This window comes from Vibrio sp. IB15 (assembly GCF_016406055.1).
Taxonomy (GTDB): Bacteria; Pseudomonadota; Gammaproteobacteria; order Enterobacterales; family Vibrionaceae; genus Vibrio; species Vibrio chagasii.
The window spans coordinates 1-57671 of the sequence record NZ_JAEFCE010000012.1 but is presented as its reverse complement, the minus strand read 5'-3'; the positions used below and the strand labels follow the sequence as shown (position 1 = coordinate 57671).

Here is a 57671-nt window from a genome sequence, read left to right as displayed (position 1 = left end):
TTGTCCGTTGAGATGCCAGTGCGGCTCAATACGGTGTAGGCAGCAGCACCCATACCTTTAACTGCACGCTTGAAGATCTCTTTACCTACGAAATCGAAGTCCCAGTAACCGTTATCAGCCGCAAAACGGTCCATAGAAGTACCGAACTTAGGTACTGCTAGAATATCTCGGCCTTCAGCATCACAGCCGATTTGCGCTTCTTGGAGGCCAACTTGCTCTTCAGTGCGAGAAAGTACGACTGCACCCGCACCATCACCGAATAGAACCGCAGTATCACGCTTGGTCCAGTCAATGAAGAATGAAAGACGCTCTGCACCGACAACGATAGCGTTGCGGTAATTGCCCGCCTGAATCAATCGAGTTGCAGTTTCAACACCGTAGATGAAGCCCGTACACGCTGCATTAAGGTCAAAAGCTGCTGCGCTCTTGATACCTAAGTTCTGTTGAACTTTCGATGCAGTGTTAGGAATAAGAGAATCTGGGCTACACGTCGCAACGATAACTAGATCGATGTCTTCAGCCGTTAGGCCAGCACACGCCATTGCGTGTTGAGCAGCAACGGTCGCTAGCTCAGAGGTATTTACATGACTGATACGACGGTTTTCGATACCAGTTCGAGTACGAATCCACTCGTCAGACGTATCAATGAATGTGCTTAAATCATCATTGGACAGCACGGCTGGTGGCAGACACTTTCCCCAGCCCGTAATTTCGGCGTAAAATTTTGTCATCATTTACCTGTTTATTGTTTGTTTTTATTTAAGTATCGTATTCATGTTTTAAACAGTATAAGCGTTCCGTACGTGATTCGTAAATCGCGTTAGCCACGGAGATGCAATAAAAAAGAGAAAGTTATGTCTACATTCAACACTCGTTGCCCTTCTTGCGGTGGCGTAAACCGAGTTCCTTCAGAAAGAATTTCAGAAAGCCCTACTTGTGGTAAGTGCAAAAATGCACTTCTAGACGGTGCACCAATCGAAGGTACATCACTGAACTTCCAATCGATTTTGAACAGTTCACAACCTGTCGTTGTCGATTTTTGGGCGACATGGTGCAACCCATGTGTAGGTTTCGCACCTGTATTTAGCGATGTCGCTAAAGAGCGCGATGGCGATGTTCGATTTGTTAAAATCGATACCGAAGCTCAACAGCAACTGGCGGCTATGTATCAAATCAGAAGCATCCCAACGGTGATGGTATTCAAGAACGGTCAGCGTGTTGATACGATCAACGGTGCCTTACCAAAAGGTCAATTTGATCAATGGCTTAATCAAGCTTTGGCTAAATAAGTTTGCCTAAGATCATTCATTAACCGGCAAACAAAAATAGGTTATGAGCCCTTAACAAATAAGGCTTCATAACCTATATTAAGACAACAATTTATCGTAATTGTATTCTAAACACTCAATTCGTGTTCTGCTTTCTCGCCTGCTTCATGCTTGTTCAAATCACTCTTCTGATTCAAGTCGCTTTGTTCACTCAAACCATATTGCTCTTTGATCTGGTCAGCAATCTTCTCTGCGATCATGATAGTTGGCGCGTTGGTATTCGCTCCCACGAGTGTCGGCATAATCGAAGCATCAATGACTCGTAAACTCTCCATCCCATGAACTTTCAAATCTTTGTCCACTACTGCCAGTACATCATCGGCAGTGCCCATTTTACAGGTTCCTACAGGGTGGTACTGGGTATCTGAACGATTGCGGATATCTTGTTCAATCGCCTTGTCATCATTGGCATCAACCGGATAGAAAGCGTCACCACGAATATCATCGAACGCTTCGCTTTCTAGCATCTGATATTGCTTCTTCCACCCTTTAATCATGATTTCCATGTCATCAGGATGACTGAAGAACGCAGGGTCGATCTTTGGTGGATCGTAAGGATCAGAGCTATTGAGTGTCACGGTGCCATGGCTTTTTGGCCTCAGCAAGGTGACATGTGAGGTAAAGCCATGACTAGTATGGATTTTTCTCGCGTGGTCATCCACTACAGCAACGACAAATACAAACTCCAAATCCGGCACTGCGATATGATCATCAGAACAAAGAAAGCCAATGCCTTCCGCAAAGTTGCTGCTCATTTTCCCACGGCGCTCTTTGTGCCACAGAGGTAATGCTTTGGTCATTTCAGCGGCCATTTGCAACGAAATACCGAAGGTTTCTCGCTTTTCGCTGCACTTATAAGAGTGCACCAAATCAATATGATCTTGCAGGTTCTTTCCAACTCCTGGCAGCTCATGGAGTTGCTCGATACTATGTTCCGCCAACTCGTCTTTAGCACCCACACCTGACAGCAACAACAGTTGAGGAGATCCGAAAGCCCCTGCAGATAAAATGACTTCCTTGTTACATCGAATCTGATAGCGATTACCGTTAGAAACGTATTCAACTCCAACCGCTTTCTTACCTTCAAACAAGACTTTATGAGTCGTCGCTTTAGTTACGACAGTTAGGTTGGGACGCGATAGGTTTGGCGTCAAATAGGCTTTGGCTGCACTGCATCGTTCACCATTTAACTGAGTTACCTGAGTCGGCATGGCACCAAACTGAGCGGCTCCGTTGATGTCTTCATTTCGCGGTACACCGATCGATTCGCACGCGAACAAGTAGCGCTCCAACATTGGGCTCGGTGATCTAAGGTTTGCCACATTCAAGGGACCTCCTTGACCATGGTACTCATCTTTGTGCACTTCGTTGTTTTCAGCTTTCTTAAAGTAAGGCAGGCACGACTCATAGCCCCATCCAGCATTACCTAAACCTTCCCAAGTGTCATAGTCATAGCGATGTCCACGCGCGTACATCATGGCGTTAATAGAACTCGACCCGCCTAGCGTCTTACCTCTTGGCTGATAACCTTTACGCCCACTTAAGCCCGGTTGCTCAACCGTCTCAAAAGCCCAGTTATTGAGCTTGGTCGGCATCATCGCCACAACGCCAACTGGAGTATGAATAAAGGGGCTCGTGTCTTTGCCACCAGCCTCGAGCAAGCAAACGGTAGTATTTGGGTCTTCTGACAATCGAGAAGCCATCACACACCCAGCTGAGCCGCCGCCTACAATAATAAAGTCATAGTTATCCATTGATTGTCTCCGCAACTTCTAAAGGATGTAGCTCTCGCTTTAAGATTTTTCCTGTTGCCGTCATGGGTAACGCGCTACGAATGAATACTTTACGAGGGTATTTGTAATCGGCCAGTTGTTCTCGACACCATGCCATTAACGCTTTGCTGTCACACTGTGTATGCTCGTGTAGCACAACATGGGCATGAATCTCTTCCCCCAACTGCTCATGATGTTCACCAACCACAGCCACCATTTCGACATCCGGGTGACACATCAACACTTCTTCGATCTCTCTCGGGTAAACGTTGTAACCACCACGGATAATCATGTCCTTCACACGATCAACAATAAACAAATTGCCGTGCTCATCCACACGCCCGATATCACCCGTTAAAAACCAGCCATCTCTGATTGCCTCTGAGGTTGCTTCTGGTCGTTGATAATAGCCTTTCATGACACTTGGGCTCTTAATGCACACTTCACCCCAACTCTCCCATTGCGACCGAGTTGCCTTGCACATCAGTAATTTTGATAAGATGACCACATAGCGGTTGGCCGACACTACCAGATAGTCGATCACCATCAATGTGATTAAAGGTCGCGACTGGCGCTGTTTCAGAGAGCCCGTACCCTTCCAATACTGGCAGTTCAAAGCGCGACTCAAACTGGCGAATCACCTCAAGTGGCATAGACGCCCCTCCAGACACGCCTAACCTCAAGCTATGCTTAACCTGCTCAGAACGCTTGCTTGTTTTTTCAGAAGCATCAGGAGATTCTTCTCCCGCTCTGAGCAGTGCGATATACATGGTAGGAACGCCAGCAAACACGCTTACTTTGTGGCTAATGATCTGTTCAATCACTAATGATGGTTCGAAGAGTGGAATCAAGACCATAGTTGAACCCGTCAACACACTCGCGTTCATCATTACGGTTTGACCAAAACTATGGAACAGAGGAAGTGTTGCCATTGTGGTATCACTGTATTCCAACCGCATTAGATACTGTTACGACATGGCATTGGTTTGCATGTTGGTGTGTGAAAGCTCAGCGCCCTTTGGCTGGCCTGTTGTACCGGAGGTATATAGAATTACCGCGGTATCATCACCATGACACGCTACAGACTCAAATGAATCCAAAGGTTGTGCCAACCAATCTGCAATCGTTTCTTGATGATCATGGTTTTCTAACAGCATGAAAGTTGCGCCGTTTGGTATTGGCATAGACACGAAGTGTTCGCAGTTATCGGCCTGTGCAAAACCTTGTAATCCATAGCGCCCAATGGGTAGCTCTTCACTGCCCTCAAAACAAATGTAGGCCTTCGCGTCGGAGTCATTCAAGTGATAAGCAATTTCTCTCGTCTTAAACAACACATTTAAAGGGACGACAACGCAGCCTGCTTTTAGAATGCCGTAATAGGCAATGGGGAAATAAGTCACATTAGGACAAGACAGTGCAACCTTATCCCCTTTATTTAATCCAAGTCGCTTTAGATTTGCCGCGACCTTACCAGCAAGTTGTTCCAACTGAGCGAAGCTGACTTCATCCGTGCCCATACGCAGAGCGGCTTTAGTTGGAAACAGCGAAGCGCTACGTTCCAAGTTAACAGCAAGATTGTGCATCCATGATCTCCTTATTTGGCTAGACCTAGCGGTCACATTCGCCTTAGACGTTTTAATCGTTGTAATAAGTGTTGTCTTTATTGCTATCAGAGCCTGCACATTGGCGTGTCATGTAGGTAAAAGTATTTATTGAGCAAAATGTTTGAGACGCTCCAAAGTGCAACTCATCAAATTACAACATTTTGATAACATCTCGAACAGGTTTCAAAAAGACAAAAACCGGTGATATTCGGACATGGCTCAATCAGACCTTGTAAAACCTTGCACACATAAAGCAAAAGTTTGAACAAGCTTGGGAAAGTGAGAACAAGCAACAGGCGCAAATGTTAAAAGTTCGGTTAAGATGACGATATTCAACAAGAGGCACCCTATGGAATACACCGCAGTCTACGAACCCGATATGCAAGCATTCGGTATTCTTGACCTTCAACTACTACATCGTTACATGTCACCGGCTCTCAGTATCGAAGCGTTGTTGGAAGGCAGTAATATTGATGATCTTCAGCTCAATACGCCAGATACTCACATTACTTTGGCGCAAAAGTTGGCGGTGTTCAGTAACGCATTAGCGAATACGGATGAAGGCGGATTAGGTTTACGGGTTGGTCAGCAGGCCCGATTTAGCGACTTTGGAGTGTTGGGCTATGCGGTGTTCAGTAGCGAAACGCTATTAGATGCTTTGCTGATCGGATTTAAATATTTGCAACTTGCCGGCCCCGTGCTGAGAAAGACCATGTCTGTAGAGGATAACGTTGGGTACTTTCGCGCAGAACAACTGATTGACTTAGACTCTGTGCTGCCATTTTGTTGCGAGTATTGGTTTGCGGCGATCCAAAGCCTGTGTGAAGAAGTGCTGCAACAGCCCTTTCCATCACAAGTGATCCGCTTCCCTTATCCCAAGCCAGAGTACGGTGACCTTTATACCGAGGTTTTCCGTTGCCCTGTTGAATTTAATAGTGACCGCCTTGAATGGCAATTTGATGCGACCAGCTTGTACTCTCCTCTGCCCACAGCTAATACCATCACATTACAAATGTGTCTCAAGTCGTGTGATGACATGTTGGCAAAAGTAAGCGCCTCCACCAGCCTAAAAGAGAAAGTCTCTCAAATGCTGCTTGAGAGTCCAGGAAGTTACCCATCGATAGAATCTATCTCTTCAGAACTGGGGATGTCTTCCCGCACACTGCGTCGCCATCTTAAAGCGGCCGATACGAGTTACCAGAAGATTCTCGATCACGTTCGTTTCCATCTTTCGAGACACTATCTTTCGTCGACAAAAATGAGCATTGAAGAGATTTCTGAGCGTGTTGGTTTTTCCGAGAGCGCCAACTTCCGTCACGCATTTCGTAAATGGAGTGGAACCTCACCACGTCAATACCGAAAAGACGCGCTCTTATCGTAAACTGCACTTCAAATTAAATTTCAACGATACAATTAAATTTGTTTTGACTCTCTCAATTAAATAGCCAATGAACAAGGGTTTAACGGCTTTATGACCACATAAAACCTCGTCAAACCACCAAATATCACAATCGTATTTTAGTTTAGTTGGTCGATAAATTTCTTTTATCTTAACGACCATTTTTATTCGTTTTACCCAATTCAGTTTCTCCCCCATAGTCGCGGAAAATTCACCGTTTCTTTCACTATCGGAGGCTCCTGCATTGGACAACATCCAACCAACAACTCGCATAACCGTTCCAGTTATTGCACTGTCTTTCTACGCGATCGCTTCAGGCTACTTAATGAGCTCTTTGCCATTAATGCTGTCTGAATATGGCCTAGACAGTAATCTATCGAGTTGGTTGGCGAGTGCCTTTTATGCAGGTCTTCTAGCGGGTACGTTATTGATTGAGCGTGCGATTGCTCGTATTGGCCATAAAGACGCATTTGTAGTGGCACTGAGTGTCTTCATCGCAACGATCCTTGTGTTGCCATTGATTCCACATCAAGCGGTATGGCTATTGGCTCGTTTTGTGGCTGGTGTTGCGGTAGCGGGCATTTTCGTAATCGTTGAATCATGGCTTATGAGCGGTGACGAATCACAACGAGCTAAACGCCTAGCGATTTACATGTGTTCTTTGTACGGCGGTTCTGCAGTTGGTCAGCTAGGCATTGGTTACCTAGGTATTACTGGCGGCGTACCTTTTATCGCGATGTTCACTCTACTATTTGGTGCGATCATTGTGCTGATGTACGGACAAGCGACACCACCACAGATTCATGATGCTCAATCTTTGTCTCTAAAACAGGTCAGCAAGTTAAGCCACAGCGCTTTAATTGGCTGCATCGTTTCAGGACTTACACTGGGTGCAATTTACGGTTTGATGCCAGTAGAGCTTGCTCAGCGTAACATTGCGCACGAAGACATTGGTGGTTTGATGGCTCTAGTGATTATGGGTGGCATGGCTGTGCAGCCGATGGTGACTTGGTTATCTCACCATGTAGGTCAAGTGTTGTTAATGGCTTTGTTCTGCCTACTCGGTGTGGCAAGCATTGGCGTACTAACGATCAATCATGACTTCTACGTACTAGGCATGAGCCTGTTCGTGCTAGGCATGGCGACGTTTGCGCTTTACCCAATCGCGATCAACTTGGGCTGCCGTAACTTAGATCCAAGCTACTTGGTGTCAGTGACTCAAATCATGCTGCTTTGCTACAGCATCGGTTCAGTTGCGGGTCCAATCGTGGCAGACAGCTTCATGGATTCACAAGCAGGCTTATTCACTTACCTGTTTGCGTCTCTATTAGCGACAACGATCTACATGTTGATTGCTAGCCTAAAGCGCTCTCACCTACAGATTGCAGGCGAGTAATTGGCTTTAATCTTGTAAGATTGAACGATACACTGAGGGCTCTTCACCAAAGACGGTATGTCTGAAGGAAGCGCCCTTTTTTGTACGCGATACTGAGAAGACACACTAAGGTTGGAAAACATAACCTTCGCCGGTGATCGTTAGGATCAGTCCGTCACCAAGAATAGAGCGTATCTCTGAGATAGCGACAATCACCGAAGAGTTAGTGACAGTCTCACCTTCCCAACCGATATTTTTTAGCTGGGGGACACTGAATAGTTGTCCACGATGACGATTCATAAAAAGAATCATTTTTCTGTAAGCTAATGGCATCGTTCCAACGATATAACCATTCTCAATATTGCGTATGAGTTTTGTGTTCAGCTCAATAACCTTACCGTTTACTTCCAAAACTTCATTATGTTCTTCACATTTACCTTCAATTACAGGGGAAGAGTCCGTATTCATATAATATTCCCTAACAGAGCAACCAACGACACAACTTTATTAAGAGATGTGTTTAATAACGTCGCTTATAAATGGACGCTTAAAATCGAAGATAATGAAAGCAGCGTATACGGTAAAAAGATTAAATTTTTATTATTAGAATATGAACAGAATATCAACAACAAGGTCTCGGCTCTAACAAATAGCCTTCATTTAGTATAGTGTATAGACATTTACAGTCTATCATTCGGCGGATTTCATAGATTGCAACCAGAACTGACGCGGATGTTACCGATTTCCCAGGCCACCCAACACGCTTAAGAATATTCTTGCTAACAACTACGCCTTTGTTCTGATAAAGATAAAAAAGTACCTTACGGTGTGGCTCAGACAAGGTGCCTACAATTGAACCATTGTCTTCCTTTCTAACCAGTTTGGTTTTAGTATTCACTTCCCTACTGTTCACAACGATTTTTTGTTCAGTAGTGAAATCCGGCATATCCGTTACATCATGTGGCATTACTTACCTCTTATTTTGTGTATCAACCATATCGATTTAACTAGGTATGGTCATAAAAGTAAGGGAAAGCTACATAACACCAATCTTGAAAAATACAGTAGATCTACTGCATTTATTGGTTATAAGACATCACAAATGAACACTGTTTTATATCATATTTTAAGGCGGGTTAAGACCTAAATGGGCCCTCATACTACCCTACATTTTACTTTATATTTCAGATCAAATAGTTAGCTTGTGAGCCGATAATTCTTACGATATTGACTAGGTGATAAGCCAAAATGTTTCTTAAAACGGTGAGAAAAATTATAAGGGTCTTTATAACCGAGACGATTAGCAATCATAGATACTGACCAATCTTGTTGCTTTAGCAAACTGGTTGCTTTATCCATTCTCAACTGGATCAATTTGCTTCGCGGAGACACATTGAATAGCGACTTCGTCACTCGGTTTAATTGCTCTTCACTAATAAACACTCGCTCTGCCATCCCTGCAACCGTCCAAGATAGATGCAGACTACTTTCGATTTCATTGTATAGAGCCTGAACACGCGCCGTCGTACCGGTCGATTTAGGTTCAAACCCTGTTAACGTGCGAATGATTTCACTCATCAGTAGTTTTCGATAACTCGCTCTGCCGCCAATTTCAAAGTGAACCAAATTCATCAGTGACCAGATTTGCTCACACTCTCCGAAAGGGACAATACTCTGCCCTAAACTCGCGATATGCTGCCACTGTGGCGTATCAGGCGTCAGCATCCACGCCATTTTCCAATAGTTGTATTGAGGATCGAGTTCAAATCGAAATGGCGTTTCAGCAGGAAGAACCACAAGTGTATAAGGCGTAATTGCTTGTACTGATGTCGCCGTTGTTAATATTCCTCCCCCTTCTTGAGTAAAAATCAACGTATGAACATTCACCGATTCGCGTTCCACCCAATACGCGTCATGCAGCTTTGCCATTCCCCCCATGTAAACACTGCAGCTTCTCATCTCTGGGATATCTTCAACGGTCAAAAAACGTTCTTTACATTGTTCTGCAAGAAACACGTCATCTTGCCACGTTAATTTTGGCTTCATATTATCAATGACGGATTTGCACAGGTTTTGTTGTTTTTTAAACATGTTGTTACTTCACTCAAATCACTATAGTTCTGCCATAAATCGGAGAGCTTATGACAACTAACATCAACCCTAACTCATCTATAAATAACAAGCCAGAGAGCATATTACCTCGCATTATCAAACTTGGTTTGCCTGTTGCTTTGCAAAGTGCTTTGGTTGCTATTTTAGCCCTTGCTGACGTGTTAATGGTCAGCGATTTTGGTATGGAAGCAGCAGCGGCTGTGGGAATTGCATCAAAATGGCACTTCGTCGCTATTATGATTATGGCAGGGTTGGCCTCAGCAAACGGAACATTGGTAGCGCAATATTGGGGAAAAAACGACCGTAAAAGTGCACGAACCGTGTCTTCTATCGCAATGGTATTTGGTTTAAAAGTTCTGCTACCTGTAACGGCAATCATCACTCTTGGTTCACAGTTTTTGATGATGTTGCAAACCAGCGATCAAACCGTCATTGAGCTTGGTGCGACTTACCTTTGGTATGGCTTCCCTGTTCTGCTTCTGACCCATATTGTGGTTGTAGTTGAAGCAAGCATGCGCTCATCAGGTGACACCGTCACACCACTTCTGCTTGGTGCGGTGACGATTGCACTCAATATCGCACTTAACTTCATCCTTATACAGGGTGCTTTCGGAATTCCAGCGATAGGTGTTGCAGGAGCAGCATTAGCAACGACTCTAGCGCGATTAATTCAAGTGAGTTTGATGTACGGCTACATGCGTATGCGCAACCACTGGCTATTAACGACACCGAGCTCGCCACATCGCCCGTCATTGTGGTTATCTTACCGTCGTATTGCCCTGCCACTGACCATGAATGCTGTTTTATGGGCAATGGGTACCATGGCTTACCAGATGATCTTTGGTCACATGGGTACGACAGAGCTAGCTGTTTTCTCAATGCTCGCTCCGTTTGAGTCATTATGTTACTAGGTGTTCTTTGGCATCTCTGTTGCGTGTTCAGTGTTGCTTGGCCATTCATTAGGTCGAGATGAGTTAGATGATGCAATGAGTATGGGCCTCACCTTCATCAAAGCCGTTGTAGGTTTTGGGGCAATTGTAGGCTTGATGCTGTTCATGGGGAAAGAGCATGTTCTATCATGGCTAAACCTAACCACAGACGCTTTATACCCACTCGCTTCACCAGCGATGATGATCATGTGCTTTGCGGTTGTAATTCGTATGCTAAACATGGTTATCATTAACGGTATCATTCGTGCTGGTGATAATGCATTTTGCCTGCGTATGGACTTCATCGCGATGTGGATGGTCGGCATTCCAGTTTGTGTTTACGGCGCATTTGTCGCGGAATGGGACTTCAAGTACATCTATGGCCTGATGTTAGTTGAAGAAGTTGTGAAGCTGTCTATCTGCTCGCACCGTTACTTGAGTCGCCGTTGGATCAACAACCTGACGGTTACTTATGAAGAACCACAAGCTGCTTAAGCTTTTGAAGTAATCAACTATTTGAACAAGATGTCGCTCAAAACAGAAAAGGTCTGAGAAATCAGACTTTTTTGTTTCTGGAAGAATAGCCTTTAGTGTACCCGCTACTTCTTATTCATTCGGATATAGCGATTAGATACGTTCGGTAACGGCTTTTCTGGCACTTTCCGTTTCTCATGAATCAAATGTCGAATCGCTAAAATAGGATGCTTAAGCAACATTCGTGGCCCTGTATAGCGCATCACCAAACGCATCTGCTCTTTCGGGTCAGGTTTATAGCAATGAATCGGACACTTATTGCAGGTTGGTTGTGCTTCACCATAAGGGCATCTATCAAGCCTCGTTTCCGCATAACGTAACAGCTGCTCACACTCTTCACATAACGCGTTATTCTGACGAACTTCACCGTGGTGATCTTTGCAGTATATGTGCACCATCGCGATAACGGTTTTGTACTCCGTCGCAAGTTCGCCTTGTAGAATATTGTTATGTTGGAACATGATTAATTACCCAGAGAGAGGCTATACAGGTTGAAATTTACGCTTTCACTTATCACGTCTTCAACCCGCTCGAACGCAAAGCCAAGTTTAGTCAGTAGTGCGATGCTTCGAATGTTATCAGAGGTAGTGATAGCAACTAAATGATCGATATCAGCATTCTGCTTAGCTTGTTCAATTATTGCTTCTCCCGCTTCTTTCGCAAAACCTTGACCGTAAAACTCCGGAGCAAAGCCGTAACCAAGATCATGCGACTCTAAACTGTCCCTCTTAATTAATCCGCAAACTCCAATTGGCGTTGAGGTTGCTTTCAGTTCTACCATCAACAAAGAGACACCCTTCTCTTGATGCATCTTAAGGATGTTGTTCTCGATATACTCTTCAGCTTTCGCCGTGTTGGTTATCTCTTTGTCTCCGATATAACGCAAGAAGTCTTCTGAGCTATATAACCTTTGGATAAATTCAGCATCCTCAGTTGTAATCATTCTTAATCTTAAACGAGCGGTTTCGACTGCCTGCATGACGATATTTCCTTGCTGAATACCATGTAAATATTGAGTTCTAGAGCTAAAATGATTATCCTCCACCGCCTAAACTAAATACAAGGCTATGCAGCAATGAACCGTAAGAAAAAAATTAATCAAATTCTAAAAAAGAAGCAGAAAAAAGCGAATTCTAAACTGCATACAAGTAATAAGCCTCGCTACATTTCTAAAGCTGAACGCGCAAAGATGAAAGCAGAAGAGCAGGCTCAAGCAGCGCAAGCGGAAGGTGCTGTCGAAGCAACTGTTGAAGCTGAAGAAACTAAAGCTGCAGAGTAAGGTTAAGCGCTCACTGTGCATTCTTACCAGGCTCCTTTGCTAAAAGGTAAGTACAAAAAAAGCAGCCTCTATTTTGGCTGCTTTTTTGATCCTGATGTATTGAATCTCGTTGATTAGCCTTTGAATAGCTTTACTTCCCAACGAGAGAATGGTGCTTGAGCACTGATTCCTGCTCTACCCCAACGATCGACTGAGTCCACCACTAGAATACGCTCATTAGGTACTAGAGACTTAATCAAGTTGCTCGGCTTTTTCGCTGTAACAAGCCATAGTGCATCATCTTCCGAAAACATCGCTTTAAGTTTCGCTTTGTCCTGCTCTGTCCATTCAAGCTCTGCTTTAAACATGCGGTCTTCAACATACAGTTGGCTACCAGATGCAAAATCTTCCAAGCTTTCCGAAAGCAAGAGTACTGAGTCCACTTCGTTATCAAGCAATACAGCTTGTTGCTTGTTAATCAGTTCACGAACATCCAACATCACGCGCTGCAGATTACTATCAATAGCTTCAGCCTGCTCTGGCCACAATAACTTAAAGTCATCAGCCACAATCGCAGCCATGCGCGTTAAGTTGGTTGGATTTAACCAAGCATACTTAGACACTTCGCCATTCGATAACGTAAGTGCTGCAACACCTTGTGCTCGAGGCGTAATCGCTTGAGCCGCATCGACCTCAACCAAGCGGATATTACCTTGCCTTGCGTATACGAATGTAGGATCGGCTTGCCAGATCGATGACAGTGTTAGAGCAACGGTCGCCTTTTCGCCAGACTTAAGCACTTTGCTTGCCCCCTTGGTACCAAACCAATTCGGCAGACGATCAATACCATAGCGCTTTGGTGGCAGATACTCGGTCGTGATGTCAGTGCCTTTAGTTAGCTCTGTCGCTAATGCATAAGTCACAGGTGTACTGGTCAGGATATCCTCTGCATTCACGTTCAGTGACATCACTGAACCAGCCGTTAACACACTACCCAGCACACTCACTTGAGCCGCTGCTTTTACTGAGCTAGCGATACGATTCATTAAAGAAGTCATGATTACGCCTTTCTTACAATTCGGTATAGCGTTGCTGCAAGGAAAAACGTTGCAGAAACAATGATGATTGAAGCACCTGACGGAACTGGCAACTTAAGTTCCATTGGTAACACCGTACCAACCAGACAAGCAATGGTCGCGAGCAGAGCTGATAACAACACAAAGCTACCCATGCGTTTAGTTAGTAGTCGAGCTGTCGCACCTGGAATCAGCAATAACGCACCCACTAGAACTGCACCTACGATCTTCACGGCAGCAATCGTGACTAAGGTGATCATCATGACAAACAGGTAGTCGTAGAAACTAGTGTTGTAACCGCGAACCTTCGCAATATCAGGGCTGATACAGGTAAGCAGGATACGGTTGAATGTCGGTATCAAAAGCAAAATGATGATCGCGCAACTGCCTGCGAGAATCGCTAAGTCCTGATCCGTTACCGTAAGAATCGAACCAAATAATACGTTCTCAAGCATGTGAATATTGATCTTACGAGCTACGTACATCAGTAACGCTGCACCCACTGCCAACGCCAGCGCAAGGAACACACCAACCAAGGTATCGTATGGAACGTTGGTTCTGTTTCTTACAAAGTGCAGAAGCAACGCGAAGATCATACAAAAGCTAAACAGTCCAATAATTGGGTTTTCTGGTGGTTCACCAAGTAGAACACCGATTGCGATACCGGTTAACGCGGCGTGTCCGACAGCTTCAGAAAAGAAAGCTAGACGCTTTGCAATCACCAAAGTACCAAGACCACCTAGCAGAGGGCCAAGCAATAAGGCTGCCACCAAAGCGTTGACCATGAAGGCATACATGAAGCTTTCAGATAACAAGCCCGCTTCCACCCCACTAATGGCAAGTTGTCGTAACCAATCCATTACGCAACCTCCTTCGATTCAGTCACTACTGAGCCACTACTGTAGTGTTGGAATAGGCTTTCGATCTTCGTTGGATGGAGTACTTGCTCATGTGGGCCACTATCTACTAAGAATCGGTTAACGACATGCACGTTCGCTTCAAGTCGACGTACCGCAGTAACATCGTGGTGAACCGCTAGAATCGTTCGGCCTTCATCAACACATTCACGAATCAGCGATTCCAAATAGCGAACGCCCTGCTCGTCCATACCCGTCGTAGGTTCATCTAATACCAGTAAGCTCGGGTTATCCAATAACGCTTGAGCAAACAAAACACGTTGCTGCTCACCACCAGACAACTGTCCCATACGGCGGTCGCTACGAGTCGCCATACCTACGCGATCTAACTGCGCGAGAGCAAGATCTAACTGCTTTGATTTACGACGCCAAAACAGAGGGATTCGCGTCTTATTTAGCAGAACAAAGTCCATGACCGTCAAAGGTAAGCTCGACTCGAAGGTCGCTTTTTGAGGCACGTAACCAATACTTGGCTTTTCTGGCCAATGAATGTTGATCGCTCCAGAGAAAGGCGTCAGTCTAAGTACAGATCGCAGTAAAGAAGTCTTGCCGCCACCGTTTGGTCCCATGATTACATGACACTCGCCCGCTTTAAGTTCTAGCGAGATATCATCAAGAATCACATTATTATCGTACTGTAGACCCAGTTTATTGATTGAGATTGATGGACCTAGCATTATGCGTTCCCGCTTTTAGCTTGGTTCGCCGCTGCAAATTTCATTGCTTCGATTAACGTTTCTAGGTTCTTCTTCATCTCAACTTCTACTTTATCGTCCTCATATTCACCATGCGTCATGTGAGAAAAACGGTAAAGCTGAACGCCTGTTTCCGCTTCAATCGTGTCAACAAAACGGTTTGGCATGTTTAATTCGTAGAACAGAACATCAATACCCGACGCGCGGATCTTCTCGATCGTCTCTTGCAGCTGGCTAGCACTTGGCTCAACACCGTGTGCTGGCTCGATTACCGCCGCAACATCAACACCAAACTCTTGAAGAATGTAACCGTAAGCATTGTGTGTCGTCGCCACTTTCATGCCTGATGTATCTAACTCACCTAATGACAACATCGCATCACGCTTCATGAAACGAAATTGCTTTGCGTACTTACGCGCATTCTTGCGATAAAACGCAGCGTTGTCTCGGTCGAGTTTAGAAACTTCACTGGCAATGGTGTAAACCTTTTGAATTGTTGTCGAAAGCCCAACAAAGGTGTGCGGGTTAACAGCACCTTGACCAACAGATTGACCAAGAGCCGGAAGTAAAGGCACTTCTTTATTTGCCTCGATCACAACCAAATCATCACGTTGCGCTGCTGCAATGACTTTAAGCGCGAAGTCGTCATGTCCAATTCCGTTTACAACGATTGCATCCATCTGACTCAATCGCTTCAGGTCGTTCGGTTGTGGTAAGTAGTTATGGGGGTTAAAACCAGCATCAACCAAAGGAAGAATGTTCACTTTGTCGCCGACTACGGCTTTCACATAGCTGTAGTAAGGTTGAAGCGTGATACCAATCGTCAGTTTGTTACTGTCGAGCGTGTATTCTTTTGCTAATGCATGAGGTGCCATGAACACCGATAATAACGACATGAACAGGGTCATAATTCGCATAGTAAATCTCTTATTATTAGTGAGCATCGCTTGCATGATGCTGTTCAACTTCTGATTCATTCACAACCATTTTCCAGCCTTCAGATTCAAGTGTGTGCTCGTCAAAAGCACTAGGCTGTTTTGCTATACCACCAAAGAAAATCCAGATTTCAGGAGAAACGCTGTTCGCGTTCAGAATAAAAGAATCCGCAAAGCCAAGTTCATTTGGTGTGGAAAAATAATAACCACGCTCGTCCAGCACCCAAGCATGAGAGCCTTTGCGCTTCCAACTCTGATCTTCTACAAACGGGGCAACCCATTCATCTTTAAGTGATGCAACACTCGGCCATTCACCGTCTGAGTCCATGCGCAGATCACGAATTTCTTCGTGAGCCAAACGCAACTCTGATAGCATCGCCAAGTTTTCTTGTTCAACATCAGTCACAAGAATTTGATGATCAAGCACTGCTTTAACGTGGGATTCTGCCTGATGAAATGGGATCGCGACGGTTGCAAAGCAAAGGATGAACACAATGATCAGCCCTACCCATTTGCCCTCTCTGCCGCCCGTGTCAGCACGTACGCTTTGAATCATCATTTTTCGCTGATCTCTACAACATCAACTTCGACAGGAAACTCGTGGCCCGAATCAAACACAAGGTAGAACTCGGTGTCTGGGTGTGAAAACTCAACAATAGAGCGCTTATCTGTCATCTCTTTTGCGATCAAGTTGTCTTCGTAATCGTACATCTCAACCGCGTAATCAATCGCTTTGCTGCCATCCGAATAACCCGCTTCACAAGCAACGGTTTTGCCTTCAAACCAGCAGCTCATCAGTGGAAAGTGTGCTTGCGCAGGTAATGCAGCGAAACCAAGTCCCAGTGCTAAGCAAGGAGTCATTAAAGCGTTAAGTTTTGTTTTTATTGTCATGGTTCGTACCCTAGCCACAGTGCAAATACTCAGAAGTAAACTGAGCGATAAAGGGCTCAAATGAGCCCTTAAGTTTTTTGGTTCTTAATCAGGGATTAAGGCCCGATATCACAGACTATTGAAGCAGTGCTTCGAACGTTAGGTGAACGTTCGCGCTTGCTTTGTCTGCCAGTGGGTTGTCAATCAACTCACCTTTGTAGTTCGCTTTCATTACGTAACGACCCGCTACGTCTGGAGTAAACGTGATTTCACCGTTCTCATCACTCACCACATCAATCTGCTCTTGGTGGTTGCGGTAAAGCGTACCTTCACGAGTAATCTCCGCTTTCACGTCTTTCTGGATCTCACCGTTGTAGAAGAATTGGAATGTTACTGGTTCTCCTTCAACGATGTCTGAAGGGTGAGTCACTGGCTTCATCTCAAGTAGCTTGCCTTCAATTTTGAACACTGAATCCGTTGGCTTACCTACCGTGATGTAGCTTTCTGCACGAGTGAAGCTGATTTGTGTTACCACGTCACGTGCTTTTTCTGGTAGTACTGAATCACGCTCTGCTTTGTTTGCTTTAATCCACTTCACGGTGTCGCGACGGCCCGCTTTGTACTGTGTGTAGTAAGACGGATAGTTGTTGATTGCCACTTTGTGTGTACCTTCTTCTTCAAAATAGAAGTCGAAGATTGAACGACGCTTGCCACGAATCACAAAGTTAGGACGCTCGCTGCGGCCATCAGGCATGATGACATGAGCATTTTCGCTGCCTGCAGGCTTATCAAAAACAAACGTACCGTGAGACGCAGTAACGTCGAACGTTAGCCAATCACCACCTTCTTTAGATACAGTGAAGTGAGATGGCAGAATCCAACGTGGGTGAGCTTGTGCTGTTGTCGTTGCTGCTAAGCCAAATGCCATCACACCTGCTAGAGCAAGTGCTTTAATTTTTGTTTGTTTCATCATGTTCAATTCCATTATTTATAATTGTTAGCCGTGTCGCTCTATCTGAGCCTACGATGACCACTGTCTATTCTGTTCAGCTTGGTTTTAGTTCGTACTTACTAGTTGCTGTTCGCAGTTACTATTTAGCGATGTAGTTCAGGGTGATTTCACCCGTCTCTTCCGTTGCTTTTAATTCGTAAGATGCGTTTGAATCTGTGAGTGATACTTTTTGACGAAGGTAGTTACGGCCACCGTGTTCGCGAACCACTTCGATATGAACCGTGTACTCACCTTGTTCTAACGTTTCACCGCTGTCGCTCTTGCCATCCCAAACGAAACGGTACTGACCAGCAGGACGCGTTGCAGACGTTACAGCATCAACCAGTTCACGATCGTAACGGCCAACCTTTCTCCACCAGCTACGCAGATCTTTAAGCCATTCATCTTTACCGACCCAAAGCTCGATGGTTTTCACTGACTTTCGTTCGCTGTTCTCTACCCACACCGCCACATAAGGAAGTGCATACATAGACGTATCAATCTTTGGAAGCTCAAAGCTGACATCAAGTTTTGCCGTATCAGGAATCGCTTGTGCCATACCTAGGCTTGGCAAAAGAGATAAAGCAAGAAGCGCCTTGCTCCAGTTCATTTTTTTCATGTTTAACAACCTTTTAAATCCGTTTAACCTTAAGTTCGTTCTTCAATCCGATTCATCAATCGAATCAAGCGTTAAGGCACGGCGACAAAATAGATAACAAGTGAGATTGCAGACCCAAACATCGTCCATTTGATGGAGGTATTAAGCGTCTTTTTCTTAGGTAACAGTAAGCACACGCCGGTAAGCACAAAGAAGATCATCAGTAGCGCAGTGATATCGATAAACCATTTCCATACTTCACCGCTGTTACGACCTTTATGTAGATCGTTCAACAATGCGATAACGCCGTAATTCGTAGTTTCGACTTCTACAAATTCAGACGTGACGTCAACAAACACGGAAGCGTTGTAGCCTGGTCCTTTGAAGTCCATAGACACTTCACCGATGAGCAACTCACCGTCTTCAATCTCTGCGTAGATGTCCAAGCCTGAAGGAACACCAGACAGATTGGCTTCTTCAAACAGAAACGTTTCAAAGGCTGTCTCGTCAGCTTTTAAACGTCCGTCTTGGACCGTAAATAAACTTGTAGGAAGCGTTAGCGTAGAGCGTTGGATATTGGGTTGGCTTGATTCAAATAACTCAGGTCGGTTCAGGGTTATACCTGTCACTGAGAAAAAAAGAACCACGAACAGAAGCGCCATAGAAATATAAACATGCAGTCGACGAGCCCATGACTGAACCGCCCTACTTTTTAACGACATACAAACCAATACCTATAAATTTTATGGCGACAATTTAGTTGATAATCATTCGTATTGGCATTCAATTTACATTGTTTACGTTTGCTGAGCGGCGTAAGGAAATTTACATAACATTACATGGGAAGTCATCGAACTATATGCATATTCTTACTAACGTGTACTTAAGAGATTTGATTCGTTCTATCAGAGCTTATCGATAACAGGTCAAAGCTCAAAAAACCTCAATCTCAACATGCTTGATTGAGATGGATTTAAGGTAACAGTTGTGGCTTTAAGGATTGAAAGTTGGGACTATTTGATCACTGGTTTGATGATAGCTAATGAAGCTTAAAAGGATTTGAAATGCGTATTATTGTTTTGGCTTTAGCTGTGCTAGCAACGGCGTGTACCAGCCAAATAACCAGCACGGAAGAACATATTCAACAATACATCGGTTCAGACATAACCGATGTACAAGAACGTTATCTCACCGAACGGTCACGCCCTATCAGTTTTTGGGCGTCTCGAAACTATGCTTGGATTGAAACCAAGAAGCCGTTAGATAATGGTTATACAGTACACGCCTTCAAAAACCCTTATCGTGACTGCACCATTAATTGGGTCGCTGATACCAGTGGCGTAATTCAAAGTGCTACGTCCAGCGGCACGATGTGCGAGCCTTAATCGACACACTGGAAAGACAAAGATTAAAGAACTATAGCCGCCAAAGATTAAAGAACTATAGCCGCCAAAAATTAAAAAGGGTGTCATTTGACCCATCAAATGACACCCTTTTCTCAATATAACTTTCTCTTGTCTTCTGTTGTGCTATTAGCAGTTAAACGTTGCCGTTATCACTCACTGTTCTTAGCTGAGTCAGATATTTAATCCAACCTTTTGCTTCAGAAGAAGGCTCAATGTTGTTCGCGCGTTTCGCTTGAGCAAGAGCATTATCAAGATTCTTTAGCTTGTACCATGAACGTACTTTCGCTAAAGCAACATCAGCTTGCTTGTTCTTGTCTTTCACTTTATCCAAAACAACCAGAGCACGATCGTAGTAACCTTGCTGCACCAGTAACTGAGCCACGTTCCAATGATATTGCGTGTCTTTTTTAGACGCTAACGTCCACACTTCAATAGCACTGTCCCACTCTTTCGCCAACTGCCAGTAAGTTGCTTGCTCAGCCAGAAGTTGAACATCGCTGTTCGCATCATCTAGCTTTGCGATCTCTTGAGCAGCGCGCTCTGGAATGCCTCGTTTAGCATAAAGCTGAGCCAATAGTCTGCGGTCTGAGTTTTTCAGCTCCACACCTTGAAGATCTGCCAACGCTAACGTGTTCAATGCATCACGGTTGCGCTCTAGTCTTAACTGAATGCCCACAAGCTGACGCCACCAGTTGTCTTTTTCTGGTTGAAGTTCAATTAGGCTTTCCAGTGTTGGAATAGATTGCTTCCACTGCTTTAACTGTAGTTGCGCACCCAGTTTTAGCGATAGAGGCGACAGTTCTGGTTTTGCATTGAACTTGTTACGATTACCAATAGCAACCAGTACTTTTGACCAGTTTTCGATTTGGTATTCCGCTTGTGCAATTCGCATCCAAAGCACGTCTTTCTTTTCTGCCTCTGGCGCTGTTTTAACTAACTCATAGTAATGTGGAAGCGCGTTTTTGAACTGCTGATCGTTTAATAAGAGATCAGCAAGCATACGCTTCGTAACCCAAGCTTGTTCATCGACCAGCAAATTAGTGTCTACGGCGTAAGTAAGCTGCTTAATTGCCTTATCGGTTTTGCCATCTTGCCAGTAAAACACACCCAGCATACGAGCTACGTACGCTTTGTCATAGCCTTTAGATAGCTCCAAGCCTGCAAGTAGGTCAATGGCCTGTTTAACCTGTTCATCTTGAGCAAGCTTATGAGCCTTTTGAACACGAATAGCAGTATATTGGGTTAGCTCTTGTGCCTGTGTTGTAAGGGGCATTAACAACAAGCCCACTAATATCCATATCTGTTTCATCATTTTGCCAACTTGAATTCAAAGGTAAATGTTTGTCCAAATTGAGGGGTCGCTTTACCATCAACAACCTTAGGCTGATACTTGTATTTTTTCATAGCACGTATCGCTTCACGCTCGAACATACGACGCGGGTTTGCATCCGTGACTTGAATATCCATCGGTCGGCCTGTTTCATCGATAGTAAAACTCAATGTAACAAAGCCTTCAGCCCCGCGCTTAAGCGCTTTCGCTGGGTAACGAGGTTCAACTCGATACAGAGGCATTGCCTGTTGGTTTGACCCAAAATCAGAAAATGTCGGAGCGTTAATCGCTAGGCCATCAATCGATGTATTCAAATCTAACGACGGCAGTGAAGACATCGAGTTCAGAGGCGTAACTTCAGCTTGTGACTGAGACGTTTGCGCTTCCGGTGGCGGCTCTGGCATTTCTGGTTTTTCAGGGACTGCACGTTGTCTTCTTTGGACTTCTTGTTCTTGTTCCACCATTACCATGTTGAAACTCAACGTCTCGCTATCATCAGGTGAACGTTGGTGACCATTATCGACCATCCAAGCCATAAAAGAAAACAGAGCTAAGCCCAATGCGCCCGCTAGCGGTAAAGCAAGAAATAGGCGAATCATTTATGAAGATCCTCCAAGATCATCGCTTTTCAGCAGCAAGCGCAATGTTTTTAACACCCGCACCTTTCGCAGCGTCCATCACTTTAACAACCGTACCGTTGTAAGCGTGTTCATCCGCTTGAATAACCAAAGAAGCATCAGGTTGTTCTAGCAACAAGTGCTCTAACGTCGCTTGGACACGTTCAACATCAACAACGCGTTTATCGATGAAGATGTCATTCGCAGAAGTAATCGCAACAAAGATGCCCGCATCCTTTTGGCTGACTACGTTAGACGCTTGTGGGCGATTAACTTCCACCCCTGATTCACGAACAAATGAACTGGTCACAATAAAGAAAATAAGCATGATAAATACAATATCAAGCATCGAAGTAAGGTCTATTTGAGCCTCTTCGTTTTTAGAATGACGTCGACCGAGTCTCATCGTTGACTCCTTAAAGATTTTTCTAATTTCAATTCTAAGCGGTTACACACTTTCGCTAAACGAGCATGAACAAACATGCCCGCTAATGCAGCAACCATACCCGCCATGGTTGGCAGTGTTGCCAACGATATACCTGAAGCCATCAATTTAGGGTCACTGCTACCTTGAGTCGCCATCACATCAAAAACAGAGATCATACCGGTGACAGTACCTAACAAACCCAACATCGGACAAATAGCGACTAACAGCTTAATAAAATTCAAGTTCTGGTTAAGTAAAATACTAGCTTGCCCTAACCAACCTTCACGAATGGCTTTGGCATGCCAAGAAGAGTGCTCTTCTCTTTCATGCCACTTAGTAATCCAAGCTTGGCGCTGCTTTGGAAAGTAGAACGCGAGATATAACACGCGCTCTACCACAAGCACCCAATACACTAGGACAACAGCCGCTAGCCACCACAAGACGAAACCGCCCTGCTCCATAAAGCTTGATAAAGACAGCAGCCAGTCACTCGTTAACCAACTCGCTGGTAATAGAGAACCCGACAAAATATCCATTACGCAGCAGTCCCAACTGGTGAAACCACAGCTTTTGATTCAACCGTTTTTTCCGCCTGCTCCGCAACAAGACCAATACCTTGCTTCTCAAGAATATTACGAATGTTTTCTGCTTGAGTGCTAAGAATGTTGTGTGCCAATAGAAGAGGCATTGCAGCAACAAGACCAAGTACGGTTGTTACAAGCGCCATCGAAATACCGCCCGCCATCACTTTCGGATCGCCATTGCCAAACTGTGTGATCACTTGGAACGTTTCGATCATACCCGTTACTGTACCTAGAAGACCTAACATTGGTGCTAGCGCTGCCAATAGCTTAAGCATTGATAGACCTTTCTCTAGGTGAGTCTGCTCATCAACAACCGCTTCTAAAAGACGTAACTCTAACGCTTCAACCGTTTGGTTTTGCTCTTTGTTGTACACGACAAGAACGCGACCTAATGGGTTGTCACCCGCTTGCTCAGGGTTCTTAAGCTGCGCACGAATTTTCTGACGAGCAATCGATAGAGACACGCCACGCACTAAGGCGATAATTAAACCAATAGCCAGTAGGCCAAGAATCACTTTACCAACTACACCACCCGCTTGAAGGCGATCAGATAGGTTAGGTGTTAGCGCCAACTGCTCCAACATGAATCCACGTGAAGGATCGACAACAACATTTGCTACTTCACCATTTGCCAGTGAAGAAAGTGATGTTAGCGTTGGACCATTATCTGGCTGTTTACGGTATGCGATTGCGTCTTCACGCTGAGTGTTCCAGCTAACGTAACCTTGATCTGTCACTAGGCCAATCGAGCCTAAGCGATAAGCATCAACATTTTGTGTATTACCTTCACCATTAATGAAAGCAATTTGAGATTTGCTAAGCTCAGAGCTCGCTTGAATCTGCTCTACCATACTCATCCACAAGCCAGAAAGCTGAGGCATTGATGGTAATGATTTCGCATCGATAATTTGTTCAACGGTCGCTGTGTGCTCAGCGCGATCAACGCTGTTTACTGTTGAGCTAAGCTCTGCGCCCAGTTCTTTCGCGTTTTGACGAACCACACCAAACAGCTCACCAAGGCTACCTGTTTCTAAGCGCAGCTTCTCTTCTAAACGAGCCAGCTTATTTTCGTTATCGCTAAACGTTTTAGTAAGAACGTCTGTTGCGTTTTGAACCGATGTACGTTTCGCTTCAAGTTGTGCTTTGATTGCTTTCAGTTCTTGTTCAGTCTTTTTAAAGCCAGCTTCACGAACTACATTGTGAGAAGCTTGAGTGCGATTTTCTGACTTCGCTTTGTTCACTAACTGAGCCGTTGAATCAGAAGCAGAGAAAGCAGAAAAGGAAATAGACGTGATGCAAAGCAATGCTGCTAATGGCTTTAAGTTCATTACTTAACCTCCGCAACAGTTAAAGAAACAGGTAAAGTAATCAAGCTTGGAGCCGCTTGTTGGCTAGCAATATCGTACGCTTTATCGAGCTCAGACTTCAACGAAGAATCAACTTCTTGCCATTGAGCAGCTGTTTGATTCCAAGCCCAGTACTGGCTGCCATTTAAGTTACGAGCAACTAAAGAGATACGTCCTAAGTGAAGTACATCTGCTTCAATCGTTTTATCGCTCGCCAGTTCTACGCGACCTTGGTATGAACCAAGCTTAATGCCGTAGTCCATCTCAATTTGGTACGCCTCTAGAATACGACGATATTTCTCAGCATCACTTACGTCTGCACGAGTCATCATTGCTTGAAGCTTTTCAACTCTCTCTAGACGCTGCTCTTTCTTAATCGGTACGTCTTTTTCTACCAGCTGTTGCAGGCCATCGATCATTTGATACATCAAAGGCACCACACCTTGGCGCGTGTATTTAATTTCTTCGATCTGCCCTTCAATACTATCAGCTTCTTGATTTTGGCTTTCAACCAGAGCAGCTAGGTGATCATGATAGATTTCTAGGTTTTTAACTTCTTCTTGAAGACGCTCAATTTCAGCTTGCAGCATTAGAGTTGCTTGGGAGCTTTTATCAATAACTTTTTGGCTTGAAGCCGATGCGTTATTGGTCTTGTTTTGAATTGATTGAGCTTGATCCAAGCTATTGGCCATAGAAGACGTTGCAACCAAACTGATGGCAAGCGCTAGGCTAGATTTTAAAAGATTCATAATTGTAGTCATTTACTATAGAAGAAGTTTAAATGAATTTTATTGATAAGCAGTCTCATTATCATTAAAAGTCACTCGCATTACTAGGGATATTTTTACTAAATAGTAGAATCACGAAAGGGGAAAGCCGAAACTTCCCCCTTAGCATTTAAGCTACCAATAGTACCCTACTAACAAATTAGTATTTTACCTGTAAAGTCGCCATGTAGTTGCGGCCTTCGCCGATTACTACATCTTCTGCAAATTGATGTTTTGAAGAAGTTGAACCGCCACCCGCTAGGTATTCTTTATCAAATACGTTTTCTACTGTTAGACGAGCAACAAAGTCGAGTGAGTCATCATACTTAAGGGTGTATGCTGCGCCCATATCGACACGAGCGTAGCCGTCTTTTTTGAATGTGTTAGCACTGTCGCCGTAACGAGAACCTTCATAGATAAGACCTAGATTCACATCAACTTCATTTGTTGCTGCGTAAGTAGACCAAACGCTTGCTGCGAACTCAGGAACGTCTACTGGGCGGTTACCTGCGTATGTTTCATGGTTAGTGATTTCCGCATCTAGGTACATCGCAGAACCAGACATTGAGAAGCGCTCTGAAATAAAGCCTTGTGCGGCTAGCTCAGCACCACGGTGAACTTGTTCGCCACCTTGTGTCTTCGTCCAATCGCCTGATGAAGTGTCTTCTACATCCATTGAGATGTTTTCTTGGGTGATATCGAATACCGCACCAGAAACGAATAGACGTTCGTCCATCAGTTCCCACTTAGTACCGACTTCATAAGAAACACCCGTTGCTGCGTCAAGAAGTTCGCCATCGTTGGTGTAGTTACGGCTTCCGCTAGAAACAACACCTTGTGGTTCGAAACTTTCTGAGTAAGAAGCGTAGATACTACCGTTTGATGCTGGGTGATAAATCACGCCAAGCTTAGGTGCAACGTTTTCTTCTGCAACGCCATCACTTACTTTACGGTCGAAACGAGCACCCGCAAGAACTTGCCATTCGTCATTAATAGTAATCAGATCTTGAATGTAGAAACCCCAAGTATCGTAAGTACTCATCTTACCTAGCGATGTAGGACCCACTGACGGTGCTGGTACTGTTGCATCTGGTGCGTACTCACCGCTGCTGAAGCGATCCATACCACGGTAATAGCTGTAGCCTAGCCAGTTAGCGCCAAACAATAGTTGGTGCTCTGTGCCAGCAAGATCAGCGGTTGTTGTTAGATCGACGTAAGCTGTTCTGAAACGCCATTTGTCATGACGGTAGTTGCCACCTTGAGTCACGGTACCCGTACCGTCGGGGTTCATGTTTGAAAAGCTTGGGTAGCTTTCCATATCGATACGTTCGAAATCTTGGTAGTTGAAACCTGTTTTTAAAGACCATGTTTCAGTCAGGTTAGCAGCAATATCAAAACCAACGTTCTCAACATCATTCTCGATCTGTGACCACTGTGCATCCCAGATGTGCTTGTCGCTACCCACTCGGTTGCCGTCTAGTGTGTATAAAGCGCCAGAATCTACGCTACCTTCGTCGTTAGTTTTGTCGTAATGAACAGAAACCGTAACGTCTTCAGTGACATCGTAATCAACGAATACACCACCAACAAAACGCTCAGTCTGTGGTTCAGTACCGTCACCGTAAGTTCTCCAAGAGCCGTAGCTTTCTTTGGATAGAATCGCGCGACCACGTAGCGTTTCCGCATCGTTCAATGCGCCACGTACGTCAACAGTCGTACGAGAGTGATCATTCGAGCCGATGTCTTGGCTTAAGCTTACTTGTGTATCATAAGTAGGCTTCTTGCTTACCATGTTAATCAAGCCACCTGGTGCAGAAATACCGTAAAGAAGACCAGAAGGTCCCTTTAGTACTTCAACTCGCTCTAGCAGTTCGATTGGTTGGCGGTAGTGAGACCAATGTTGCTGGCCATTTTTAAGGAAGCCCGAAGAGCTTTCTACCGAGAAACCACGTAATGAGAAACGCTCACGGTTACGGCTTGTACCACCTGCACTTACACTCGCGTCATTCTTAAGAACGTCACCTAGGGTTGTTGCACGTTGTTCATCGATGATTTGCTCATCGATGACTGAAACTTGTCCCGGAGTCTCTAATTGAGTCGCCTCCATACGCATTGCTGTTGTGTTCGTATCGGCTTTGTAACCTTTGTCACGACCTTCAACAACCATGTGCTCGTCTGTTTTTGCTGTTTCTGCCAATACTGCTGGTGAAGCTAATACTGCGCCGATCACTAAAGCCAATGGGCTCTTTGAAAACATGTCCTTTACTCCGCTTTTATTCTTTTTGTACGAGCACTATGGTTAATTATTTGATGTGCTCGCTGAACCGTTGCCGGTACCATTGAATCTTTTCGCGAGAGAATATAAGTGATAACTATTACCATTTGCATTAAATTTACATTCTTTGCATTCGTAAAGTTTTGTAAAGGCCTTGGTAAGCGTTATTCATTAGATGTAACAGAACCTGCTTTAATACAGATACTTAGAAGTGATTCTTGTCTTGTCCTTATCTCGACAATCAAAAATTTTGAAACAGCGTTATTTACTCACTCAATCTAACAATCCAAAAACGATAAAAAATTTATCTTCTCTTATTTATTAGCTTTGATTCCGCATTTTTATGTATAAAAGCCTCGATAAATGTTAAACAACGGTGAATTATTTTATTTGAATTTGTTTAATTTACACAATTATCAGTGATTTTGATCACATCTATAATTCCAAACTCATTTTTTGTTTTTCGATTTGATCAACCGACTGCTAATCTCCTGCTCACTTTGAAAAGGTATCAAAGTTATAAATAATAAGGAGTGTTCTAAATGAATACCAAAAAACCTATGTCTCTGACTGGCCGTGTAATTCTTGGTATGGTCGTAGGTATATTAACGGGATTTGCCATTCAATCCCTTTTTGCAGAAAGTGGATTTGTTAACAACTACATCGTTAACGGACTCTTTGAAGTAGGTGGACAAATTTTTGTCGCCAGTTTAAAAATGCTTGTTGTCCCTCTAGTCTTCGTTTCACTAGTGTGCGGTACAAGTTCCCTGAAAGACTTATCAACTCTTGGCCGTATGGGTGGAAAAACGCTTGCACTTTATATCGGTACTACAGCCGTTGCTATCACTCTAGCATTGACGATCGGTAACCTGTTCCAACCTGGTGCTGGTGCGGATCTGACTGCTGCGAGCTCTTTTAAATCAGCGGATGCCCCTTCTCTTGGTCAAGTAATCATCGATATGTTCCCAACCAACCCTATTCAGGCGATGGCTGAGGGCAAGACACTACAAGTAATCGTGTTTGCTGTGTTATTTGGTATCGCAATTAGTGCTGCTGGTAAACCGGGTGAGCGCATTGCTACTGTATTTGCAGACCTAAACGAAGTTATCATGAAGCTTGTTGCTCTACTGATGAACCTTGCTCCTTACGGCGTGTTCTTCTTGATGGCGAAACTGTTCTCTGGTTTAGGCTTGGGGGCAATTTGGAACCTAGCAGAATACTTCTTAGTGCTTGCAGGAACTCTACTACTACACGGTTTGGTGACTTACAGCGCGATGCTTAAAGGATTCACTGGCCTTAGCCCTATTACGTTCCTACGCAAAATGGAAGATGCAATCATGTTTGCATTCTCAACAGCATCTTCGAACGCAACGATTCCTGTAACAATGGAAACAGCTAAGAACCGTATGGGTGTAGACAACAAAGTTGCTTCATTCACTGTACCACTAGGTGCAACAGTGAACATGGACGGTACTGCAATCATGCAAGGTGTTGCGACTGCGTTTATCGCACAAGCATACAACATCGACCTTACTATGGGCGATTACCTAATGGTTATCCTAACAGCGACATTGGCGTCTGTAGGTACTGCAGGTGTTCCTGGTGTTGGTCTGGTTATGCTAGCGATGGTATTGAACCAAGTCGGTCTACCGCTTGAAGGTATCGCTCTAATCATGGGTGTTGACCGTCTTCTAGACATGATCCGTACCGCTGTAAACATCACAGGTGATAGTGCCGTATCTATCATCGTTGCTAAGTCTGAAGGCGCTCTTGATGAGTCTCGCTTCAACGACCCTGCAGCAGGTGAGAAAGAAGAAGAAGTTAAGCTATCACGCCAAGAAGCGTAACCTAACAGCCTTGCTTCAAGCTAAAGCGTAATTAATGGCTACGCTTTAGCTATAAACACAAAAAACGCCACAGCATTTGCTGTGGCGTTTTTTATGGATTTAAAGAAGTACCATCCGCGGAATATAACCAGAGCGGTAAAATTAATTAACTGACTCACTAATTGGGAACATAAGATTCACTCTGAGTCCCCCACTTTCTCTATTCTCCGCCGTGACATGACCATTCATCACAACCATTGCCTCTTTCACGATGGCAAGGCCCAGACCGTAGCCACCAGACTGCTTGTCTCTTGCTGATTCAATACGAGTAAACGGGTCAAAGATACCTGCAATTTTGTTATCAGGGATGCCTTCTCCATCATCTTCTACAGAAATGACACTGTAACGTTGGTCAATAGTCATTTCATACGTCGTTACCGAAATATGAGCATGCTCACCTGCATACTTAATTGCATTGCCAACCAAATTCCCTATCACTCTCAAAAGCAACCGCTCATCTATATTGACCATAGACGTTGGTGTTTCTAAATCTCCAACTAAGGTTTGATTAGGTTTCAAATCGTTTTGCATTTGCGCAATAAGCATTGAGCAATATTGTTCTAACTGCATCAAGCTAAGCTTGGAATCGTAACGAGAGGTTTCTAAGCGGCTAAACTCGAGGATCTCGCCCACTAGCTTATTCATCTCTTCGGTTTCACTTTCCATACGATCGAGCAGCCCAGCGCCCTTATCATCTACCTTGCTACGCAATAAATGCAGAGCGAGGTTTTGCCTTGCTAAAGGTGTTCTGAGCTCGTGAGAGACATCTCGTATCAAGCGGCGCTGCTTTTCGGCTAAAGATTTAATCTCAAATGTCATGTGATCAAAATCATGAGCAAGCTCGTTAAATTCACGTGTCGTTGAATCTAATTCAGAGACAACACTCACCGTGAAGTCGCCTTCTGCTAATCTTCTGCTGGCCTCTCTTAAACGGTCGAGGGGTTGTTGCAGACTTTTAGCCATAATGATTGAGAACAGCGACAATACGACTAAAGCGATCACGGCTTTCAACATGTAGGAATACGGCGCAAAGGATTTTGCAGGGTGAAACTGATGAGGAAGTTGAATAACCAACGTACTGCCGTTATCCAATGGCAAACCAAAAATAGGCTTACTCACACGGTCACTCAGTTGGTGATCTAAGGTACGCAGAAACTTCAATTTAAATTCGAAGTGTGGATGCATGTGTCGGTGTGTAATTGGGCGGTTATTCTCGTCAATAACGAACAAATAATACCGTTGGGCGTTACCCCAATCAGCGAGTTCATCCATGTCACCTTCCTCGATCAACACATTGGCTTGATAAGCGAGGTCGAGCATCTCTTCTTTGACGGATTCTGGCACCTTAAGGAGCGCCTTCATCAACGCTCTTTCCGCCACACCTTGTAAGATCAAAATACTCACAAGAATCACTGTCAGATAGCTGAACAGCTGAAAGGTTAACCCGTCTTTACGCTTAGCGATGAAATCCGGGCAACGTATTAGTGTGGAACTCATGCTCCAACCGACTCTAGGTAACTATAGCCTTTACCACGAACGGTTTTAATGTGCTGTTTCGACAGACCCGCCTGCACCAATTTTCGGCGGATATTGCTGATGTGCATGTCTAGATTGCGATCAAAGGGACACAACTCTTTCTTTAACACATGTATTTGCAGATCTGACTTGGAAACAACAATGCCGTCGTTCTTGATCAGATAATCAAGCAGATCTTTTTCTGTGCCCGTGAGGGGTAAACGGGAAATCTGTTCACACAAACCGTGGTTAGATGAAGCTAGAGACTGCCTCTGACGCTCAAATCCAACTCGACGTAAGATAACCTTGATACGAGTCAGTAGCTCAGGAACATTGAAAGGTTTAGCGATGTATTGATCGGCCCCTGCTTGATAACCATCGAGCATCGATGCATCATCATTGAGTGCCGTTAACATCAAGATAGGCGTAGCGAAGCGCTGACAGATGCGCCTTGCGACTTGGATGCCGCTGAGGTTAGGCAGCATCACATCAAGCAACACTAAATCAACAGGATTGGATTGGATAAACTCTAGTGCAGCCTCGCCACAATGAACGGTATCAACGTGATACCCCTCATTTTCTAAAACTTCACCCAATAATTCACACAACTGAATATCATCATCAACAACTAAAACGCGCGACATCATACAAACCAATAAATAATAATAGTTTTCATTCTAATTATCGTTATTATTGTTTTCAATTATAAAGTGCGCGTTTCCCGTTATAGAAGGAAATCTTTTTCAATCGGTACAAATTTTGAGGCAGAATCGATAAGGTTTTGAGCAGTAAGCCCAGGTACACCATACACTTCCACTTTTTTGCCAAAGCGCTGTTTTATTCTTTCCACAAGAATCTCAAAGTCCCCGTCTCCAGAGACTAGAACGATCGTATCAACGTTCTCTGCTAGTTCAATGGCATCTAGGGCAATACCCACATCCCAGTCTCCTTTTGCACTGCCATCACGACGCTGAATAAATGGCTTCAATTTCACATCAAAGCCCACACCGCGAAGAATATGGTGGAACTGACGCTGCTTGGGATCTTGACTAGAAATGGCGTACGCATGAGCTGCGACAACATGACGACCTTCCGTAGCAACATACCAAAATTGGTTGTAATCAAAGTTAGAACGATATTTGTCTCGTGTTGTGTAGTAAACGTTTTGGACATCGACCAAAATAGCTATGTTTTCCATAAATTCATACCTTTAGATTTTCGGTATACCCTATTCTATTCAACCCTAAAATGCGAGTCGCTTTATCCAATAAAAATGAACCTGTTGGTTATGGTTAACGTAAATCTAAGCATGTTTAACGTAATCCTAACTATGCTTAATAGGTGTCTATCAAACTGGACGATCGTCTTTGACGTTGGTGACCACCACACAAGGGCTATCGATTAGAGATACAAGTAAAGCTAACAGGCTACTTAAGGGAGGTTGGCTATGCTACACCGACAAAAACACAAATCGCACGTAAGCTTCGACAACACCGCAATGGTCGCTTTAGCTTCTTCCAGTTGTTGGTTAACTTTGCTCAAGCTAATAACTGTTAGCATCGTGTTGATTTTTAGCCTCTCCACTCATTCGGTGTTTGCTTATCCAGCTTACTCCCATTCTCAACCACTGCCTCATCGCAGCGTCATTTACTTCGCACCAGAGGAAGACTCGGTGGTAAAAGAGTTTCTTAATGAAGTGTTGATCAATAACTGCCAGCTAGACGAAAGAGATGTTGTCATCATGGTGATAGCAGAAAGCGGATACACCGTCCCTACTTGGCTTGAGGAAGAGTTTAACTTAGAAGCAGTAACTAGCATTTATGAGATTCCCAAAGGCTCTCACACTGCAGTATTAATTGGTAAAGACGGAAAAGAGAAGCACAGATGGAATGGTAAGACGGACTGGCAGAAAATCACCAACATCATCGATGAAATGCCAATGCGCCAACAAGAAATGCAGCGACAAAGTAGCCGCTGCAGTATTTAACTCTATACAAATCGATAAAACGTGACTTGATTACTTGTTAAACCAATCAAGTTTCTCATGCAGTTGAGCCACACTACCGACAACAATCAAAGCTGGGCTTTTCGCAACGCTTGCAAGGCTCGCTAAGTCACTCAATCCACCACGATACACCTTCTGTTCTTGGCGCGTACCGTTTTCGATAATCGCTACAGGCATGTCTGCTCGCATACCATTATCAAGCAAGTTTTTCTGAATATTTGGGCTCTCTTTTAAGCCCATGTAAAACACGATCGTGTGATTATGTTGAGCAAGAGATTGCCAATCGATATCTTCGCCATCTTTCTTTAAGTGACCGGTAATAAACTGGACGCTTTGCGCGTGGTCACGGTGAGTCAGTGGTATCCCCGCATAAGCCGTAGCACCAGCGGCTGATGTAATACCAGGAATGACTTCAAATCTCACAGCATTCTCAGCCAGAGTTTCACACTCTTCACCACCGCGACCAAAGATAAACGAGTCACCACCTTTTAGGCGTACTACATGCTTATTCTCCTGCGCTTTGGTGACCAATAATTGGTTGATCTGATCTTGCGGTACGCAGTGATGATCAAGCTTTTTACCCACATACAGCATTTCTGCTTCTGGGTTAGCCATCGCTAAGATATCTTTTGATACCAAGCGGTCATATACCAACACGTCTGCTTGTTGAATCACTCGTGCTGCTTTTAGTGTAAGTAAGCCTGGGTCGCCTGGACCTGCACCTACCAATGAAACAAATCCTTTGTTTACTTCTTTAACATTCGATGACGATACTTCTGACATGCTGTGCTCCGAAGGTTTGCTTGTTTTATCTCAAGCTTCAATCTATGTGATAAGTCACTGTATTCATGATGACTTATCCAAATCCTTAACCCTTAGACTATCAGGTGTTGATATAAATATTCAGTTTAAATACTAACGAAGATAGAAGTAATTATAACAAAACGATCTATTGCAGGTATTTGATACCAATAATAATCAACTGATGATGCTTAAGGCATTCGAACTAAAAAAGCCCCAAACATTTCGTTGGGGCTTTCAATCTCATACTAAATTACGTTTCACCGTATTCAGAATTACTTAGCGCCTAGAGAAGGAGCTGTTTTAGCGTGAGTTAGATATAGAGGAACACACGTCAGTAGTAGACCACCAACGATGTTACCTAGGATTGTTGGGATAAGGTTGAAGTTCAACCATGTCGCAATACCGAAGTCAGCGCCAAGAATCATACCCAGTGGGAATAGGAACATGTTGACTACTGTGTGCTCAAATACTAGTGCGAAGAAGATGAAGATTGGGAACCACATCATTGCTACACGGCCAGACACAGTACGCGCTGTCATGTTACCAATCACACCTAGACATACCATTAGGTTACAGAAGATACCGCGTACGAAACACGTGATCCATCCGTCCATGCCCATGTTTTCAAAACCTAAGCTACGGCCTGTAGAAACAGCAATGAATTTTTGAGCAACAGCGTTTGGCTCTAGAGAGAAATTACCTGTTAATGACACGGCAACTAGGAAAGCTACAATCAGAGAACCGATAAGGTTACCAAGACCAACAATACCCCAACAACGTAGGATACGGCCCCAAGTAATGCCTGGGCGGTTGTCGAATTTAGCTAAAGGAGCAAGGCCGAAAACGCCAGTTACTAGGTCGTAACCCATAACACTTAGAATAACGAAACCAACTGGGAACACGAGTGCGCCAACAAGGCCAATGCCTGTTTGTACCATTGCTGTAATAGCAACAACAACCGCTAGAGAAAGGATGATACCAGCCATTGTGCTTCGAATCAGAAGATCGCGAGTACTTGTTTTAGTTTTCGCTTCACCCACATCGATCATCGTTTGAACGAATTCAGCTGGTTTGTAATCAGGAGACATAATGTTGTCCTTAAAAAAGTAAAATTAAAAGTTAAAATTGGATAGGAAAAGGCTCTAGTTGCCGAGTTAAGGCAATATCGAGAACTAGAACCCTTGAACTATCAAATCTTACTTATCCAAATATTAAGCAGAGATTTCTACAGCACCTTTGGTAACACGAGCTTTGTACGCTTTCACGTTGAAGTTCTCGTCTTCCATGCACACACCTGTTGCTAGGTTAAAGCGTTGCTTTTTAAGTGGGCTTGCCACCCAAAGCTCTTCTTTGTGCTCAACAATCAAGCCACGTGATAACACGTTGGATTGAAAGTAAGGGTCTGTATTACTAATCGCGAATACTTCTTCAGCCTTAGTTGGGCGGAAGACAGCCACTTGCTCACCAGCAACCAATGCACAAACACCTGTACCTGGGATAATGTCTTCGATCTTACAAACTTTGGTAAATGCCATGATGTCGTCTCCCAATTAAACCAGTTCAACATGAAGGATATCGCCCTTCGCTTCAGGGTGTTTCTCTGTGAATGTCGCTGGACGGTGTTGTTCACGACCGTCATCGACAAACACAACGTTTTCATCACGGTCATCAGCGTTGATGAAGTGAGCGAAGCGCTTAAGTTGAGCTTCATCGTTGATAGTGTCTGTCCACTCACAAGCAAAGTTGTCAACAAGGCCAGCGATGTCAGCTTCAAGTTGGTCGTTAATACCAAGCTTATTGTCGATGATGACTTCACGTAGGTAATCCACACCACCTTCTAGGTTATCCATCCATACCGAAGTACGTTGTAGCGGAGCAGCCGTACGGATGTAGAACATCATGAAGCGGTCGATGTACTTGATCAGCGTTTCTTGATCTAGGTCGCTTGCTAGTAGGTCTGCGTGACGAGGCTTCATACCACCGTTACCGCACACGTACATATTCCAACCTGCATCAGTTGCGATGATACCTAAATCTTTACCTTGAGCTTCAGCACACTCACGAGTACAGCCAGACACACCAAACTTCATCTTATGAGGAGTACGGATGCCTTTGTAGCGGTTCTCGATCATCACGCCTAAGCCAACTGAATCTTGAACGCCGTAACGACACCAAGTAGAACCAACACATGTCTTAGCCATACGAAGTGCTTTTGCGTAAGCTTGACCCGTTTCGTAACCTGCAGCGATTAACTTTTTCCAGATTGCTGGTAAGTCATCTTTTTGAGCACCGAACAGGCCGATACGTTGTGCACCAGTGATCTTAGTGTAAAGGTTATATTCAGCGGCAACATCAGCCAGAACGCTTAGCGCTTGAGGCGTTACTTCACCACCCGCCATACGAGGGATAACAGAGTAAGTACCGTCTTTTTGCATGTTACCTAGGAAGTTATCGTTGGTATCGTGCAGTTTCACTAGCTCAGGCTTAAGGATGTGTTCACCCCAGCATGAAGCAAGGATAGAACCCGCTAGAGGCTTACATACTTCACAGCCGTAGCCTTTACCGTATTTCTCTAGTAGCTCATCGAACGTTTTGATTTCTTCGATGCGAATTAGGTGGAAAAGCTCTTGGCGAGAGTAAGCAAAGTGCTCACACACATCGTTCTTAACTTCTACCCCTGCTTTAGCAAGTTCAGCATTAAGTACTGAAGTCACTAGTGGAATACAACCACCACAACCAGTGCCAGCCCCCGTTACTGCTTTGATATCACCGATGGTGTGATGACCTTCAGCAACCGCTTGAGCGATCTTGCCTTTCGTTACATCGAAACAAGAACAGATAACTGCAGATTCAGGAAGAGAGTCTGCGCCAAGTGTTGGCTTTTCAGCCCCAGCGTGTGCAGGAAGAATCAACGCATCTGGGTGTTCTGGCAGATCGATTTCGTTAAGCATAAGCTGTAGAAGATCGCCGTAATCAGACGTGTCACCAACCATTACTGCACCAAGCAGCTTCTTGTTATCTTCAGAAACGATTAGACGCTTGTAAACTTCTTGCTCTTCGTTTTGGTAAACGTAGCTCTTACAACCAGGAGTACGACCGTTTGCATCACCGATAGAACCTACTTTCACACCTAGAAGCTTAAGCTTCGCAGACATGTCAGCACCTTCGAACGTGCTTTCGTTACCAACAATGTGGTCAACTGCAACTGTCGCCATCTTGTAACCAGGAGCAACTAGGCCGTAGAACGTTTGGTTCCATGACGCACACTCACCGATCGCGTAGATGTCTTTATCTGTTGTTTGACAGTGATCGTTAATCTCGATACCGCCACGAGGCGCAATACCCAGCCCCATTTGACGAGCAAGTTTGTCTTGAGGGCGGATACCTGCAGAGAATACGATGAAATCTGTTTCTAACTCAGTACCGTCTGCAAAGCGCATCACGTTACGAGCTTCAGTGCCTTCAGGAGCAATCTCAAGCGTGTTCTTGCTTGTATGTACGTTTACGCCCATACGTTCGATTTTTTGACGAAGTTGGTTACCACCCGCTTGGTCAAGCTGCTCAGCCATTAGCTTTGGAGCAAACTCAACAACGTGCGTAGTTACGCCAAGAGCTTTTAGTGCGCCTGCTGCTTCAAGACCAAGCAAACCACCACCAACAACCACACCAGATTTAGAATTCTTAGCGGTTGCTTCGATAGCTTTCAAATCTTCGATTGTGCGGTAAACGAAACAGTCTTTACCTTCGTTACCTTTGATTGGCGGAACGAATGGGTATGAACCTGTAGCAAGGATTAGCTTGTCGTATTGAATTTCACGACCAGTGCTTGAGTAAACTGTTTTCTTTTCACGGTTAACGTTAATAGCACGCTCACCGATCAGCATGTTGATGCCGTGTTTCTCGTAGAAACCTTCTTTAACTAAAGAAAGTTCGTCCGCAGTATGGTGTGAAAAATAAGAAGAAAGGTGTACACGATCATAGGCTACGCGAGGCTCTTCAGAGAAGACTGTGATGTCCATGTTAGCAACGTCTGTCTTCTCGACTAAATCTTCGATATAGCGATGGCCTACCATCCCGTTACCGATTACGACTAGCTTCATCTTGCTCATAAGAATTCCTGAAGGTTGTATATTTCTTAACTAAGCGAATAATGAATTATGAAAGAAAATGAAAATATGATGTAAATCAATTACGAAATCGAACTACCCAAAAGGGGTAGAACAAAAGAGGTAGAAGTGGCTAACTTTAAGCCATAGCAAACGAATAACCATAGGTTTGATAAAATTTAGAGGCGTTTTATAGGCAATTTCACACACAAGCATGCTTGTTGTAATATTTCACAATAGACTAGCAACAACGCAAGTAAATGACAATCATTTTCATTTGCAGTCATGAGAAGTGTAATAACTCATGAAAGCGTTACAGGTTCATGAGCAACTGTGTATAAATGTGAAGAACTGGATAACCACAAACACAGTCGTCCCACTCCCCTACCCATCAATTCCATTTACAAATCGCACACTCGATTAATTTGGGTTGTCTTGCAGAGCTACTAGCAGTTTTCTTCAAACAACTTTCTCAGAAATACGTTTAGTTCAACTTATTCAACCTGTATAACAAAGTGCCTTGATAACGTAGAAATCCGTAAAACAGAGCGAACAGCATAGAGTCATCTACCCAGAAGTGAAGTTCAATAAATGGACGGCGTTAGAAATTAGTAAATCGGGAAGAAATGGAATTTCAGATAGTAAAAAGGCCAGCATATCTGCTGGCCTTTTTACTTTGAATAGTGGAGGCGCCTCCCGGAGTCGAACCGAGGTCCACGGATTTGCAATCCGCTGCATAGCCACTCTGCCAAGGCGCCTTTATAGTGATTTAAGAGAACAACTCTTTGTTCATCACTCTACTCAAAAGTAGAAGCAAGATAGATGGTGCCCCGGGCCGGACTTGAACCGGCACAGCGCGAACGCCGAGGGATTTTAAATCCCTTGTGTCTACCAATTCCACCACCAGGGCACGCAATTCTTTATTGCGATGCCGATTACTGAAAAGTAAAACACCATCTTAATGTCGAAATGAATCAACATTACAAAATTTGGAGCGATACATCGGGTTCGAACCGATGACCTCAACCTTGGCAAGGTTGCGCTCTACCAACTGAGCTAGTATCGCATTTTCATTCATCAGCTTTCTAAAATGAAAGAGAGAATGGAGGCGCCTCCCGGAGTCGAACCGAGGTCCACGGATTTGCAATCCGCTGCATAGCCACTCTGCCAAGGCGCCTTTATAGTGATTTAAGAGAACAACTCTTTGTTCATCACTCTACTCAAAAGTAGAAGCAAGATAGATGGTGCCCCGGGCCGGACTTGAACCGGCACAGCGCGAACGCCGAGGGATTTTAAATCCCTTGTGTCTACCAATTCCACCACCAGGGCAACGCAATCTTGCGATGCTGATTACTGAAAAGTAAAACACCATCTCTCAGCGACCTAAGCCGTGAGAACGAGGTGTACTTTAACGGATGGAAAAAATTCGTCAACAATAAATTTTATCTTTTAATTCAAGTGATTAATTATCGCTCTCCAAAGAATAAATTTAGCCCAGCTTGTATGGTTCTTATACTTACCTATAAAGTTCAATAGTGTGTTCAACTCTGAATGAGCAGTTCGAGCTACAGCTATCTCCTGCTCTTTTAGTCTTATTACAGCGTTCAATTCGCGTTTTCATGTGCTTTTCACATTCAACGACTAGAGTTTTAAGTAACTCTTATTAAAGTTTAAATCCGTGAAACCACTAAAACGATACCAGTACGAGCGCTATGCCGTTCTTTGTAACCTCGCCTACCCTAGAGTTTTTAAGCAAACTCGCTATGGTTTCGATCCTAATGGACAGCGCGTCATAAAGAACCAGTTTGGTAAAACGATGATTCGGGTGCTTTGGAGTAGTGACAAAGATGAAGTGGTTGTGGTTATTAAAGGGTCACACAGTGTATCAGACTGGCTGCTTAACTTTGCTCTTTGGACAAGAAGCTGCAAAAGGATTGGACTCAACTATCGTGTTCACGCGGGATTTTATCACCTGATGTTTCAAGAGAGCCAGCCAAGCCGCAACGAAGACAAGTTAGGTTTAAGCGTGGTTGAGCGATTAGAAATGGTTCTTGTACCGTTATTGGAGCAAGGGAAAAGGATTGCGATTACTGGGCACTCCTCCGGCGGCGCCATTGGTTGTGTCTTTGCGGATTATTTTGACAAGAAATACCCAGGCTGCATTAAGCGAATCGTGACCTTTGGACAACCAGCGATTGGTGATTGGAGCTTTAAGAAGCGCTATCGCCTTCGCAAAAAAACCTATCGTGTATGTTGTGACATCGACATTGTGACCTTCATGCCGCCCGTACCTTTACTGTATTGGCATGTCGGAAAGGTACTTTGGCTCTACAACGGAAAAATCTATGAGAACACCCCAACGTTTATTCGCCTTGGACGTTCTATTTTTAGCTGGTTGATTAGGCCTTTCTCTTACCACTTGATGAGTAAATACATACGTAATAAAGACTTCTTTGATCAGCATTGAAACTCGTATTTTCACCGCAAAGAAAGAGCACATACTGATAGCAGTCTGTGCTCTGGTATTTACTAATCTATCTGTATCGCGCTTTGGTTGTTAAAGCTTGAATCGAGACAACTCTTGTTTCAAATCACTTGCTAAGTTGCTGAGCTGATCCGCCTGAGACACTGCATCCGTTGCATCAAGTGCCATAACGTCACTCACTTCACGAACAGATTCTGTATTAGCATTAATTTCAGCAGTAACCAGTGACTGCTCTTCCGCAGCAGAAGCAATTTGAGTCGCCATATCACTGATCACTTGAATCGCTTCACGGATTTGAGCCAAGCTCTCTCCCGCCATATCAACATCATGCACACTTGTCTCTGCCATGTCGTGACTTTGAGTCATCACTTTAACCGCACTATTCGTTGCCTGCTGCAAACGCTTGATCTTGTCTTCAATTTCTTCAGTTGATGCGTGAGTACGCTGAGACAATACTCGAACCTCATCCGCTACAACGGCAAAGCCACGACCTTGTTCACCAGCCCTCGCCGCTTCAATCGCAGCATTTAGTGCCAGTAGGTTAGTTTGTTCAGCGATCTCACGTATCGTCGCTAAGATAGACGCAATTTGTTGCCCATGCTCTTCTAGCTCGCTGATAATAGATACAGCACTCGTCAGTTCAGTAGCAAGCTCATTGATTGATGATTGGCTTTTGGCCATCTGCTGAAAGCCTTGTTCGCTTAATTCAACCGAATGACTAGCACTTTTCGCTGTATTGTCTGCGTTAGAAGCGATCTCAGCCGTCGCAGTCGCCATTTCAGTTACCGCAGTAGCTACCATCGTAATTTCATCTTGCTGTCGGCTTACGCTATCACTGCGCTTAAGGGCACTCTCATTAGCATGCTCAGCACCATTGTTCATTGCTGTGGATACTTGAGTAACGTTGGTCATCATTCCATGCAGTCGATCGACAAACACATTGAACTTATCGGCCAACTGACCAACTTCATCTTTGCTGGATACTTGAAGGCGTTGCGTTAAGTCACCTTCACCCTCTGCGATATCTGCGAGAGCTTCGCTCACTCGTCCTAGCTCCACCAGCTGGCGAGCAACAAACCAAGACGTCGCTGCAGCCATCACAATCAAAACAATCAAGCCTGTAGTGATCTGACTGACCAACATGTCGAACAGAGGTTGTTCCAAGACATCTTTATCCATCTCAATCACAAGTAACCAATCTGTACCACTGATTGGCTCCGCCATGATCACTCGTTCGTGACCATCAACTTGGGTAAAGATCGTCGTTAGATTCTGCGCTGCACTGTTTAAACCAGCAACACTCAGCTCTGGAGCGATGTCATTCACCTGCTTAAGAATAAAGTCTTCGTTTTGGTGAGCGACAACCGTGCCTTGTTTGTCTATAAGGATCGCTCGACCATTTCCTGGAACCTGGATAGCTAATACGTCTTTAATCAGCTTGTCCAAGGCGAGGTTCGAAGCAACGACACCAATAATGGATCCGTTCTCGGTGACCGGATCGGTCAGTGTAACCACGAGCGCCTGCATCGTAACGCTTACATACGGCTTGGTTGTGACGGCTTTGTTTTGCGCTAACGTCTCTTTATACCAACCACGAACTCTTGGGTCGTACCCTGCTTTATTGAGAGAAGGATCATGACGGAACATCTCCCCGTCTTTATTGCCGTAATAACTCAATCCAAAGCCACCAGATACAAGGGTTTGACGTAAGTGCGGGACAATATCTAATGAAGGGTTAAGTTGAACTTGTTGTTGAAGACCATGTACGGCTTGTTTCTTGTCGTAAAACCAATCACTGATCCCTTTTGCATGGGCGTTCAGCGTGTTACGACTTTCACTCTCTATAGCCTGCCAGCTGTTACTTTGAAACGTCTTATAACCCATAAAAAGAAGAATTGCGGATGTAAAAGCAATCGCCAAAACTACAGAGAAAACCATTTTCCTCTTTAGACTAAATTGCATATTAAGAACCTCTTATAGAACAATTAAAGAAATATAAAGAGAAATCCTATCACCCATACTCATGTTTTTATTAGGGTTATCCCAAAAAACCATGAAACAAATTGAGCATTATGTTTAATTGTGACTTTGATTTATTTACTGGTTTATCAACGATAAAGATTATTTAGCCGCAAACAAAAGCGAGTTGTAGAAAACAAAGGAAAAGTAAAAGCAGAGTGCTCAAACAGAGCAGATAAGCAGATAAGCAGATAAGCAGATAAGCAGATAAGCAGATAAGCAGATAAAAAATAAGACGCCAGATACGAAAAAACCAGCCACTAGGACTGGTTTTTCTGAATAATGGAGGCGCCTCCCGGAGTCGAACCGAGGTCCACGGATTTGCAATCCGCTGCATAGCCACTCTGCCAAGGCGCCTTCAATAGTGTTTTAAGAGAACAACTCTTTTGATTGCTACCCCAAAAGGTTACAACCAAATAGATGGTGCCCCGGGCCGGACTTGAACCGGCACAACGCGAACGTCGAGGGATTTTAAATCCCTTGTGTCTACCAATTCCACCACCAGGGCACGCAATTCTTTATTGCGATGCCGATTACTGAAAAGTAAAACACCATCTTAATGTCAATATGAATCAACATTATAAAATTTGGAGCGATACATCGGGTTCGAACCGATGACCTCAACCTTGGCAAGGTTGCGCTCTACCAACTGAGCTAGTATCGCATTTTCATTCCTATTATCTCTTAAATTATCAAACTAAGAGAAAGAATGGAGGCGCCTCCCGGAGTCGAACCGAGGTCCACGGATTTGCAATCCGCTGCATAGCCACTCTGCCAAGGCGCCTTTTTATTTCAACACGTTAGGGACTAAGCAAGCCACTCCGCTGTGTTCGGGTGCCTACTTTACGGATTAAGGAGAGATAGTCAAACAAAAAAGTGAATTTAAATTCTGTTTGCTTACATTTAAATCAAATTGCTGCTTGTTCGATCTTTTCAGCTAAAAAACACACAGCAAAATGGTTTACATTAATGATTCGCGATCTACCACTTCTTCATAAAGCGGCCAACCAAGCTCGGGTGATATGCCCAACAATGATCAAACATGCTCATCAATTGAGGGTTGCCGTACTTAGAAAGGCTCACTGCGTGGAAACGGTTTTTATGTTCCTTCAGCTTTTCAACCTGAGCGATCATCTCATCAGACTGCTTAGGAGCAATAAAGTCAGACAGCACGATTAAATCGGCATTCTTGTATTTGTCACCTGTCATTAAGTCGATCGACTTCATCAATACAGGTTCCAAATCTGTGCCTCCGTGGAATGAGTAACTCAAGAAGTCGCTCGCTTCACGTAAGCCATCTTGCCTTGTTAGCTCGTAAGTAATCTGTTCTGAAGAGAAAAGGATCACGTAACAGTCCCTTTCTTCCGCCAAAGCGATTTGCATTAGCGCATAGGCCATTGCTTTAGCGGATTGCTCAGGAAAGCCGCTCATAGAGCCAGAGGCGTCGACACAAACAATAAACGGCCCCTTCTCGATATCAACGTGTTTACTATCTGGCTTTTGTGCCTTAACTTTACGCAACGTACGAGACTTACCTTTGGAGCGATAGCTCAGTAAGCGTTTATCCGCCAAGTGCTTGTAGAAGATAACTTCGAGCTCTGGGTACGCCAAGAACATAGTCTCGTTTGGCAGCATCTTGTTGAGATCATCGCTTTCATGAATCCCGACGATATCATCAACGGCTTCATCGCTTTTCTCTTCTACCATCTGTAGTTCTTCTACAGGAGCCTTATGTAACGAGGGATCGTCTTCCATGCCCGCCATGCGGCCTAGCTTCTCTGCTATCTCTTGCAGACCTTTGTGTTTATTTAAAAACTCTGCGTGACGCTTCATTACCGTTAAGTCTGTTTTACTCAACTTAGCAGAAGCCATATCCCACAAACGTCCTACGCTTCCCTCATCACCAGATTCCGTCACTTTATCCATGTTTTTCATGGTTTCCATGCGTTGGTAGAGATCCGCTAAAACTTTCTCTTTGCTGGTTTCCAACTCTGTTACTTGAGCTTGCTTGATGGCATCTGACAACGACTGATACCACTGATCACAGAAGTAGTGCGGGAACATCGCATTGTAAACACCCTTGTTGTTTTCCATCAGGCGTCTAGCTTGTAGGTAAAACGCTGAGTGCCACTCCAATTTTTTGATGACACTATCAATCTCATCAAAAAACTGGGGCTCATCCCAGTGAATTACTTCTTGGTAAAGTGCGATTTCTTCTTGGAATCGGTCGGTCTCACACACCTTAGTGACACGTTTTTTTACTTTGCCGCGCCATTTCACTAGGTGGTTTTTAACCGACGTTTTAACCCCTTTATTCTCGGCAGCCATCATCACTTGAGAACGGGCGATGAGATCATTCATCGCCGTATCAATGATGCCTGAGTCAGCAACCATTAAAGCAAGGTTTAAACCGTCTGCTCCTAACATACTTGCCCCCTCTACTCGAAGTACTGACTCATAAATTTAAGACGCTGAGCAATCTTGCTGCTCTTCACTTTCGCAGTCTCAAGCTCTTGTGTTACCGCTTGCAAACTTGACTCCATCGCTTTTGGTAGCTCTGGGTCAATATAGTTATGAGGAAGCGCATCGTGGAAATCGGTGCGCACGCGTTTCAGCTTGAATTCAGCTTCGTTTAATTGCTCAAGTGCTCGTTCAGCACCACTCAACCATTTACTGTAAAGCTCTTGGTCCAAACCATCAGTTGTCACCACACTCACTAATACCGAGCGATTCGCGATGTCTTTAATCACTAGTTGGTTCGATGCATCAAGATCCAACTTCAAGCGACACAGATTCTTATTTTCGTTTACGTAACCGTAAATATCTCCGTGCCCTTCTTTAAGCACACGGTCGAAGTCATCTTTCGCTACGTAAACCCAGCGGCTATCACCTTTCTCTGATTCTGACACTGACATGTTGCTTTGCAGCAGAACTAACTTCACTAAGTTGTAAGCACTGCCGACGCTGTACGTCTTCGCATTTTTAATATCGTTGTGGTAAACGTCTTTACGTAGAAGGCCGCTGGTTGTTTCCATAGAGAGCGAAACAGAAAGTGTTGCTTCAACTTCGTCTTGGATATCTTCAAGCTCTTCACGTGACATTTCAATTTGAGCTTTAGACTCTTGTTGATCGAAAGCTCGGTTCAACGCAAAGTCTTTAACTACACTACGAACCACATCTCGTGATTCAGGGCTGTGCCACAAGCAATCTTGCAGTAAAAGAATATCGAGCGGGTTGACGCTGTCACGACCACTGAAGAACGCACTCGCCTTCAGCAGTTTCACAGCTTTCTTCCAACGTCTATCTGAAACATACAAATCAGACTCAGAAGTTGAACCCTGCTGCTTAACCGTCTCTTCTAGCATGGTTTTCAACTGATACAGCTTGTTGAACGCGTTGTCCGTCAGTTCAAGCTTATCGAGTTCTTTTTGCCACTGGTGATATTCAATATCAGTAATCGCCAAACCCTTCGGGATCTCAGCTTCTTGAGAAGTACCCGCAGTTAGCATCGATTTGAAGTTTTGTTTGTTCTGGATTCGGTTTACAAACACGCGCACAAGCATGCGGTCATAAAGAGCTTCTAGGCCGCTGTCTTCATCTGGAAGTTCATTAGATGCTGACACCAATAAGCGCATTGGTACGCGTTCAATATCGCTACCATTCTTGAACGTTTTTTCGTTCACAACGGTAAGGAGTGTATTAAGGATCGCAGGGCCAGCTTTCCAGATTTCATCAAGGAAAACCACTTGAGCCGTTGGTAAATAACCTTCAGTCAGCCTTACGTAGCGACCATTGTCTTTTAATTCTTGGATACTTAAAGGACCAAACACCTCTTCAGGCGTAGAAAAGCGTGTCATCAAATATTCAAAATAACTGCTGTTATCGAAAGCTTGGATTAGCCGTTTAGCGATAAGACTTTTTGCAATGCCTGGAGGGCCCAGTAGGAAAACACTTTCACCAGCCAAAGCAGCCAGTAAACAGAGCTTAATGGTATCTTCTCTTTCATAGACACCATCAGACAGAGCATGCGCTAATTTGTTAATTCTTTCAGAGAGTAGCGCCTTGTCAGCATGTGAAGAAATAGAAGGGGTCATGCATTACTCCGAAAATCTTTGGACAATAAAGAGTGTAGATTTGTTTTTATACATTTGTTAGCACTTTGTTACAAGTGTATTTTATTATTGAGTTGCATTTATATCAGATGGTTACGTCCGTAATTTCGGTGTAATCATAGATTGCAAATTTGAGAGTAGAGTCACGAATGGAGTGAAATTTAATTCAAAACTATGCCTAAATTTTCTTTTATTTTCGACACCATAGGCGTTATGGTGGAGCACGTCTTTCGAATACGAAAAATTGGCAAGGAATGTGGCCAGACTGCATGAATAAAGTTATCCATCAATGGAAAAGTATATCTCTCATAGAAGAGAACGTGACGCTCCCAACAAACGTCGTGGTAAAACATACAACAATTAACCACCCAGGTGCCGCCGTTATTCTTCCTATTACGTCTTCTGGAAAAGTCATTCTGATCAACCAGTTTCGCCCTTCACTCAAAAAGTGGCTTTTAGAACTGCCCGCAGGCACGATGGAAGTCAATGAAACACCACTTGAGTGTGCTCAACGTGAACTAGAAGAAGAAACCGGTTATAGCGCAGAGTCATTCCAAAGTCTGGGGCAAGTTACCCCACTCGCTGGCTTCTGTGATGAGATACAGCACCTATTCGTCGCAAAAGACCTTAGCCTCACTACCCGTTTTGAATGTGACGAAGATGAAGTCATAGAAGTGATCGAGCTGAGCTTAGAAGAACTGCACGACAAAATACGACACGATCAAATCACCGATACAAAAACTATCGCTTGTTTAAGTAAAGCCCAACTCTGCGGCTACCTATAATACTCTAGGAGAGAAACATGGACTTTCGTTCTGATACCGTAACTAAACCCTCACAAGCAATGCGCGATGTAATGGCAAACGCAGAAGTCGGTGATGATGTATATGGTGACGACCCAACAGTAAATGAACTTGAGCAGTGGGCAGCCAACGAAACAGGCTTTGAAGCCGCTATGTTCACCTCTTCAGGCACGCAAGCCAACCTACTCGGCCTAATGGCACACTGTGAACGTGGTGATGAATACCTTTGTGGCCAACAAGCGCACAACTACAAATACGAAGCTGGCGGCGCTGCGGTACTGGGTTCGATTCAACCTCAACCAATCGAAAACAACCCAGATGGCACTCTTGATTTCAAAAAGCTTGCTGCTGCTATTAAGCCTGATGACAGCCACTTCGCCCGCACTAAGCTTTTGAGTCTAGAAAACACGATTAATGGCAAAGTACTGCCAATGTCTTACCTAGCGGAAGCTCGCGAGTTCGTAAACCAACACGGTTTGCAAATGCACTTAGACGGCGCACGCGTATACAATGCGGCAGTCGCGTTAGACGTTCACATTAAAGAGATCGCACAACACTTCGATTCGATGACGATTTGTTTATCAAAAGGCTTAGGTGCGCCGATTGGCTCTCTGCTACTGGGTAGTAAAGAGTACATAGCTAAAGCGCGTCGACTACGTAAAATGGTCGGTGGCGGCATGCGTCAAGCAGGCATCCTTGCTGCTGCAGGTAAAATGGCGCTGACTGAGAACGTTACTCAACTTAAAGCTGACCACGAGAACGCGAAAAACCTAGCGATTGGCCTAAGTAAGCTTGAGGGCTTCTCGGTTAACCCTGATTTCATTCAAACGAACATCGTGTTCGCTAAGTTAGACGAGACTGTTGATATCAACCGCATCGCACGGGAGTTAGGTGAAAAAGGCATTACTGTGTCACCAGGTAACCCTGTGCGCTTTGTTACTCACCGTGACATTAGTTCTGAAGACATTTCTCGATTCTTAAATGAATTACAAAAAGCGCTGACAGTCTAATACCATAATCAACCCTTAACGAATCGTAAAATGCCACGCAATATCGTGTGGCATTTTTTTACCATCAGTCAGTTAATACTTATTCCGGTTTAGGTACTACACGCATGTTGTCCATATAGTAATCAGGAATAATACGAGGGTAAAATCTATCCTCTAAACACTCATAAAGGAACTCGTCATCATTTCTGTTTTGCGGCGGTAAACCACATACTTTAATTGCGCGACCATTATTGACATATTCTTGCTTTTGGTTATCAAAAATCTCTTCAACAAAATAGAATTTATTGCCTTTGACTACGCCACCATAACCGCGGTCAAACATACTTTGACTTAGAGCGAAGCTCGCAACTTCGTTATTATTCAAGTTGCTGTACACTTTCATTGTGTAATGACTAACATCGGCATCAAATAGCTGGTCTTTTGAGAGGACTAATTCTTGCTTTGCAAACATAATATTTCTATACACGATAGCACCACTATCGTGCACTAGAGTCACACGATAGCCCATGATGTCTTGGCCATACACCCTTAAGTCCACACCACTTATCGCTTGTAAGCCATTAAAAATCCACTCCCAAGGGTTAATAATAGACGGAAGGATTTGATAAAGCGTCGTCATCGCAGTATTCCCGCCACTTGGGTCTTCAACAATCGCAGAACCTTCACTTTGATCAAGTAACGAACCTACTGTAATAGGGAAGGATTGACTACGGAAATTAGGAACATACACACACAGCTCTTCAAGCGTAATGCCATTGGTAAAACCACTACCTTCAATCTCGTCACTATTACATAAATGACGCTCTGACTCCCCCTCGACCACTTTAGGTATGTGTTTTACAACCGCATTCACAGCACTCGCTAAATTGAATGTTTTCCCAATATTGGCCAGCTTAAAGTTCGTTGTAACAGCCTTATTCATTGCCTGAGAGGCAGAGTTTACAAAAGTCGCCCCTGTAGGCCCTGTAGTAATTTTGACTAATGAGTTAAACAAACGACGAATGTTAGGAACCATCGCCTTTTTCCAAATTTCAGAGTTCAAATTAACATCCGACACGCTCTTCTTCATCACTTCCCAAGAGATTGGATCGATACCCGCTGGTTTTAAATCATTATTTACTTGGTCTTTTGAAACAAACAAATTAGATTCATTCTGCATAATAAAAGAGCGGAGGTTGGAAAGAAATTCAATAACAGAAACACCCTGTTCACCCGGTGAAAAATACTCAGTTGGATATAGAACCTCTGAGTTACCCGTAGGAACCGTCTCAAGCCCAAACAACATCACCTCCGAAAGACTTACCTCTTTGTAGGCTACGTACGAGTTGTTCCAAGTTTTAACTATCGGGGTAGTGGTACACTCCGCACACCTAACTATGTCTCGAATTACATCCTTTAAAAGCTTGTCTAACTCCCTTTCAGCAGTAGTCATCGATAACTTTTCTGAAAGATATTTTTGTATAAACAGTAGCTCTTGATAATGGATTTTCTCTACTTTTGTTGGCTTTGGTGACGAGAAATCTATTTGCTCAATTTCAGCATCATGAAAGCGCTTTGCTTCATTATCATACTGAACGAACAATTGTTGTTTTGCACCGACAAAATCTAGCCCTGTTTTACTGCTGTTTTCATCCAGCTCTCGGCGAATGATTGTTTGTAGTTCAGGGTTAATACGAGCGTCCATAATGGACTGCGTGTCTGCGATAATAGGGCTAACATAACCCTGTTCTCCATGATGAACATCGGCAAGAACGATATTAGTATTACTAATCATCTCGAGCTTGACATTAAGATATTGTTTCTTAATTGGCTCTTGCTCTTGATACCAATCCGAAGAAACCGAATCGTATTTTTCTTTCAGATAATCCTTACAAGGACTCTCTTCCGAACGGTAAGTTAAGCAATTCTTCGAAAGAACCAACTGAAATAGGTATAGGGAGTCATGGTATTGAGGATCCACTTGGTCATAAAACACCGTTTGAACAACCGACGAGTGATTAACGTCTTGTGCAAAAGAAGTATTCGACAAAAGCGCGCTCATTAATACGAACGGCAAAGCCTTAGATATTTTCATGTATTTTTATTCTCGCTGAGATTTTATGTTTCGCCGCTAATAATAAAAATACCAATAAAAATATCACTTAAATTTAGTGATAAAACCATCAAAAACTTATAAAAGGAACGGCAATCACCCTATTAATAGTAAAAATATATTTATGTATTTACATATTAAGATAAATGATTGAAAGTAAGGCAACCTCAAGCTGTAAGCAGAAGGTTAACGAAAGGTTCATTGAGTAATAAAATTGGGGTAGTGTCTTTAGGATAAGACCTTCGGATTCGGCACTTCCCCACCTTCTAACAACTGTTGTGCTTGATACATCACGTGCTATTAAAATGAACACATGTGCTCTAATAATTATCTGAGCCTTAGAACTGCTATCAGTCCAAGCAAAATTTAACAGGTCGCCACGCTTATTCTGTTTGCCAATACCAATACTGTTAAGTCATCAATCCCGACGCAAAAAAGCTATAGCTAACAAGTCATTGGTTAAAATGCTCTCAACTACCCACCTTAGTCCTTCTCTATACTCCCTAAACTTCAGCTAAAATCATGTTAGAGGACCATTAAAGACCGATCTTTATCGTCCCTTTATAGATATGGCTTTACACGCCCTATCGAACCCTTACAATGTGCAGCAACTATATTTATCAAGGTTTATCTCTATGTCTATTCAATGGTTTCCGGGTCACATGCATAAAGCCCGCAAAGAAATCGAAGAAGTTATCCCACAAGTTGATGTGATCATCGAAGTACTGGATGCGCGTATTCCGTTCAGTAGTGAAAACCCAATGATCTCCTCACTGCGCGGCGATAAGCCTTGTGTAAAAGTACTGAACAAGCGTGACCTTGCCGATCCTGAGTTAACTGAACGTTGGATTGAGCATTTCGAAAAAGAGCAAGGTGTAAAGGCTATTGCAATTACCACCAGCGTTAAAGAAGAAGTAAATCACATCATGGAACTGGTTCGTAAGCTTGCGCCACACCGTGAAGAGATTGGTAAGAACATTCGTACTATGATCATGGGTATCCCAAATGTGGGTAAATCAACCATCATCAACTGCCTAGCAGGACGTACAATCGCAGTGACAGGTAACCAACCCGCGGTAACTCGTCGTCAACAGCGTATTAACCTACAAAACGGCGTGATCCTTTCAGATACCCCTGGAATCCTTTGGCCTAAAGTAGAAAACCCACACAGTGGTTTCCGTCTAGCGGCTACAGGTGCAGTAAAAGACACAGCTATGGAATACGATGAAGTAGCATTCTACACCGTGGAGTATCTTGCGAAGCAGTACCCTCACCTACTGCAAGAGCGTTACCAAATTGAAGAGCTGCCAGATTCTGACATCGAGTTGATGGAAGCGATCGGTCGTAAGCGTGGAGCTCTTCGTGCTGGTGGTCATATCGACCTTCATAAGTGTTCTGAAATCTTACTTCACGAGCTGCGTAACGGCACTTTAGGTAAGGTAACTCTAGAGCTACCAGAAATGATCACAAAAGAGCTGATCGAAGTTGAAGAAGCCGCAGCACTAAAAGCCGAGCAACAAGCTAAGAAAAAAGAAGAACGTCGTAAGCGTTACTTGAAGAACAAGCGTTAATAGCGATTAATCACTCTCATATATCCCTCTAAACATATTCACGTTCTATTTCATGTAGGACGTGAATATCGTGCCCCTCCTTTGTTGATCTAGCTAACATACTGACAAATCTATAGAAATGCTCGTTTACAATCATCAAGACTGTGACATACTACGCAAATTATTGTGTATCAATTTCGGCTAGTTTCTCAATGCGCTCTTACATCGGGTTCAAAAATCAACGATTTAAAACCTATTTCGACAATGAAATTTATCTGCCGTACATAAATTTCATCTACATCCCGATCTCAATATTCTGTGCTTTTATTGTCTCGGACTATGTTCACTTCGGTACAGAGTGCATTACACCAATAGCCTTTCGCATCGTACTGTTCTTGATGATGATGGTTGTTGCTCGGTATTGCATCAAGCACAAGCCTAACGTTTTAGAGTTCGTTGAAAGCACCTTTCTTGTCATTAGCTCGCTGTTTCTAGTCTACGTTGGGCGGCTCGCGATTGACCTAGGAAATTTCGATTACCAAGGTGGTATCGTCCTCGTGATGATCTACATAGGTACGTTTTCTAGATTATCGGCCAAATACAGCATCACAACACTTTCATTTATTTTTGCCGCCTACCTAATCGGATTATCTCCTTTGCTGTATGCTGCAGAACCTACTCATGAAGTCGAAACCATTTCTATTTATGTGTCCGCTTATATTTTGATTTCAGCGGCCTGTATTAGACGTGATTTAGAAGTTCACAAACGCTTTGCACAATCGGAGCAACTTCGAAAACAAGCGATACAATTACGTAAACAGTCGAATATGTTTGAAGCGCTTTCCTATAAAGACGCGCTCACCGGCTGCTATAATCGACTCTACTTACATCAAGTCATCGAACCGAGCATTGATCGCGACTTATCCATCACATCGATTATGATCGACATTGACCATTTCAAAACCATTAATGATACCTACGGGCACCAGATGGGCGATCTGGTCATTAAAGAATTGGCCATCGAAATTCAGAAAAAACTACCACTGGGCAGTAACTGTTTTCGATATGGAGGAGAAGAGTTTCTGATTTTGGTACAAAACGGGACTGAAGATTCAATTCAATCACTCGTAGATTCGCTGCTAGAGTGTCCCTCTCGCCTTCGTTTAGAAGTCACAATTTCAATTGGCGTTAAACATTCACCTCAAGCACTAGGCTCGGTAGAGCAACTCATCGATGACGCCGATCAAGCACTCTATATTTCAAAGAAAAACGGCCGAAACCGTACATCTTGGTCTAATTAACTTTTTACCGACGCCCTTTTCTATTGCAAGCGAAACGAAAAAGCCCCAAACATCTGCATGCTTGGGGCATTAATTGTATTCTCAGTCACAAAATTACGTCATGATGAACAAAAACGCATCAGAGCGTGACAATTACGAAAACGCAGCGCTTTTGGTTCTCTGCTCGAGGTCAACGGGAGAAGCCCAAGAGATTACTTTCTCGTTAACTTGACTTCCGCATGGCGCGTTCCACACCTGCTCCAATTCTTGTTTTCCACCAATCGCTTCATAAAATGCAATAGCTTGATGATTTTCAGACATCACCTCTAGGTAAAGCCCTGAATCAGAATAGTATTGTTGTAATCGTTGAGACAGTTCAGACAACAAACGCTTGCCTAAGCCACGGCCTCGGTAGTTACTGTCTACATGCAATGCATCGATGAACGTCCCGCGTTCAAAGTTATGATTGCCAAATGCGCAGACAAAACCAACCAGTAAACCGCCTTCCTCAAGTAATAGAACATGTTGATTAAAAGGAGGATTAATCAAACGTGTCTGCCAAATAACAGACCTGTCCTCCAAAACCTCATGTTCTAGGTAATCATCAGCAAGAATGCCACGGTAATATAGCTTCCAGCTATCCGCGTGTAATTGGGCAATCCGCTCATAATCTTTATATTCAGCTACCTTAATTTCCATTTATTAGCCCTTAGTACTTCCATTTATGACTTGCTACTACATTTCACACTACCTTTATACAATATTTAAGTAAAACATACTAATACACGTTTACACTTTCAATATTGACTTACACGTGTACGCTGATATTCTAGCGCACAGATGTAAGCTCAATGGAAAATTGCTAATGAATAGTGCCGACAAACCATCAACAAAAAAGCCACCGTTAATCTGGCTCAATATCTTTGTATTCTCGTTTAGTATGCTGCTTGCTGTTGTTGCGGCTCCCGTTTACGGCTACTTTTTTGGCTATGGAATGGAACATTGGGTATGGCTAGCGATCTGTTTTAGCTTCTGTAACCTTTCAATCACGACTGGCTACCACCGCTTATGGTCACACAAAGCCTTTGAAGCGCATTCGAGCCTCAGATTCCTGTTTGCTTTGGGCGGTGCCTTTGCCTTACAAAACAGTGCTCTTCATTGGTCTTCTGACCACCGTATTCATCACAAGCATGTCGATAACAACGACAAAGACCCCTACTCTGCAAAACGTGGCTTTTGGTACTCACATATAGGCTGGATGATTCGCAACTACAACACGTCTATCTATAAAGATCACGAGAACTGTCGCGACTTGAAGAAAGACAAGATCGTAATGTGGCAGCACAAACACTACATTCTCCTTGCGCTCATCATGAACTTTGGCGTGCCTATCGCATTGGGCCTGATTTATGGCGATGTGATTGGCATGCTGTTAATCGTAGGTGCGGTTCGTTTGGTACTTAACCACCACACCACATTCTTCATTAACTCTCTTGCGCACATCTGGGGCAGCCAACCTTTTACCGACAAGAACACAGCACGCGATAATGGTGTACTTGCCTTACTTACTTTTGGCGAAGGCTACCACAACTTCCACCATATCTTTGAGAACGACTACCGTAACGGCATTTACTGGTGGCAATATGATCCAACGAAATGGCTGATTAAAAGTGCTTCGTTGATGGGGCTGGCGAGTAAACTTAAGAAAACACCACAAGCACGCATTGAAAAAGCCGAAGCGGCAATGCTATTAAAACGCACGCAGCAGAAGATCATGCATCGTGCAGATAACATTCAGATTGCAGAAAAACTGCAGGCAGAGTTTGACTCTCTCGTCTCCAATATGAACGAGTACTACGCCGTTAAAAAGCAACTGCTAGAAAGCAAGCGTGACGATGTCGTTAAAAAGTACGAACACTCACTTCTTAAAGTCCGTTACCAGCAGATCAAAATGAACTTCGAACAGCAAAAGAAAAATTGGGCGATGACGGTGGAGCAGTACGCTTAAATTAAAGGAGCGCGCTTAACACACCTGTAACAATACTGTTTGGTTCTTATTCGAAGGCCCTCATGCAAAGCATGAGGGCTTTTTTAATTTACAGGTCTAATTAAATATCTGAATTTAAAGCTTTTCTTAAAATCATAAACACTGGTTCCATTTGTCACATTTTTGATGCAATACCATGTATTATCGCGCCGCTTAGCGTGATCATTATCACTTAAAACTTAACCCTCGTCTCATACCATGCGCGTCCAAAAAAACCTTTCAAGCAACTAGCGGATCCATTTTATGAAATTGTTAAAAACATCTATCGCGTTTGCCATCTCTTCTGCGCTTTTGATTGGTTGCAGCAGCGATACCGATTACGTTCAACCTGAAGAAGTAAAGATCGCTACTTATAACCTGTCTTTTGATCGTGCCACGTTCCAAGATCTTGTAACGGAAATGCAGATTGAACCAAGCGCTCAAGCAGTACTTGTATCTGACTATCTGAACAATACAATTAGTGCTGCTGACAAAGAGACGGCAGCAAAAGTGATTCAAATCCGCAACGTAGCAGCCGTGATTCAAAAGAATCGACCTGATGTTCTGATGATGGCCGAATTTAACCATGACGGTACTGGAACGGACAAGTCAGCACTAGAAGGCTTCCAAAAAAACTACCTTTCGGTTGCACAAAGCCTTGACGGTGCGGGCAGTGATGCGAACCTAGAGCCAATTTCATACCCTTACTTTGAAAGTTACGCTACCAACACGGGCTTATTGAATGAATTTGGCTTTGACTTAGACAACGACGGCAACCCGGGCACATTGCCAGGAGATGCGTGGGGCTTTGGCTTATATCACGGCCAATACGCTTTTGCTTTAATGTCTAAATATGAAATCGACACGGCAAACACTCGCACATTCCAAAAATTCAAATGGAAGGACTTAGAAGGCTCAACGATCCCTACCATCACTGCATGTGATGACCCGAGTGAATTTCCAACAGGTATGGTTTGCGGCGATGAATGGTATTCAGCTGAAGAGTGGGAAGAAGTTCGTTTATCATCAAAAAACCACGTTGATGCGCCAATCCTAATTCCAACTAAAAACGGGACTGAAACCATTCACTTACTGATGTCTCACCCTACTCCTCCGGCTTTTGATGTGGGTAAGAACATCGAGCAAAACGCAGCAGAAGTCGATTTCTGGCACCAATACATCCAAAACAAATCGTACATCTATGATGATTCTGGAAAAACTGGTGGATTAGAGCAAGGCAAACACTTTGTTATGATGGGTGACCAAAACCTAGATCCAGCAGATGGCGATGGCATAAGCTCTGTTATGCAAAGCTTACACAACGACTCATTAGTTAATCAAAAAGTCACCAACGGCAGTCTATACCCTACTAGTTATGGTGCAGCTGAACATGCGGTCGATAATTCATTGCCTCACCCACAGCCAAACCGTATCACTTCGACATTTGGTCTTGCGGTCGATTACGCACTGCCTTCAGCAACACTTAACATCGTTGACTCTGGTGTTTACTGGTCAGCTTCTTATGAAGAAGGGCGTAAGCTATTCAATGACTCACGAATTGGTGACTATGGTAACGGCAAGGACGTATCCTCTGATCACCGAATGATCTGGGTAAAGGCTGATTTCAGTAACTAATTCTTTTACTTTAAGATGCCCGGCTTATTGTCGGGCATTTTTATCGGCGTAACTCACCAATAGTCTAGTCATCGCCAAAAGAATTATGGACACCAGTAACCATAGTCATTGCATGCCTCGATCCTTTGTCTCTGATTCATAAGTACTTATATTATCCGGACCAACAGATTTATTGCCCTAGGAATTCACAATGACTACGCTAACTATTATTGCGACAATCGTCTGTAAAGAAGAGAAGATTGAGTTTGTAAAATCAGAGATGATCAAACTGATCGATAAAACCCGCGCTGAAGAAGGCTGTATCAACTACGACCTCCATCAAGACAACAGCAACCCGGCGCACTTTGTGTTTCATGAGAATTGGGAGTCAGAGGCTCTGCTTGAAAAGCATCTAGAAAGTCAGCATATCGCAGACTACGTTACGGCGACTGAGGGATGTATCGAGTCATTTGTTATCAATCGAATGACACATATAGCCTGATACGCGGTTTACTACTGATTCATCAACAAGCCCTGCTACTAAAGCAGGGCTTCGTTCTTTCTGTTGAGTTTCGCTTTTCCGAGTGGATTCAGCACCTTCCTCTCTGTACTGTTTTCACCTGTCGTCTTCAAAAACAAACCTCACTACAGACAAATATTCCTAAACCGATATCAAGCAACCTCACGAAAGATCAATCACATTCATTTAAATACTGTTCGCGACCTTTGACCATAAAATGATCGGCAAATGACAAAAATAACCGTCGACAGGAATGTAGATGAATACCAAACAACTTGAGGACGCGGTCAGTGAAGTGGCCATGTTCAATCAACACCTGCACTTAATCCAATCTGTTCATACCATTCCGACGCCAAAAGTGAATTGGGAGTCGATGGCTATAGAGCCCGCACCTGCAATGCCAACGGTTCGCTTCGACCATAAAGTCAAAGCCATGGAAGCGCTCGATGATTACAAACCTAATTGGTTGGATATGTTATTGGGGAATAAATCAAAGCTGCATGCTCTCACTAAGAACGTTGAACGTGCAGCAGAACAAGATATTGAAGATTACAAGACTGAGTTCGTGCATTGGGTACAGAATTACAGTTACTGGGCAAAGAAGAACCAGCTTTCAAAGGGTGTTCTGAATAACGATAGGGAAGGAGCCTGTAATTTAAATTGTGTATCTGCTTATAATTAAGCCAGTCATGGCTAAGG

Annotated in this window: 50 protein-coding genes, 9 tRNA genes and 3 pseudogenes (1 of these 62 running past the window's edge); 17 read left to right on the top strand and 45 right to left on the bottom strand. The window is 43.8% G+C overall.

Annotation, left to right across the window (positions count from 1 at the left end; all coding sequences use genetic code 11):
* Nucleotides 1-731, bottom strand: partial view of a ketoacyl-ACP synthase III gene (locus JC606_RS06545; RefSeq protein ID WP_198778266.1) — the 5' portion only. The gene continues 367 nt to the left of window position 1, outside the view; 731 of the gene's 1098 nt are visible here — the first part of the coding sequence; it begins with the start codon at nucleotides 729-731; its stop codon lies off the left edge, out of view.
* A gap of 123 nt (nucleotides 732-854) precedes the next feature.
* Here JC606_RS06545 and trxC point away from each other — a divergent pair, with 123 nt between their 5' ends.
* The gene (gene trxC / locus JC606_RS06540) at nucleotides 855-1289 is read left to right on the top strand and encodes a thioredoxin TrxC (RefSeq protein ID WP_102425327.1); all 435 of its coding nucleotides are present in this window, start codon (nucleotides 855-857) and stop codon (nucleotides 1287-1289) included.
* A 107-nt stretch (nucleotides 1290-1396) separates the two neighbouring features.
* Here trxC and JC606_RS06535 read toward each other — a convergent pair whose 3' ends face one another.
* Both JC606_RS06535 and JC606_RS06530 read right to left on the bottom strand, forming a co-directional pair.
* Nucleotides 1397-3082, bottom strand: a complete 1686-nt coding sequence (locus tag JC606_RS06535; protein WP_137407409.1) for a GMC family oxidoreductase — start codon at nucleotides 3080-3082, stop codon at nucleotides 1397-1399.
* Nucleotides 3075-4683: pseudogene (locus tag JC606_RS06530) on the bottom strand (long-chain-fatty-acid--CoA ligase). The gene JC606_RS06535 and the pseudogene JC606_RS06530 overlap by 8 nt, the downstream one beginning before the upstream one ends.
* 370 nt (nucleotides 4684-5053) lie before the next feature.
* Here JC606_RS06530 and JC606_RS06525 point away from each other — a divergent pair.
* Nucleotides 5054-6085: an AraC family transcriptional regulator gene (locus JC606_RS06525; protein WP_137407411.1), complete on the top strand. Its 1032-nt coding sequence runs from the start codon at nucleotides 5054-5056 to the stop codon at nucleotides 6083-6085.
* A gap of 262 nt (nucleotides 6086-6347) precedes the next feature.
* Nucleotides 6348-7499, top strand: coding sequence for an MFS transporter (locus JC606_RS06515; RefSeq protein WP_137407413.1), 1152 nt, complete (start codon nucleotides 6348-6350; stop codon nucleotides 7497-7499).
* Between the two features lie 105 nt (nucleotides 7500-7604).
* Here JC606_RS06515 and JC606_RS06510 read toward each other — a convergent pair whose 3' ends face one another.
* The 3 genes from JC606_RS06510 to JC606_RS06500 form a co-directional block, all read right to left on the bottom strand.
* Nucleotides 7605-7946 (bottom strand): winged helix-turn-helix domain-containing protein, encoded by a 342-nt coding sequence (locus tag JC606_RS06510; RefSeq protein WP_137407414.1) that lies wholly within the window; start codon nucleotides 7944-7946, stop codon nucleotides 7605-7607.
* Nucleotides 7947-8100: 154 nt separating this feature from the next.
* On the bottom strand, nucleotides 8101-8424 hold the full coding sequence (locus JC606_RS06505) for a winged helix-turn-helix domain-containing protein (protein ID WP_390903410.1): 324 nt from the start codon (nucleotides 8422-8424) through the stop codon (nucleotides 8101-8103).
* Between the two features lie 251 nt (nucleotides 8425-8675).
* Complete coding sequence (locus tag JC606_RS06500) at nucleotides 8676-9569, bottom strand: helix-turn-helix transcriptional regulator (protein WP_198778245.1); 894 nt, start codon at nucleotides 9567-9569, stop codon at nucleotides 8676-8678.
* Nucleotides 9570-9619: 50 nt separating this feature from the next.
* Here JC606_RS06500 and JC606_RS06495 point away from each other — a divergent pair.
* A pseudogene (locus JC606_RS06495) lies at nucleotides 9620-11014 on the top strand (MATE family efflux transporter).
* Nucleotides 11015-11118: 104 nt separating this feature from the next.
* On the opposite strand, the gene JC606_RS06490 reads toward JC606_RS06495, so the two are convergent.
* A complete protein-coding gene (locus JC606_RS06490) occupies nucleotides 11119-11514 on the bottom strand; it encodes a nitrous oxide-stimulated promoter family protein (protein WP_198778244.1) in 396 nt (131 codons plus the stop codon).
* 2 nt (nucleotides 11515-11516) lie between these two features.
* Nucleotides 11517-12032 (bottom strand): GNAT family N-acetyltransferase, encoded by a 516-nt coding sequence (locus tag JC606_RS06485; protein WP_137407418.1) that lies wholly within the window; start codon nucleotides 12030-12032, stop codon nucleotides 11517-11519.
* A gap of 96 nt (nucleotides 12033-12128) precedes the next feature.
* Between JC606_RS06485 and JC606_RS06480 the strand changes: the two genes are divergently transcribed.
* A complete protein-coding gene (locus JC606_RS06480; RefSeq protein WP_198778243.1) occupies nucleotides 12129-12332 on the top strand; it encodes a DUF2986 domain-containing protein in 204 nt (67 codons plus the stop codon).
* Between the two features lie 113 nt (nucleotides 12333-12445).
* Here JC606_RS06480 and JC606_RS06475 read toward each other — a convergent pair whose 3' ends face one another.
* The 9 genes from JC606_RS06475 to JC606_RS06435 all read right to left on the bottom strand — a co-directional run bounded on the left by JC606_RS06475 (nucleotide 12446) and on the right by JC606_RS06435 (nucleotide 19115).
* Nucleotides 12446-13369: an ABC transporter substrate-binding protein gene (locus tag JC606_RS06475; protein ID WP_137407420.1), complete on the bottom strand. Its 924-nt coding sequence runs from the start codon at nucleotides 13367-13369 to the stop codon at nucleotides 12446-12448.
* A gap of 2 nt (nucleotides 13370-13371) precedes the next feature.
* Nucleotides 13372-14247, bottom strand: a complete 876-nt coding sequence (locus JC606_RS06470) for a metal ABC transporter permease (protein WP_004739197.1) — start codon at nucleotides 14245-14247, stop codon at nucleotides 13372-13374.
* Nucleotides 14247-14981 carry a metal ABC transporter ATP-binding protein gene (locus JC606_RS06465; RefSeq protein WP_137407421.1) on the bottom strand — a complete coding sequence of 245 codons (735 nt, stop codon included), beginning with the start codon at nucleotides 14979-14981 and terminating at the stop codon, nucleotides 14247-14249. The genes JC606_RS06470 and JC606_RS06465 overlap by 1 nt, the downstream gene beginning before the upstream one ends.
* Nucleotides 14981-15916, bottom strand: coding sequence for a metal ABC transporter solute-binding protein, Zn/Mn family (locus JC606_RS06460; RefSeq protein WP_137407422.1), 936 nt, complete (start codon nucleotides 15914-15916; stop codon nucleotides 14981-14983). The genes JC606_RS06465 and JC606_RS06460 overlap by 1 nt, the downstream gene beginning before the upstream one ends.
* Nucleotides 15917-15932: 16 nt before the next feature.
* Nucleotides 15933-16493, bottom strand: a complete 561-nt coding sequence (locus tag JC606_RS06455) for a DUF6162 family protein (RefSeq protein ID WP_137407423.1) — start codon at nucleotides 16491-16493, stop codon at nucleotides 15933-15935.
* A complete protein-coding gene (locus tag JC606_RS06450) occupies nucleotides 16490-16825 on the bottom strand; it encodes a hypothetical protein (protein ID WP_008219715.1) in 336 nt (111 codons plus the stop codon). The genes JC606_RS06455 and JC606_RS06450 overlap by 4 nt, the downstream gene beginning before the upstream one ends.
* 115 nt (nucleotides 16826-16940) lie before the next feature.
* Entirely contained in the window at nucleotides 16941-17777 is an 837-nt protein-coding gene (locus tag JC606_RS06445) for a DUF4198 domain-containing protein (RefSeq protein ID WP_019822774.1), read from the bottom strand.
* A 118-nt stretch (nucleotides 17778-17895) separates the two neighbouring features.
* Nucleotides 17896-18414: a DUF2271 domain-containing protein gene (locus JC606_RS06440; RefSeq protein WP_198778242.1), complete on the bottom strand. Its 519-nt coding sequence runs from the start codon at nucleotides 18412-18414 to the stop codon at nucleotides 17896-17898.
* A gap of 71 nt (nucleotides 18415-18485) precedes the next feature.
* On the bottom strand, nucleotides 18486-19115 hold the full coding sequence (locus JC606_RS06435) for a PepSY-associated TM helix domain-containing protein (RefSeq protein WP_137407426.1): 630 nt from the start codon (nucleotides 19113-19115) through the stop codon (nucleotides 18486-18488).
* 342 nt (nucleotides 19116-19457) lie between these two features.
* On the opposite strand from JC606_RS06435, the gene JC606_RS06430 reads away from it, so the two are divergent.
* Nucleotides 19458-19778 (top strand): hypothetical protein, encoded by a 321-nt coding sequence (locus tag JC606_RS06430; protein WP_137407427.1) that lies wholly within the window; start codon nucleotides 19458-19460, stop codon nucleotides 19776-19778.
* 154 nt (nucleotides 19779-19932) lie between these two features.
* Here JC606_RS06430 and JC606_RS06425 read toward each other — a convergent pair whose 3' ends face one another.
* From JC606_RS06425 to JC606_RS06395, 7 genes are all read right to left on the bottom strand, one after another.
* A complete protein-coding gene (locus JC606_RS06425; protein ID WP_137407428.1) occupies nucleotides 19933-21111 on the bottom strand; it encodes a tetratricopeptide repeat protein in 1179 nt (392 codons plus the stop codon).
* Entirely contained in the window at nucleotides 21108-21728 is a 621-nt protein-coding gene (locus tag JC606_RS06420; RefSeq protein WP_137407429.1) for an energy transducer TonB, read from the bottom strand. The genes JC606_RS06425 and JC606_RS06420 overlap by 4 nt, the downstream gene beginning before the upstream one ends.
* A gap of 19 nt (nucleotides 21729-21747) precedes the next feature.
* Nucleotides 21748-22152, bottom strand: coding sequence for an ExbD/TolR family protein (locus tag JC606_RS06415; RefSeq protein WP_004731145.1), 405 nt, complete (start codon nucleotides 22150-22152; stop codon nucleotides 21748-21750).
* Nucleotides 22149-22709, bottom strand: coding sequence for a MotA/TolQ/ExbB proton channel family protein (locus JC606_RS06410; RefSeq protein ID WP_019822786.1), 561 nt, complete (start codon nucleotides 22707-22709; stop codon nucleotides 22149-22151). Before JC606_RS06410 ends, JC606_RS06415 begins: the two co-directional genes overlap by 4 nt.
* On the bottom strand, nucleotides 22709-24085 hold the full coding sequence (locus JC606_RS06405; protein ID WP_137407430.1) for a MotA/TolQ/ExbB proton channel family protein: 1377 nt from the start codon (nucleotides 24083-24085) through the stop codon (nucleotides 22709-22711). Before JC606_RS06405 ends, JC606_RS06410 begins: the two co-directional genes overlap by 1 nt.
* Nucleotides 24085-24852, bottom strand: coding sequence for a DUF3450 domain-containing protein (locus JC606_RS06400; RefSeq protein WP_137407431.1), 768 nt, complete (start codon nucleotides 24850-24852; stop codon nucleotides 24085-24087). The genes JC606_RS06405 and JC606_RS06400 overlap by 1 nt, the downstream gene beginning before the upstream one ends.
* A 178-nt stretch (nucleotides 24853-25030) precedes the next feature.
* Nucleotides 25031-27127 (bottom strand): TonB-dependent siderophore receptor, encoded by a 2097-nt coding sequence (locus JC606_RS06395; protein ID WP_137407432.1) that lies wholly within the window; start codon nucleotides 27125-27127, stop codon nucleotides 25031-25033.
* 560 nt (nucleotides 27128-27687) lie between these two features.
* Between JC606_RS06395 and JC606_RS06390 the strand changes: the two genes are divergently transcribed.
* On the top strand, nucleotides 27688-28992 hold the full coding sequence (locus JC606_RS06390; RefSeq protein WP_137407433.1) for a dicarboxylate/amino acid:cation symporter: 1305 nt from the start codon (nucleotides 27688-27690) through the stop codon (nucleotides 28990-28992).
* Nucleotides 28993-29133: 141 nt separating this feature from the next.
* On the opposite strand, the gene JC606_RS06385 is transcribed toward JC606_RS06390, so the two are convergent.
* From JC606_RS06385 to JC606_RS06375, 3 genes are all read right to left on the bottom strand, one after another.
* Nucleotides 29134-30528: a sensor histidine kinase gene (locus JC606_RS06385; RefSeq protein ID WP_137407434.1), complete on the bottom strand. Its 1395-nt coding sequence runs from the start codon at nucleotides 30526-30528 to the stop codon at nucleotides 29134-29136.
* On the bottom strand, nucleotides 30525-31190 hold the full coding sequence (locus JC606_RS06380; protein WP_032498470.1) for a response regulator transcription factor: 666 nt from the start codon (nucleotides 31188-31190) through the stop codon (nucleotides 30525-30527). Before JC606_RS06380 ends, JC606_RS06385 begins: the two co-directional genes overlap by 4 nt.
* An 80-nt stretch (nucleotides 31191-31270) precedes the next feature.
* Nucleotides 31271-31744: a LabA-like NYN domain-containing protein gene (locus JC606_RS06375; RefSeq protein ID WP_061030885.1), complete on the bottom strand. Its 474-nt coding sequence runs from the start codon at nucleotides 31742-31744 to the stop codon at nucleotides 31271-31273.
* A gap of 300 nt (nucleotides 31745-32044) precedes the next feature.
* Between JC606_RS06375 and JC606_RS06370 the strand changes: the two genes are divergently transcribed.
* Complete coding sequence (locus JC606_RS06370) at nucleotides 32045-32533, top strand: DUF4174 domain-containing protein (protein ID WP_390903409.1); 489 nt, start codon at nucleotides 32045-32047, stop codon at nucleotides 32531-32533.
* A 30-nt stretch (nucleotides 32534-32563) separates the two neighbouring features.
* Here JC606_RS06370 and cobA read toward each other — a convergent pair whose 3' ends face one another.
* The 9 genes from cobA to JC606_RS06325 form a co-directional block, all read right to left on the bottom strand.
* On the bottom strand, nucleotides 32564-33334 hold the full coding sequence (cobA, locus tag JC606_RS06365) for a uroporphyrinogen-III C-methyltransferase (RefSeq protein ID WP_137407436.1): 771 nt from the start codon (nucleotides 33332-33334) through the stop codon (nucleotides 32564-32566).
* Nucleotides 33335-33627: 293 nt separating this feature from the next.
* Nucleotides 33628-34443: a formate/nitrite transporter family protein gene (locus JC606_RS06360; RefSeq protein WP_137407437.1), complete on the bottom strand. Its 816-nt coding sequence runs from the start codon at nucleotides 34441-34443 to the stop codon at nucleotides 33628-33630.
* 123 nt (nucleotides 34444-34566) lie between these two features.
* Nucleotides 34567-34890 carry a nitrite reductase small subunit NirD gene (nirD, locus tag JC606_RS06355; RefSeq protein WP_048608192.1) on the bottom strand — a complete coding sequence of 108 codons (324 nt, stop codon included), beginning with the start codon at nucleotides 34888-34890 and terminating at the stop codon, nucleotides 34567-34569.
* Between the two features lie 15 nt (nucleotides 34891-34905).
* Nucleotides 34906-37464, bottom strand: a complete 2559-nt coding sequence (gene nirB, locus JC606_RS06350; RefSeq protein ID WP_137407438.1) for a nitrite reductase large subunit NirB — start codon at nucleotides 37462-37464, stop codon at nucleotides 34906-34908.
* 681 nt (nucleotides 37465-38145) lie between these two features.
* Nucleotides 38146-38219: transfer RNA gene (locus tag JC606_RS06345), tRNA-Cys, on the bottom strand.
* 65 nt (nucleotides 38220-38284) lie between these two features.
* A tRNA-Leu gene (locus JC606_RS06340) sits at nucleotides 38285-38371 on the bottom strand.
* 80 nt (nucleotides 38372-38451) lie between these two features.
* A tRNA-Gly gene (locus tag JC606_RS06335) sits at nucleotides 38452-38527 on the bottom strand.
* Nucleotides 38528-38564: 37 nt separating this feature from the next.
* Nucleotides 38565-38638: transfer RNA gene (locus JC606_RS06330), tRNA-Cys, on the bottom strand.
* Nucleotides 38639-38703: 65 nt separating this feature from the next.
* Nucleotides 38704-38790: transfer RNA gene (locus JC606_RS06325), tRNA-Leu, on the bottom strand.
* Between the two features lie 349 nt (nucleotides 38791-39139).
* Here JC606_RS06325 and JC606_RS06320 point away from each other — a divergent pair.
* Nucleotides 39140-39928 (top strand): lipase family protein, encoded by a 789-nt coding sequence (locus JC606_RS06320; RefSeq protein ID WP_198778241.1) that lies wholly within the window; start codon nucleotides 39140-39142, stop codon nucleotides 39926-39928.
* Nucleotides 39929-40018: 90 nt separating this feature from the next.
* On the opposite strand, the gene JC606_RS06315 is transcribed toward JC606_RS06320, so the two are convergent.
* From JC606_RS06315 to JC606_RS06285, 7 genes are all read right to left on the bottom strand, one after another.
* Nucleotides 40019-41908, bottom strand: coding sequence for a methyl-accepting chemotaxis protein (locus tag JC606_RS06315; RefSeq protein WP_443083679.1), 1890 nt, complete (start codon nucleotides 41906-41908; stop codon nucleotides 40019-40021).
* 340 nt (nucleotides 41909-42248) lie between these two features.
* A tRNA-Cys gene (locus JC606_RS06310) sits at nucleotides 42249-42322 on the bottom strand.
* 64 nt (nucleotides 42323-42386) lie between these two features.
* Nucleotides 42387-42473, bottom strand: a tRNA-Leu gene (locus tag JC606_RS06305).
* A gap of 80 nt (nucleotides 42474-42553) precedes the next feature.
* A tRNA-Gly gene (locus JC606_RS06300) sits at nucleotides 42554-42629 on the bottom strand.
* A gap of 46 nt (nucleotides 42630-42675) precedes the next feature.
* Nucleotides 42676-42749: transfer RNA gene (locus tag JC606_RS06295), tRNA-Cys, on the bottom strand.
* A gap of 197 nt (nucleotides 42750-42946) precedes the next feature.
* Nucleotides 42947-44392: an ATPase RavA stimulator ViaA gene (gene viaA, locus JC606_RS06290; protein WP_004740142.1), complete on the bottom strand. Its 1446-nt coding sequence runs from the start codon at nucleotides 44390-44392 to the stop codon at nucleotides 42947-42949.
* 11 nt (nucleotides 44393-44403) lie between these two features.
* On the bottom strand, nucleotides 44404-46059 hold the full coding sequence (locus tag JC606_RS06285; protein ID WP_137407440.1) for an ATPase RavA domain-containing protein: 1656 nt from the start codon (nucleotides 46057-46059) through the stop codon (nucleotides 44404-44406).
* Nucleotides 46060-46346: 287 nt separating this feature from the next.
* On the opposite strand from JC606_RS06285, the gene JC606_RS06280 reads away from it, so the two are divergent.
* Together JC606_RS06280 and ltaE are read left to right on the top strand one after the other, a co-directional pair.
* Complete coding sequence (locus JC606_RS06280) at nucleotides 46347-46862, top strand: NUDIX hydrolase (protein WP_137407441.1); 516 nt, start codon at nucleotides 46347-46349, stop codon at nucleotides 46860-46862.
* Nucleotides 46863-46879: 17 nt separating this feature from the next.
* Nucleotides 46880-47890 carry a low-specificity L-threonine aldolase gene (gene ltaE / locus JC606_RS06275; RefSeq protein ID WP_198778240.1) on the top strand — a complete coding sequence of 337 codons (1011 nt, stop codon included), beginning with the start codon at nucleotides 46880-46882 and terminating at the stop codon, nucleotides 47888-47890.
* A gap of 79 nt (nucleotides 47891-47969) precedes the next feature.
* Here ltaE and JC606_RS06270 read toward each other — a convergent pair whose 3' ends face one another.
* Complete coding sequence (locus JC606_RS06270) at nucleotides 47970-49964, bottom strand: hypothetical protein (protein WP_233090146.1); 1995 nt, start codon at nucleotides 49962-49964, stop codon at nucleotides 47970-47972.
* A gap of 653 nt (nucleotides 49965-50617) precedes the next feature.
* Between JC606_RS06270 and ylqF the strand changes: the two genes are divergently transcribed.
* Both ylqF and JC606_RS06260 read left to right on the top strand, forming a co-directional pair.
* Nucleotides 50618-51553: a ribosome biogenesis GTPase YlqF gene (ylqF, locus tag JC606_RS06265; RefSeq protein ID WP_137407443.1), complete on the top strand. Its 936-nt coding sequence runs from the start codon at nucleotides 50618-50620 to the stop codon at nucleotides 51551-51553.
* Between the two features lie 254 nt (nucleotides 51554-51807).
* On the top strand, nucleotides 51808-52833 hold the full coding sequence (locus tag JC606_RS06260) for a GGDEF domain-containing protein (protein WP_170222441.1): 1026 nt from the start codon (nucleotides 51808-51810) through the stop codon (nucleotides 52831-52833).
* Nucleotides 52834-52965: 132 nt separating this feature from the next.
* Here JC606_RS06260 and JC606_RS06255 read toward each other — a convergent pair whose 3' ends face one another.
* On the bottom strand, nucleotides 52966-53511 hold the full coding sequence (locus JC606_RS06255) for a GNAT family N-acetyltransferase (protein WP_061030872.1): 546 nt from the start codon (nucleotides 53509-53511) through the stop codon (nucleotides 52966-52968).
* A 166-nt stretch (nucleotides 53512-53677) separates the two neighbouring features.
* Between JC606_RS06255 and JC606_RS06250 the strand changes: the two genes are divergently transcribed.
* The 4 genes and pseudogenes from JC606_RS06250 to JC606_RS06235 all read left to right on the top strand — a co-directional run.
* The gene (locus tag JC606_RS06250) at nucleotides 53678-54820 is read left to right on the top strand and encodes an acyl-CoA desaturase (protein WP_137407445.1); all 1143 of its coding nucleotides are present in this window, start codon (nucleotides 53678-53680) and stop codon (nucleotides 54818-54820) included.
* Between the two features lie 282 nt (nucleotides 54821-55102).
* The gene (locus JC606_RS06245) at nucleotides 55103-56473 is read left to right on the top strand and encodes an endonuclease/exonuclease/phosphatase family protein (protein ID WP_198778239.1); all 1371 of its coding nucleotides are present in this window, start codon (nucleotides 55103-55105) and stop codon (nucleotides 56471-56473) included.
* A 190-nt stretch (nucleotides 56474-56663) separates the two neighbouring features.
* Nucleotides 56664-56954, top strand: a complete 291-nt coding sequence (locus tag JC606_RS06240) for a putative quinol monooxygenase (RefSeq protein ID WP_004740132.1) — start codon at nucleotides 56664-56666, stop codon at nucleotides 56952-56954.
* Between the two features lie 277 nt (nucleotides 56955-57231).
* Nucleotides 57232-57615: pseudogene (locus JC606_RS06235) on the top strand (hypothetical protein); the annotation flags it as partial.
* Between the last annotated feature and the right edge of the window lie 56 nt (nucleotides 57616-57671).

Bases quoted from the DNA above. Each gene is read 5' to 3' on its own strand.
- trxC (WP_102425327.1), top strand. From the start codon at position 855: ATGTCTACATTCAACACTCGTTGCCCTTCTTGCGGTGGCGTAAACCGA.
- JC606_RS06535 (WP_137407409.1), bottom strand. From the start codon at position 3,082: ATGGATAACTATGACTTTATTATTGTAGGCGGCGGCTCAGCTGGGTGT.
- JC606_RS06525 (WP_137407411.1), top strand. From the start codon at position 5,054: ATGGAATACACCGCAGTCTACGAACCCGATATGCAAGCATTCGGTATT.
- JC606_RS06510 (WP_137407414.1), bottom strand. From the start codon at position 7,946: ATGAATACGGACTCTTCCCCTGTAATTGAAGGTAAATGTGAAGAACAT.
- JC606_RS06505 (WP_390903410.1), bottom strand. From the start codon at position 8,424: ATGCCGGATTTCACTACTGAACAAAAAATCGTTGTGAACAGTAGGGAA.
- JC606_RS06500 (WP_198778245.1), bottom strand. From the start codon at position 9,569: ATGTTTAAAAAACAACAAAACCTGTGCAAATCCGTCATTGATAATATG.
- JC606_RS06490 (WP_198778244.1), bottom strand. From the start codon at position 11,514: ATGTTCCAACATAACAATATTCTACAAGGCGAACTTGCGACGGAGTAC.
- JC606_RS06485 (WP_137407418.1), bottom strand. From the start codon at position 12,032: ATGCAGGCAGTCGAAACCGCTCGTTTAAGATTAAGAATGATTACAACT.
- JC606_RS06480 (WP_198778243.1), top strand. From the start codon at position 12,129: ATGAACCGTAAGAAAAAAATTAATCAAATTCTAAAAAAGAAGCAGAAA.
- JC606_RS06475 (WP_137407420.1), bottom strand. From the start codon at position 13,369: ATGACTTCTTTAATGAATCGTATCGCTAGCTCAGTAAAAGCAGCGGCT.
- JC606_RS06470 (WP_004739197.1), bottom strand. From the start codon at position 14,247: ATGGATTGGTTACGACAACTTGCCATTAGTGGGGTGGAAGCGGGCTTG.
- JC606_RS06465 (WP_137407421.1), bottom strand. From the start codon at position 14,981: ATGCTAGGTCCATCAATCTCAATCAATAAACTGGGTCTACAGTACGAT.
- JC606_RS06460 (WP_137407422.1), bottom strand. From the start codon at position 15,916: ATGCGAATTATGACCCTGTTCATGTCGTTATTATCGGTGTTCATGGCA.
- JC606_RS06455 (WP_137407423.1), bottom strand. From the start codon at position 16,493: ATGATGATTCAAAGCGTACGTGCTGACACGGGCGGCAGAGAGGGCAAA.
- JC606_RS06450 (WP_008219715.1), bottom strand. From the start codon at position 16,825: ATGACAATAAAAACAAAACTTAACGCTTTAATGACTCCTTGCTTAGCA.
- JC606_RS06445 (WP_019822774.1), bottom strand. From the start codon at position 17,777: ATGATGAAACAAACAAAAATTAAAGCACTTGCTCTAGCAGGTGTGATG.
- JC606_RS06440 (WP_198778242.1), bottom strand. From the start codon at position 18,414: ATGAAAAAAATGAACTGGAGCAAGGCGCTTCTTGCTTTATCTCTTTTG.
- JC606_RS06435 (WP_137407426.1), bottom strand. From the start codon at position 19,115: ATGTCGTTAAAAAGTAGGGCGGTTCAGTCATGGGCTCGTCGACTGCAT.
- JC606_RS06430 (WP_137407427.1), top strand. From the start codon at position 19,458: ATGCGTATTATTGTTTTGGCTTTAGCTGTGCTAGCAACGGCGTGTACC.
- JC606_RS06425 (WP_137407428.1), bottom strand. From the start codon at position 21,111: ATGATGAAACAGATATGGATATTAGTGGGCTTGTTGTTAATGCCCCTT.
- JC606_RS06420 (WP_137407429.1), bottom strand. From the start codon at position 21,728: ATGATTCGCCTATTTCTTGCTTTACCGCTAGCGGGCGCATTGGGCTTA.
- JC606_RS06415 (WP_004731145.1), bottom strand. From the start codon at position 22,152: ATGAGACTCGGTCGACGTCATTCTAAAAACGAAGAGGCTCAAATAGAC.
- JC606_RS06410 (WP_019822786.1), bottom strand. From the start codon at position 22,709: ATGGATATTTTGTCGGGTTCTCTATTACCAGCGAGTTGGTTAACGAGT.
- JC606_RS06405 (WP_137407430.1), bottom strand. From the start codon at position 24,085: ATGAACTTAAAGCCATTAGCAGCATTGCTTTGCATCACGTCTATTTCC.
- JC606_RS06400 (WP_137407431.1), bottom strand. From the start codon at position 24,852: ATGAATCTTTTAAAATCTAGCCTAGCGCTTGCCATCAGTTTGGTTGCA.
- JC606_RS06395 (WP_137407432.1), bottom strand. From the start codon at position 27,127: ATGTTTTCAAAGAGCCCATTGGCTTTAGTGATCGGCGCAGTATTAGCT.
- JC606_RS06390 (WP_137407433.1), top strand. From the start codon at position 27,688: ATGAATACCAAAAAACCTATGTCTCTGACTGGCCGTGTAATTCTTGGT.
- JC606_RS06385 (WP_137407434.1), bottom strand. From the start codon at position 30,528: ATGAGTTCCACACTAATACGTTGCCCGGATTTCATCGCTAAGCGTAAA.
- JC606_RS06380 (WP_032498470.1), bottom strand. From the start codon at position 31,190: ATGTCGCGCGTTTTAGTTGTTGATGATGATATTCAGTTGTGTGAATTA.
- JC606_RS06375 (WP_061030885.1), bottom strand. From the start codon at position 31,744: ATGGAAAACATAGCTATTTTGGTCGATGTCCAAAACGTTTACTACACA.
- JC606_RS06370 (WP_390903409.1), top strand. From the start codon at position 32,045: ATGGTCGCTTTAGCTTCTTCCAGTTGTTGGTTAACTTTGCTCAAGCTA.
- cobA (WP_137407436.1), bottom strand. From the start codon at position 33,334: ATGTCAGAAGTATCGTCATCGAATGTTAAAGAAGTAAACAAAGGATTT.
- JC606_RS06360 (WP_137407437.1), bottom strand. From the start codon at position 34,443: ATGTCTCCTGATTACAAACCAGCTGAATTCGTTCAAACGATGATCGAT.
- nirD (WP_048608192.1), bottom strand. From the start codon at position 34,890: ATGGCATTTACCAAAGTTTGTAAGATCGAAGACATTATCCCAGGTACA.
- nirB (WP_137407438.1), bottom strand. From the start codon at position 37,464: ATGAGCAAGATGAAGCTAGTCGTAATCGGTAACGGGATGGTAGGCCAT.
- JC606_RS06315 (WP_443083679.1), bottom strand. From the start codon at position 41,908: ATGCAATTTAGTCTAAAGAGGAAAATGGTTTTCTCTGTAGTTTTGGCG.
- viaA (WP_004740142.1), bottom strand. From the start codon at position 44,392: ATGTTAGGAGCAGACGGTTTAAACCTTGCTTTAATGGTTGCTGACTCA.
- JC606_RS06285 (WP_137407440.1), bottom strand. From the start codon at position 46,059: ATGACCCCTTCTATTTCTTCACATGCTGACAAGGCGCTACTCTCTGAA.
- JC606_RS06280 (WP_137407441.1), top strand. From the start codon at position 46,347: ATGAATAAAGTTATCCATCAATGGAAAAGTATATCTCTCATAGAAGAG.
- ltaE (WP_198778240.1), top strand. From the start codon at position 46,880: ATGGACTTTCGTTCTGATACCGTAACTAAACCCTCACAAGCAATGCGC.
- JC606_RS06270 (WP_233090146.1), bottom strand. From the start codon at position 49,964: ATGAAAATATCTAAGGCTTTGCCGTTCGTATTAATGAGCGCGCTTTTG.
- ylqF (WP_137407443.1), top strand. From the start codon at position 50,618: ATGTCTATTCAATGGTTTCCGGGTCACATGCATAAAGCCCGCAAAGAA.
- JC606_RS06255 (WP_061030872.1), bottom strand. From the start codon at position 53,511: ATGGAAATTAAGGTAGCTGAATATAAAGATTATGAGCGGATTGCCCAA.
- JC606_RS06250 (WP_137407445.1), top strand. From the start codon at position 53,678: ATGAATAGTGCCGACAAACCATCAACAAAAAAGCCACCGTTAATCTGG.
- JC606_RS06245 (WP_198778239.1), top strand. From the start codon at position 55,103: ATGAAATTGTTAAAAACATCTATCGCGTTTGCCATCTCTTCTGCGCTT.
- JC606_RS06240 (WP_004740132.1), top strand. From the start codon at position 56,664: ATGACTACGCTAACTATTATTGCGACAATCGTCTGTAAAGAAGAGAAG.